57 protein-coding genes and 1 riboswitch (1 of these 58 running past the window's edge) are annotated in these 57671 nt (G+C 32.8%); of the genes, 37 read left to right on the top strand and 20 right to left on the bottom strand.

What is annotated here, in order from left to right; genetic code table 11:
* On the top strand, positions 1-571 hold the final stretch of the coding sequence (purD, locus tag HMPREF2706_RS08845) for a phosphoribosylamine--glycine ligase (protein ID WP_030065180.1). It extends 668 nt beyond the left edge of the window; only the last 571 of its 1239 coding nucleotides appear in the window; its start codon lies beyond the left edge, outside the window; the stop codon is at positions 569-571.
* Positions 572-659: 88 nt separating this feature from the next.
* Here purD and HMPREF2706_RS08840 read toward each other — a convergent pair whose 3' ends face one another.
* From HMPREF2706_RS08840 to graF, 4 genes are all read right to left on the bottom strand, one after another.
* Positions 660-1466 (bottom strand): energy-coupling factor transporter transmembrane component T family protein, encoded by an 807-nt coding sequence (locus HMPREF2706_RS08840; RefSeq protein WP_030065182.1) that lies wholly within the window; start codon positions 1464-1466, stop codon positions 660-662.
* Positions 1459-2862, bottom strand: coding sequence for an ABC transporter ATP-binding protein (locus tag HMPREF2706_RS08835; RefSeq protein ID WP_030065184.1), 1404 nt, complete (start codon positions 2860-2862; stop codon positions 1459-1461). The genes HMPREF2706_RS08840 and HMPREF2706_RS08835 overlap by 8 nt, the downstream gene beginning before the upstream one ends.
* A 13-nt stretch (positions 2863-2875) precedes the next feature.
* Positions 2876-3451 carry an ECF transporter S component gene (locus HMPREF2706_RS08830; RefSeq protein WP_049427986.1) on the bottom strand — a complete coding sequence of 192 codons (576 nt, stop codon included), beginning with the start codon at positions 3449-3451 and terminating at the stop codon, positions 2876-2878.
* 87 nt (positions 3452-3538) lie between these two features.
* A riboswitch (TPP riboswitch) is annotated at positions 3539-3640 on the bottom strand.
* Positions 3641-3796: 156 nt separating this feature from the next.
* Positions 3797-3931 (bottom strand): glycopeptide resistance-associated protein GraF, encoded by a 135-nt coding sequence (gene graF / locus HMPREF2706_RS12280; protein WP_002435469.1) that lies wholly within the window; start codon positions 3929-3931, stop codon positions 3797-3799.
* A gap of 155 nt (positions 3932-4086) precedes the next feature.
* Between graF and auxA the strand changes: the two genes are divergently transcribed.
* The 5 genes from auxA to ptsP all read left to right on the top strand — a co-directional run bounded on the left by auxA (position 4087) and on the right by ptsP (position 9451).
* Positions 4087-5382: a lipoteichoic acid stability factor AuxA gene (gene auxA, locus HMPREF2706_RS08825; protein WP_002435336.1), complete on the top strand. Its 1296-nt coding sequence runs from the start codon at positions 4087-4089 to the stop codon at positions 5380-5382.
* A gap of 152 nt (positions 5383-5534) precedes the next feature.
* Positions 5535-6707, top strand: coding sequence for a class I SAM-dependent rRNA methyltransferase (locus HMPREF2706_RS08820; protein WP_023350473.1), 1173 nt, complete (start codon positions 5535-5537; stop codon positions 6705-6707).
* A gap of 59 nt (positions 6708-6766) precedes the next feature.
* Positions 6767-7306, top strand: a complete 540-nt coding sequence (locus HMPREF2706_RS08815; RefSeq protein WP_002435405.1) for a hypothetical protein — start codon at positions 6767-6769, stop codon at positions 7304-7306.
* Between the two features lie 157 nt (positions 7307-7463).
* Positions 7464-7730 carry a phosphocarrier protein HPr gene (locus HMPREF2706_RS08810; RefSeq protein WP_002435387.1) on the top strand — a complete coding sequence of 89 codons (267 nt, stop codon included), beginning with the start codon at positions 7464-7466 and terminating at the stop codon, positions 7728-7730.
* 2 nt (positions 7731-7732) lie between these two features.
* Entirely contained in the window at positions 7733-9451 is a 1719-nt protein-coding gene (gene ptsP, locus HMPREF2706_RS08805) for a phosphoenolpyruvate--protein phosphotransferase (RefSeq protein WP_002469960.1), read from the top strand.
* A gap of 142 nt (positions 9452-9593) precedes the next feature.
* Here the strand turns inward: ptsP and HMPREF2706_RS08800 are convergent, their stop codons facing one another.
* Positions 9594-9836 (bottom strand): glutaredoxin family protein, encoded by a 243-nt coding sequence (locus tag HMPREF2706_RS08800; RefSeq protein WP_002435401.1) that lies wholly within the window; start codon positions 9834-9836, stop codon positions 9594-9596.
* Between the two features lie 206 nt (positions 9837-10042).
* On the opposite strand from HMPREF2706_RS08800, the gene HMPREF2706_RS08795 reads away from it, so the two are divergent.
* From HMPREF2706_RS08795 to HMPREF2706_RS08780, 4 genes are all read left to right on the top strand, one after another.
* The gene (locus tag HMPREF2706_RS08795) at positions 10043-11398 is read left to right on the top strand and encodes a cytochrome ubiquinol oxidase subunit I (RefSeq protein WP_030065190.1); all 1356 of its coding nucleotides are present in this window, start codon (positions 10043-10045) and stop codon (positions 11396-11398) included.
* Positions 11395-12411, top strand: coding sequence for a cytochrome d ubiquinol oxidase subunit II (locus tag HMPREF2706_RS08790; RefSeq protein ID WP_002435403.1), 1017 nt, complete (start codon positions 11395-11397; stop codon positions 12409-12411). The genes HMPREF2706_RS08795 and HMPREF2706_RS08790 overlap by 4 nt, the downstream gene beginning before the upstream one ends.
* Positions 12412-12496: 85 nt before the next feature.
* Positions 12497-13156, top strand: a complete 660-nt coding sequence (locus HMPREF2706_RS08785; RefSeq protein WP_002435479.1) for a potassium channel family protein — start codon at positions 12497-12499, stop codon at positions 13154-13156.
* Between the two features lie 293 nt (positions 13157-13449).
* The gene (locus HMPREF2706_RS08780; RefSeq protein ID WP_239666101.1) at positions 13450-14103 is read left to right on the top strand and encodes a DsbA family protein; all 654 of its coding nucleotides are present in this window, start codon (positions 13450-13452) and stop codon (positions 14101-14103) included.
* 297 nt (positions 14104-14400) lie between these two features.
* Here the strand turns inward: HMPREF2706_RS08780 and rnjA are convergent, their stop codons facing one another.
* The 3 genes from rnjA to def all read right to left on the bottom strand — a co-directional run bounded on the left by rnjA (position 14401) and on the right by def (position 17342).
* Positions 14401-16140 carry a ribonuclease J1 gene (gene rnjA / locus HMPREF2706_RS08775; protein WP_002435458.1) on the bottom strand — a complete coding sequence of 580 codons (1740 nt, stop codon included), beginning with the start codon at positions 16138-16140 and terminating at the stop codon, positions 14401-14403.
* Positions 16140-16358 carry a DNA-dependent RNA polymerase subunit epsilon gene (locus HMPREF2706_RS08770; protein WP_002435438.1) on the bottom strand — a complete coding sequence of 73 codons (219 nt, stop codon included), beginning with the start codon at positions 16356-16358 and terminating at the stop codon, positions 16140-16142. The genes rnjA and HMPREF2706_RS08770 overlap by 1 nt, the downstream gene beginning before the upstream one ends.
* 432 nt (positions 16359-16790) lie before the next feature.
* Positions 16791-17342 carry a peptide deformylase gene (gene def / locus HMPREF2706_RS08765; protein ID WP_023350468.1) on the bottom strand — a complete coding sequence of 184 codons (552 nt, stop codon included), beginning with the start codon at positions 17340-17342 and terminating at the stop codon, positions 16791-16793.
* Between the two features lie 216 nt (positions 17343-17558).
* On the opposite strand from def, the gene HMPREF2706_RS08760 reads away from it, so the two are divergent.
* The 13 genes from HMPREF2706_RS08760 to HMPREF2706_RS08700 all read left to right on the top strand — a co-directional run bounded on the left by HMPREF2706_RS08760 (position 17559) and on the right by HMPREF2706_RS08700 (position 30229).
* Positions 17559-18185: a YkyA family protein gene (locus HMPREF2706_RS08760; RefSeq protein WP_030065193.1), complete on the top strand. Its 627-nt coding sequence runs from the start codon at positions 17559-17561 to the stop codon at positions 18183-18185.
* 171 nt (positions 18186-18356) lie between these two features.
* Complete coding sequence (pdhA, locus tag HMPREF2706_RS08755) at positions 18357-19469, top strand: pyruvate dehydrogenase (acetyl-transferring) E1 component subunit alpha (protein WP_002435429.1); 1113 nt, start codon at positions 18357-18359, stop codon at positions 19467-19469.
* Positions 19470-19472: 3 nt separating this feature from the next.
* Positions 19473-20450, top strand: a complete 978-nt coding sequence (locus tag HMPREF2706_RS08750) for an alpha-ketoacid dehydrogenase subunit beta (RefSeq protein WP_002435445.1) — start codon at positions 19473-19475, stop codon at positions 20448-20450.
* Between the two features lie 149 nt (positions 20451-20599).
* Positions 20600-21925: a dihydrolipoamide acetyltransferase family protein gene (locus HMPREF2706_RS08745; RefSeq protein ID WP_030065195.1), complete on the top strand. Its 1326-nt coding sequence runs from the start codon at positions 20600-20602 to the stop codon at positions 21923-21925.
* 4 nt (positions 21926-21929) lie between these two features.
* Positions 21930-23336, top strand: coding sequence for a dihydrolipoyl dehydrogenase (gene lpdA / locus HMPREF2706_RS08740; protein ID WP_002435425.1), 1407 nt, complete (start codon positions 21930-21932; stop codon positions 23334-23336).
* 164 nt (positions 23337-23500) lie between these two features.
* Complete coding sequence (locus tag HMPREF2706_RS08735) at positions 23501-23776, top strand: UPF0223 family protein (RefSeq protein WP_002435331.1); 276 nt, start codon at positions 23501-23503, stop codon at positions 23774-23776.
* A 166-nt stretch (positions 23777-23942) separates the two neighbouring features.
* Complete coding sequence (locus tag HMPREF2706_RS08730) at positions 23943-24482, top strand: helix-turn-helix domain-containing protein (RefSeq protein ID WP_030065198.1); 540 nt, start codon at positions 23943-23945, stop codon at positions 24480-24482.
* A 12-nt stretch (positions 24483-24494) separates the two neighbouring features.
* On the top strand, positions 24495-25589 hold the full coding sequence (locus HMPREF2706_RS08725; protein WP_037548702.1) for an ABC transporter ATP-binding protein: 1095 nt from the start codon (positions 24495-24497) through the stop codon (positions 25587-25589).
* Entirely contained in the window at positions 25582-26385 is an 804-nt protein-coding gene (locus HMPREF2706_RS08720) for an ABC transporter permease (protein WP_002435321.1), read from the top strand. Before HMPREF2706_RS08725 ends, HMPREF2706_RS08720 begins: the two co-directional genes overlap by 8 nt.
* 5 nt (positions 26386-26390) lie before the next feature.
* A complete protein-coding gene (locus HMPREF2706_RS08715) occupies positions 26391-27203 on the top strand; it encodes an ABC transporter permease (RefSeq protein WP_030065202.1) in 813 nt (270 codons plus the stop codon).
* Complete coding sequence (locus tag HMPREF2706_RS08710; protein WP_030065205.1) at positions 27200-28273, top strand: ABC transporter substrate-binding protein; 1074 nt, start codon at positions 27200-27202, stop codon at positions 28271-28273. Before HMPREF2706_RS08715 ends, HMPREF2706_RS08710 begins: the two co-directional genes overlap by 4 nt.
* A gap of 75 nt (positions 28274-28348) precedes the next feature.
* A complete protein-coding gene (gene auxB, locus HMPREF2706_RS08705; protein ID WP_030065207.1) occupies positions 28349-29581 on the top strand; it encodes a lipoteichoic acid stability factor AuxB in 1233 nt (410 codons plus the stop codon).
* Positions 29582-29701: 120 nt separating this feature from the next.
* Positions 29702-30229, top strand: coding sequence for a DUF4064 domain-containing protein (locus HMPREF2706_RS08700; RefSeq protein ID WP_030065209.1), 528 nt, complete (start codon positions 29702-29704; stop codon positions 30227-30229).
* A 143-nt stretch (positions 30230-30372) separates the two neighbouring features.
* Here HMPREF2706_RS08700 and HMPREF2706_RS08695 read toward each other — a convergent pair whose 3' ends face one another.
* Both HMPREF2706_RS08695 and HMPREF2706_RS08690 read right to left on the bottom strand, forming a co-directional pair.
* Positions 30373-31719, bottom strand: a complete 1347-nt coding sequence (locus tag HMPREF2706_RS08695; protein WP_030065211.1) for an Nramp family divalent metal transporter — start codon at positions 31717-31719, stop codon at positions 30373-30375.
* Positions 31720-31855: 136 nt separating this feature from the next.
* A complete protein-coding gene (locus tag HMPREF2706_RS08690; protein ID WP_070862323.1) occupies positions 31856-32467 on the bottom strand; it encodes a YktB family protein in 612 nt (203 codons plus the stop codon).
* Between the two features lie 175 nt (positions 32468-32642).
* On the opposite strand from HMPREF2706_RS08690, the gene HMPREF2706_RS08685 reads away from it, so the two are divergent.
* A complete protein-coding gene (locus HMPREF2706_RS08685; protein ID WP_002435395.1) occupies positions 32643-33473 on the top strand; it encodes an inositol monophosphatase family protein in 831 nt (276 codons plus the stop codon).
* A gap of 70 nt (positions 33474-33543) precedes the next feature.
* Here HMPREF2706_RS08685 and HMPREF2706_RS08680 read toward each other — a convergent pair whose 3' ends face one another.
* Positions 33544-33735, bottom strand: coding sequence for a DUF5325 family protein (locus HMPREF2706_RS08680; protein WP_002435391.1), 192 nt, complete (start codon positions 33733-33735; stop codon positions 33544-33546).
* A 99-nt stretch (positions 33736-33834) separates the two neighbouring features.
* Between HMPREF2706_RS08680 and typA the strand changes: the two genes are divergently transcribed.
* On the top strand, positions 33835-35682 hold the full coding sequence (gene typA, locus HMPREF2706_RS08675) for a translational GTPase TypA (RefSeq protein WP_030065215.1): 1848 nt from the start codon (positions 33835-33837) through the stop codon (positions 35680-35682).
* Between the two features lie 52 nt (positions 35683-35734).
* On the opposite strand, the gene HMPREF2706_RS08670 is transcribed toward typA, so the two are convergent.
* Entirely contained in the window at positions 35735-35944 is a 210-nt protein-coding gene (locus tag HMPREF2706_RS08670; RefSeq protein WP_030065216.1) for a DUF2197 domain-containing protein, read from the bottom strand.
* A 1-nt stretch (position 35945) separates the two neighbouring features.
* Positions 35946-36428, bottom strand: a complete 483-nt coding sequence (locus HMPREF2706_RS08665; protein ID WP_023350458.1) for a hypothetical protein — start codon at positions 36426-36428, stop codon at positions 35946-35948.
* Between the two features lie 144 nt (positions 36429-36572).
* Between HMPREF2706_RS08665 and HMPREF2706_RS08660 the strand changes: the two genes are divergently transcribed.
* From HMPREF2706_RS08660 to HMPREF2706_RS08650, 3 genes are all read left to right on the top strand, one after another.
* Positions 36573-36848, top strand: a complete 276-nt coding sequence (locus HMPREF2706_RS08660) for an Fpa/YlaN family protein (protein WP_002435383.1) — start codon at positions 36573-36575, stop codon at positions 36846-36848.
* 335 nt (positions 36849-37183) lie between these two features.
* Positions 37184-38407, top strand: a complete 1224-nt coding sequence (gene ftsW, locus HMPREF2706_RS08655; protein WP_002435326.1) for a cell division peptidoglycan polymerase FtsW — start codon at positions 37184-37186, stop codon at positions 38405-38407.
* A 358-nt stretch (positions 38408-38765) separates the two neighbouring features.
* Positions 38766-42215 carry a pyruvate carboxylase gene (locus tag HMPREF2706_RS08650; protein ID WP_070862322.1) on the top strand — a complete coding sequence of 1150 codons (3450 nt, stop codon included), beginning with the start codon at positions 38766-38768 and terminating at the stop codon, positions 42213-42215.
* Positions 42216-42428: 213 nt separating this feature from the next.
* Here HMPREF2706_RS08650 and HMPREF2706_RS08645 read toward each other — a convergent pair whose 3' ends face one another.
* Positions 42429-43337 (bottom strand): COX15/CtaA family protein, encoded by a 909-nt coding sequence (locus tag HMPREF2706_RS08645; protein WP_002435308.1) that lies wholly within the window; start codon positions 43335-43337, stop codon positions 42429-42431.
* Between the two features lie 327 nt (positions 43338-43664).
* On the opposite strand from HMPREF2706_RS08645, the gene cyoE reads away from it, so the two are divergent.
* The 4 genes from cyoE (at position 43665) to HMPREF2706_RS08625 (ending at position 46754) form a co-directional block, all read left to right on the top strand.
* Entirely contained in the window at positions 43665-44576 is a 912-nt protein-coding gene (gene cyoE / locus HMPREF2706_RS08640) for a heme o synthase (protein WP_002435363.1), read from the top strand.
* A 25-nt stretch (positions 44577-44601) separates the two neighbouring features.
* Positions 44602-45063 carry a DUF420 domain-containing protein gene (locus HMPREF2706_RS08635; protein ID WP_002435338.1) on the top strand — a complete coding sequence of 154 codons (462 nt, stop codon included), beginning with the start codon at positions 44602-44604 and terminating at the stop codon, positions 45061-45063.
* 190 nt (positions 45064-45253) lie between these two features.
* Positions 45254-46300 carry a CAP-associated domain-containing protein gene (locus HMPREF2706_RS08630; protein ID WP_030065220.1) on the top strand — a complete coding sequence of 349 codons (1047 nt, stop codon included), beginning with the start codon at positions 45254-45256 and terminating at the stop codon, positions 46298-46300.
* Positions 46301-46319: 19 nt separating this feature from the next.
* Entirely contained in the window at positions 46320-46754 is a 435-nt protein-coding gene (locus HMPREF2706_RS08625; RefSeq protein WP_030065222.1) for a YlbF/YmcA family competence regulator, read from the top strand.
* 228 nt (positions 46755-46982) lie between these two features.
* On the opposite strand, the gene HMPREF2706_RS08620 is transcribed toward HMPREF2706_RS08625, so the two are convergent.
* Positions 46983-47909 (bottom strand): glycerophosphodiester phosphodiesterase family protein, encoded by a 927-nt coding sequence (locus HMPREF2706_RS08620; protein WP_030065224.1) that lies wholly within the window; start codon positions 47907-47909, stop codon positions 46983-46985.
* A gap of 231 nt (positions 47910-48140) precedes the next feature.
* On the opposite strand from HMPREF2706_RS08620, the gene HMPREF2706_RS08615 reads away from it, so the two are divergent.
* On the top strand, positions 48141-48392 hold the full coding sequence (locus tag HMPREF2706_RS08615; RefSeq protein WP_030065226.1) for a DUF2129 domain-containing protein: 252 nt from the start codon (positions 48141-48143) through the stop codon (positions 48390-48392).
* An 11-nt stretch (positions 48393-48403) separates the two neighbouring features.
* Here HMPREF2706_RS08615 and HMPREF2706_RS08610 read toward each other — a convergent pair whose 3' ends face one another.
* Complete coding sequence (locus HMPREF2706_RS08610; RefSeq protein ID WP_049428004.1) at positions 48404-48793, bottom strand: DUF7147 family protein; 390 nt, start codon at positions 48791-48793, stop codon at positions 48404-48406.
* 67 nt (positions 48794-48860) lie between these two features.
* Here HMPREF2706_RS08610 and rsmD point away from each other — a divergent pair, with 67 nt between their 5' ends.
* Positions 48861-49403 carry a 16S rRNA (guanine(966)-N(2))-methyltransferase RsmD gene (rsmD, locus tag HMPREF2706_RS08605; protein ID WP_030065228.1) on the top strand — a complete coding sequence of 181 codons (543 nt, stop codon included), beginning with the start codon at positions 48861-48863 and terminating at the stop codon, positions 49401-49403.
* Position 49404: 1 nt separating this feature from the next.
* On the top strand, positions 49405-49890 hold the full coding sequence (gene coaD, locus HMPREF2706_RS08600) for a pantetheine-phosphate adenylyltransferase (protein ID WP_002435417.1): 486 nt from the start codon (positions 49405-49407) through the stop codon (positions 49888-49890).
* Positions 49891-49958: 68 nt separating this feature from the next.
* On the opposite strand, the gene HMPREF2706_RS08595 is transcribed toward coaD, so the two are convergent.
* The gene (locus HMPREF2706_RS08595; RefSeq protein ID WP_049428005.1) at positions 49959-51092 is read right to left on the bottom strand and encodes a nucleotidyltransferase; all 1134 of its coding nucleotides are present in this window, start codon (positions 51090-51092) and stop codon (positions 49959-49961) included.
* A 126-nt stretch (positions 51093-51218) separates the two neighbouring features.
* On the opposite strand from HMPREF2706_RS08595, the gene HMPREF2706_RS08590 reads away from it, so the two are divergent.
* Both HMPREF2706_RS08590 and rpmF read left to right on the top strand, forming a co-directional pair.
* Positions 51219-51773 carry a YceD family protein gene (locus tag HMPREF2706_RS08590; RefSeq protein ID WP_002435440.1) on the top strand — a complete coding sequence of 185 codons (555 nt, stop codon included), beginning with the start codon at positions 51219-51221 and terminating at the stop codon, positions 51771-51773.
* 76 nt (positions 51774-51849) lie between these two features.
* Complete coding sequence (gene rpmF / locus HMPREF2706_RS08585) at positions 51850-52023, top strand: 50S ribosomal protein L32 (protein WP_002435373.1); 174 nt, start codon at positions 51850-51852, stop codon at positions 52021-52023.
* Positions 52024-52167: 144 nt separating this feature from the next.
* Here rpmF and HMPREF2706_RS08580 read toward each other — a convergent pair whose 3' ends face one another.
* The 3 genes from HMPREF2706_RS08580 to HMPREF2706_RS11920 form a co-directional block, all read right to left on the bottom strand.
* Positions 52168-55533, bottom strand: coding sequence for an NEAT domain-containing protein (locus HMPREF2706_RS08580; RefSeq protein ID WP_070862321.1), 3366 nt, complete (start codon positions 55531-55533; stop codon positions 52168-52170).
* Positions 55534-55706: 173 nt separating this feature from the next.
* The gene (locus tag HMPREF2706_RS08575) at positions 55707-57110 is read right to left on the bottom strand and encodes an NEAT domain-containing protein (RefSeq protein ID WP_049428009.1); all 1404 of its coding nucleotides are present in this window, start codon (positions 57108-57110) and stop codon (positions 55707-55709) included.
* 173 nt (positions 57111-57283) lie between these two features.
* Positions 57284-57671: LPXTG cell wall anchor domain-containing protein (locus HMPREF2706_RS11920; RefSeq protein ID WP_141761281.1), on the bottom strand; the 388-nt coding region annotated here is incomplete at its 5' end.

The following is a 57671-nucleotide window of genomic DNA, read 5'->3' as shown; positions in this document are numbered from 1 at the left end:
AGGCATGGGGGCATATTGTCCTGTTCCGCATATTAGTGAGGAGGTACTTCATCAAACCAATGAGCGCATTGCTCAACCTATTGCTCAAGCGATGAGTAAAGAAGGGTATCATTTCTTTGGCTTGCTCTATATTGGTGCTATTTTAACAAAAGAGGGTCCTAAAGTGATAGAGTTCAATGCAAGATTTGGTGATCCAGAAGCGCAAGTGTTACTCACGCGTTTAGAAAGTGATTTAATGCAACATATTATTGATTTAGAACAACGTCAACCAATTCATTTTAAATGGAAAGATGAAGCAGTTGTAGGAGTCATGTTAGCATCTAAAGGGTATCCAGGATCATATGATAAAGGATATAAAGTTAGTGGTTTCGACCCAGATTCTCATTATTTTGTTAGTGGTTTAAAGAAAGAGGGAGACCATTTTGTTAATGCTGGTGGTCGTGTGATCCTAGCCATTGGTGAGGGATCTACGGTTAAGGATGCACAAGCTGCTGCATATAACAACGCTGAAAAAATTAAAAGCGATAATCTTTTCTATCGTAATGATATAGGCAATAAAGCAATAAAATAGTAAAAAAGGAGATGCACAATAAATGTTGCATCTCCTTTTTAATGTCTATCATTTAATTGATTAAACTTTATTAAATATAGTGAAATTTTTATCCTAATTTTCCAAAACGTACATCATGAATGCCAGTTAATGGTAAATAGCCTGATAGTATGAAAGATAGACCAATAATCATTAACACACACACAATAAATACTACATCTTTATATGAGAAAGGTGTCTCGTAGTAATATGTTCTAGGGCCATCTTTAAAGCCTTTAGATTCCATAGCAACTGAGAGTTGATGTGCACGTCGTATGTTTTGACTCAATAATGGAATAACTAAATGATTTAATCTTTTTAGTCCTTTATAATTTGAGACATCAATCATTTGGTATCTCATTTTTAATGAGCGTCTCAATTGGATTAATGAACTTATAATTAAAGGAACCATTCGTATTGCTGCCATAAAGGCATAGGCAATTTTGGGTTTGATTTTTAGATGTTGCATTAAACTATAAAAAATCATAACTATTTGAGATGTTAATGCTATAAGAATCCCGAACATTGATACTGTGATTGTTCTTAAAGAGAGATGTAAGCCCCGTACTATACTTTCTTCACTAATTTGAACGATTCCAAATTTAACTAACATATGCTCACCATCACCATAAAGTATCATAAATAATGAGGATAGTAAGGCGAATAGGGTGGTAACTAGTATGAATATACCTGTAATTTTAAATTCTGTACCATTAAATAATAGTAAGAAAATAAACATGAGTAACACGATATAAATCATAAAATCGAAATTATGAATGAAGATAATAAAGAAAAAAAGTGCGATTCCTAGTATTAATTTCGTTATAATATTTACATCATCAACAAAGGTGTGACGTTTCTTCCATCTTTCAAACAACGTGCTCACCTTCAATCTCTTTAAGTATTCCATCTTCAACATGTAAACGACGTGTTGGATATCGACGAATGATTTCCGAATCATGTGTGACCATAACTATTGTTTGCCCTTGTTTAACGCGTTCTTGAAAAAGTTTAATAAGTTGGAACGTATTATGACTATCTAAACCAAATGTAGGTTCATCTAACAATACAATTTCTGCCTTTGAACTAAGGGCAGTTGCTACGCTTAATCGGCGTTTTTGTCCCGTTGATATTTCAAAGGGATGATGATTTTTAACCTGATCTAGATGAAGTAATTTAAGCAATTGAATAGTTTCTTGTTCAGCATTTTCAGGGTCTAAATGGTTATAATGAATGTAAACTTCATCATAAACTGAATTCGTAATAAATTGTAATTCTGGATTTTGATACACGAGATACATGTGTTTTGCTGCTTGTTTAATCTTTTTCAGTTCTTCATTATTATAAGTCATTCGACCTTTATATTTTATTAATTGAAGTATTGATTCGAGCAAAGATGTTTTACCAGCACCATTTTCTCCTGTTATAGTTAGCCATTCTCCTTTATGTAATTCAAAGTCATCAACAGAGAAGAGCGTTTGTTTACCACGTACGATTTGGCCTTGTTGAAATTCAAATAAACTATTGGAAGGTTGAATATCTAGTTTAATAGGACGTGGCGCATAATTCCAGGCTTTAGGATGCCACACGCCATACTCAGTTAATAAATGTTCGTAGTCATTAAGAATGTGTTGAGGAGTATCATCAGCTATGATTTTTCCTTCATAATTCATTAATAGTACGCGATCCACATGTTGCCAAATATGTTCAACCTTATGTTCGACGATTAATACTGTTTGTTCATCCCACAATTCTATTAATTTCTTCCATAAATCCTCAGTTGCTTGAACATCTAACATAGCAGTTGGTTCATCTAAGAATAAGGTTTCCGCTCTTTGTAAAATGGTTTCTACGATAGCTAACTTCTGCTTCATACCTCCGCTTAGTTGATTTACATAAGTTTGGTCAGAGACTTTAAGATTTACAGATTCAAGTGCTTTTTTAATTTCATTATCCATTTCACTACGAGGGATTTTGCGGTTCTCTAACACAAAAGCTAACTCTTCATATACTTTAGGCATACAGAATTGTGTATCAGGATTTTGGAAAATGACACCACTTTGATGATCGACATGTAATTCATCATATTTCATTGGTAGTTCAATTAAATTAGGAACAATACCACTTAGTACATTAAGTAATGTGCTTTTACCCGACCCTGATGGGCCGAGTAAAAGCACTTTTTCCTTATCATTAATCTCTATATTTAAGTTATCAAAAATTTTTCTATCCCCGTTAGGGTATTTCAAACGTAAATTTTTTACTTTTAACAATTAAAAAATCCCCTTATAGGTTATCGTAGTCATGTTTAGAAGCTGGTCTAAAGAGTTTAGTAACTCCCGTTTTATCAAGTGCTCTAACAAGCCAATAGGACACTAATCCTGTGATAACAATTCCGCTAATTGATCGGAATAGAATGAATAAGAATAAGTTCCATCCCGCGACTTCATTTAAGTAACCGTAAAAATAATCTACTGGGAAAGTGGCCAGTGCAGTGACCAAACCAGCAAGCATTGCTACTACTGCAGAACGAGATTGATATTTAAAAATTGCGAAGATAATTTCGCATGCTACACCTTGTAATAAAGCATAGATAATTGTAGGTATATCAAATTTACCCATGACTATTGTTTCGCCAGCCCCTGCAGCTAGTTCAGCTAAGATTGCGATACCTGGTTTTGGAATAATTAAGTAGCAAACTACTGCTGCCATAAACCAAACACCATATGTAAGCTGCTCTAGGTGAATACCTGCAACTTGTGTAATATTGTAGAAGAACCACCATAAGTTATAGATGATTGCGAAGACTACAGATATTAATACAGTTACAAGTATTTCTGATAGTTTTAAACCTTTTGACATTGTGTCTCCTCCTAAAAAAACGCACAACCCTCCCTAGGAAAGTTGTGCGTCAGAAGATATATCTTAATGAAGTAAGTTCATCAGATTCTATAGTTAACTACACTTTCCTACGCTAGTATCTAGCTAGATCAGGTTCGAAGGGTTTGAGGATTTCCTCATCTCAGTAAATATACACCCCTAGTACGTCGATATTTTAATTTAAATTAAATGTATGATTTTTCTATTGTATTGTCAAGGTAGTTTGAGGAAATTGAGGATATGGATAAATAAGTTAATAAAGTTTTTTATAAAAAGCTCTCAAAGTATAAACTTTGAGAGCTTTTCAATGGCAAATATTTATAGTAATTAATCTAACGTATCTTGTACATCTTTTTTCGTTTGTTCAATATCATCAGTTTTTTCTTCATTTTGTTCTTTTAGTTTTTCTTCTGCTTCTTTAGCTTTTTCAGCAGATTTCTTTTCGAATTCTTCTTTTCCCATAGTATTTCCACCCCTTAAATAGGAATAATTGTTTACACAACAACTATACCCCGTTATTCTATAGATAAACCCTAATAGGTCTATAGACGTATTTCATGGTTAATTTAAAGACAATTAGAAAATCTTCATATATAATAACGTTTGAGGTGAACAGTATGTCTTTTCTTAGGAAACACACCGAGATCATATTTAGCTACATTATCGGTATCGTTTCACTTTTCACAGGTCTCATCATTCTAATTAACTTACCATTGATTAAACAATTTAATGGTGATAAAAAAGTTAATACTCATGTACATAATGTATGGGAATTTCTTAATGCATTCTTCGCTGAAATTATAAAAGTGATGAGTAGGTTTATAGGTAGTTTCCCAGTTATAAGTGCCATTATTATTATTTTGTTTGGTATCTTAGTTATGCTTTTAGGTCATACTTTATTCAGAACTATTAAATATGACTATGACATATCCATTTTCTTCTTAGTTATTGGTATTATGTATTTTATTATTACACTAATATTAATGACTCAAGTTTATGGTTTCTTCGCAATTGTGTTTATTATACCGTTCATCGTTCACATCGGATACATTGTTTATAAAGATGAATTAAATAAAAATAATCGTAAAAGTCATTATATGTGGATTATCGTGACATATGGTATTAGTTATTTAATTACACAAATTTCTTTATACGGACGTATAGATGCGAATGAAATTGAATCTATAGATATTTTAAGTGTGAACACATTCTTCATTATTATGTGGTTATTAGGACAGATGTCTATATGGAATTTCTTATTCTTAAGACGATCATTACCATTAACTAAAGAAGAGTTAGGCGAGGAAGAACCTGAACTTTCTAGAACAAATAAAGGAAACGTATCTAATCAAACTAAAGTTCACTTAAAACAACTACAAGATAAGACAACAGAATATGCACGTAAGACTAGAAGAAGTGTAGATTTAGATAAAATAAGAGCTAAAAGAGATAAATTTAAGGAAAAAGTTAAAAATATTGTAGATATTCAAGAAGATGATATTCCTAATTGGATGAGAAAGCCAAAATGGATTAAACCAATGTATGTTGAGTTGTTCTGTGGAGCTGTTATTTTATTCTTTACATTTCTTGAATTTAATAACCGCAACGCCCTATTCTTATCAGGAGAATGGGAACTTTCTCAAACGCAATATGTAGTAGAGTGGGTCACACTCATATTATTACTATTCATAATCATCATCTTTATTGCTACAACTTTAACTTATTATTTAAGAAATAAATTTTATTACTTACAGCTCTTCATGGGTAGTATTTTATTCTTTAAATTCTTAACTGAATTTATCAATATTATGATTCACGGTCTATTGTTATCAATTTTCATCACACCAATTTTACTGTTAATGTTAATTGCAATGATTGTTGCTTACTCATTACAGTTAAGAGAGAAACCATAATTGATTACTAAAAGTCATTGTTATTGTTTATTCAATAGCAGTGGCTTTTTTACATATTATTAAAGACTGATATTTGTTAAAATGATTTTGAAATTGTGCTTACGTATTAATTTTTAGAAAAAAGAGAATAGAAAGTGAGGTAAAAGTAAAAAATGAAAATAGCAACATTGAATAGAGGTAAAGAAACTAAATATCTTAATCAATATCCTTTAATTGATGAGGAAGATATTTACCAACATGACCACCTTAAAGAAGGGGATTTAGTTAAAATTGTGACTGATCAACAACAGTATATCGCAACTGGCTATGTTGGCCGTCAACATAAAGGATTAGGTTGGGTATTAAGTTATGATGAAAATGAGGACATTAACACTCAATTCTTCGTAAAATTATTTGAAAGTGCATTAGAGGAAAGAGAATATTATTTCAACATTGATGGTACAAATGCTTTTAGACTTTTTAATGCTGAGGGTGACGGCGTAGGAGGCCTCACAATTGATAATTATGATAGTCATTTATTAATTCAATGGTATTCCAAAGGCATTTATAAATTTAGATATCTTATCATAGAAGCAATTAAAACAGTATTTGGTTATACGTCTTTATATGAAAAAATGAGATTTAAGGATACAACATACACAGGTGGATTTGTTGATGGTGAAGCCCCTGAGTTTCCAATTACTATTGAAGAAAATTTCACATTTTATAATGTAGATTTAGAAGATGGTTTAATGACTGGTATCTTTTTAGATCAAAAGGAAGTACGTAAAAAATTAAGAGACCAATTTTCCGAAGATAGAGATGTATTAAATTTATTTAGTTATACAGGAGCGTTTTCAGTTATAGCAGCTCAGAATGCACGTTCAACTACAAGTGTTGACTTAGCAAATCGTTCAAGAGGCTTAACGGAAGAAAACTTTGGTTTAAATGGTATTGATCCTAAATCTCAATACATTTATGTGATGGATACGTTTGACTATTATAATTACGCGGCACGTCATGGTCTTCAGTATGAAACGGTAGTCATTGATCCGCCAAGTTTTGCACGCAATAAGAAAAAGACATTCTCAGTTCAGAAAGACTATGGTTCACTCGTTAAAGGCGCCTTAAGTGTATTAGCTCCTGAGGGTTCACTGCTATTATGTACAAATTCAAGTGCATTTTCTTTAAAAGCGTTCAAAAATGTGATTAAAAAGACATTAGATGAAGAGGGGGTAGAGTTTGAAATAAGAGAGGTCATGGGACTTCCTAAAGATTTCAAGACTCATCCACATTACAAACCTTCAAAATATTTAAAAGCTGTATTTATAGATATTAAGCATTAAATTTTTAAATATTGGGTATAAGATTTTATTGAAACAATACTAAGAAAGGATGTATGAATTTGGGTATTAGAAGTAAATTCACAAATGATATCACTAATAAAGTGGGCAATGAACTTTTAAATATAGAAGAAATTAAAGAAAAAAATAATTTACCTAAGACTAAAGAAGAATTAGCGCGTCGCCGAGAACAGGCGTTAACGTTAGTTAAAAAGAAATCAATACTTTCATCAGGCGCAAGTATTGTACCTATCCCAGGATTAGACTTCGGTGTAGATATTAAATTAATGAGAGACATTATTGAGGATGTTAACAAAATTTATGGTTTAGATCATAAAGAAGTGAATTCGTTAGGGGATGATGTAAGAGAGAGAGTGATGTCTGCTGCAGCGATTCAAGGGAGTCAATTTGTAGGAAGAAAAGTTTCAGAAGCACTTTTAAAAGTTGTTATTAAAGATGTAGCGAAACGAGCAGCTGCTAAACAAACAAAATGGTTCCCAGTGATCGGTCAAGCTGTTTCAGCTTCAATTAGTTACTACTTTATGAATAAACTTGGTAAAGATCACGTTGAAAAATGTGAAAAAGTTATCAATAACCTATAGTAAGTGATATAATTTCTAATGTAATGTAAATAATGATATTGAAACCGGTTTTAAACGAATTGAATTTAACAATCGGTTTTGGTAAAGTTATTGTATAAAATATATGTTAGATTGTAATAATATTGAAGATTCTAACTATACGAAGGAGAATATAACTATGGAACAAAAATCATATGTAATTATCGACGAAACAGGGATTCACGCTCGCCCTGCTACAATGCTAGTTCAAACTGCATCAAAATTTGATTCAGATATTCAATTAGAATATAACGGTAAAAAAGTTAACTTAAAATCAATCATGGGTGTTATGAGTTTAGGTGTAGGTAAAGATGCTGAAATCACTATTTATGCTGACGGTAGCGATGAAACTGATGCTATTGAATCTATCAGTGATGTCTTATCAAAAGAAGGATTAACTAAATAATTATGTCTAACTTAATTAAAGGGATTGCTGCCTCTGATGGTGTAGCAATCGCAAAAGCTTACTTATTAGTAGAGCCAGATTTATCTTTTGACAGTAACGAACAGGTCACTGATGTAGAAGGCGAAGTTAATAAATTCAATAAAGCTATCGAAGCATCTAAAGTTGAATTAACTAAGATTAGAAATAATGCAGAAGTTCAATTAGGCGCTGATAAAGCAGCTATTTTTGATGCTCATTTATTAGTTCTAGATGATCCAGAATTAATTCAACCTATCCAAGATAAAATTAGAAATGATAAAGTTAATGCGGCTACAGCATTAAACGATGTGACAACTCAATTTGTTACTATTTTCGAATCTATGGATAATGAATACATGAAAGAACGTGCAGCAGATATTAGAGACGTTTCTAAACGTGTTTTAGCGCACATTCTAGGTGTAGAATTACCAAACCCAAGTATGATTGATGAAAGCGTCGTTATAATTGGTAACGATTTAACACCTTCAGATACTGCACAATTAAACAAGGAATTCGTCCAAGGCTTTGTAACTAACATCGGTGGTAGAACGAGCCACTCTGCAATAATGAGTCGTTCACTTGAAATTGCAGCAGTTGTAGGTACGCAAACTATCACTCAGCAAGTCAAACAAGGTGATATGATTGTTGTAGATGGAATTACAGGTGATGTAATTATCGATCCAACTGAAGACGAATTAATCGCTTATCAAAACAAACGTGAACGTTTCTTTGAAGATAAGAAGGAACTACAAAAATTACGTGACGCGGATACGGTAACTGTTGATGGTGTGCATGCTGAATTAGCAGCGAATATTGGTACGCCAAATGATTTACCAGGAGTTATTGAAAACGGTGCTCAAGGTATAGGTTTATACCGTACAGAATTCCTTTATATGGGAAGAGACCAAATGCCAACTGAGGAAGAACAATTTGAAGCCTACAAACAAGTACTAGAAACAATGGATGGTAAACGTGTTGTTGTACGTACTTTAGATATCGGTGGAGATAAAGAGCTTCCTTACTTAAATTTACCTGAAGAAATGAATCCATTCTTAGGTTATAGAGCAATTCGTTTATGTTTAGCTCAACAAGATATTTTCAGACCGCAATTACGTGCATTATTACGTGCATCTGCTTACGGTAAATTAAATATCATGTTCCCAATGGTTGCTACTATCAAAGAATTCCGTGATGCTAAAGCGATTCTTTTAGAAGAAAAGAAAAACCTTGAAAATGAAGGTTATGACATTTCTGACGATATCGAATTAGGTATCATGGTTGAAATTCCAGCAACTGCTGCATTAGCAGATGTCTTCGCGAAGGAAGTAGACTTCTTTAGTATCGGTACTAATGACTTAATTCAATACACACTAGCTGCTGATCGTATGTCAGAACGTGTATCTTATTTATATCAACCATATAATCCTTCTATTTTACGTCTTGTTAAGCAAGTAATAGAGGCTTCTCATAAAGAAGGTAAATGGACTGGTATGTGTGGTGAAATGGCCGGAGATGAAACAGCTATTCCATTATTACTAGGTTTAGGATTAGATGAGTTCTCAATGAGTGCAACTTCTATTCTTAAAGCTAGAAGACAAATTAATGGCTTAAGTAAAAATGAAATGGCTGAATTAGCTAATCGCGCTATTGAATGTGCTACACAAGAAGAAGTTATGGAATTAGTTAACAATAAAGCAAAATAATATAGGTTAATAATACAGCATGAGAGAGTGAATGCAACATTGCATTTACTCTCTTTTTAATCTGTAATTGAAATAAGCTGGCTTCACTTATTAAAAAATCACTCAACATCATAGAAAAGATAATGTTGAGTAATTTTTATGACTAATTTTTACTATTTAAATTCAATGTAGAATTTATTTTGTCCATATCTACACTATACATTGGTTCATTATTTAATAAAATAAAAGGCGTTGCAAATGCATCATAATCAATCATTTCATTACGATATTGATTATTTTTAATATTCTTTTCAATAAAATCAACGCCTTGCTCTGATAAATAATTTTTCACGAAAGTGCATGGTGGACAATCATCTTGGGTATAAATGACAATGTTCGAAGTCATACAGGTCGTCCTTTCATAAGTAATTCTCAAAATACTATATAGAAAAATGTTGAGAATTTCAAACATGTGAACATTATGTGTCTTGTCAAAAAATGTACATATAAATTTAAAGCAATTTAATTTTGTTCAAAGTCATGAGGTTTTATAATTTTAGACACTTGTGACTCCAATTATTAATAAAAATAGATAAAAAAGGTGATTTATATATGGATTCAGTTGAAATTAGCCGATTTCTCACTGGTATGACATTAGCAGTGCATATTATATTTGCCACAATCGGCGTGGGTATGCCTTTAATGTTTGCGATTGCAGAATTTATCGGTATTAGAAAGAATGATGCAAACTACATTGCATTAGCGAAAAGATGGTCAAAAGGGTACACAATTACAGTAGCCGTTGGAGTCGTGACAGGTACTATTATAGGCTTACAACTTTCGCTTGTGTGGCCAACATTTATGAAAATGGGTGGGCATGTTATTGCTTTACCTTTATTTATGGAAACTTTCGCTTTCTTCTTTGAAGCAATCTTCTTAAGTATTTATCTTTATACTTGGGATAGATTTAAAAATAAATGGACGCATTTTATTATTTCATTACCTGTAATTATTGGTGGTTCATTCTCGGCGTTTTTTATTACATCAGTTAACTCATTTATGAATACACCAGCAGGTTTTGAAATGAAAAATGGACGTATGGTTAATGTACAACCATTAGAGGCAATGTTTAACTCCTCATTTATTGTCAGAGCATTCCATGTAGTAGCTACTGCTGGTATGACGATGGCATTTATTTTGGCTGCAATAGCGGCGTTTAAATTATTACGTAATAAACATTCTGAAGATAAAACTTATCATAAAAAAGCATTGAAAATGACAATGATAGTTGGTTTCTTATCAACGATATTATCGATGGTAGCTGGAGATCTTTCCGCTAAATTCTTGCACAAAGTGCAACCAGAAAAACTAGCTGCTTATGAGTGGCATTATGATACTCAATCACATGCTAACTTAGTATTCTTTGGTGTGCTCAATGAGAAGACACATGAAGTAACTGGTGCTATTGAGATTCCGGGATTACTTAGTTTCTTAGCAGATGACAGTTTCAAAACAAAAGTCAAAGGATTAACTGATTTTCCTAAAAATGATTTACCACCTATGATTGTTCATTATTTCTTTGATTTAATGGTTTCTATGGGTGTGTTCTGTTTCATTATTTCAGGACTATATATGTTAATTTTATTCTTCAAGAAATTACGTAAATTTAAAGTTAATAAAGCTATGCTATATGCAATACTTTTAACTGGCCCAGCCTCATTACTTGCAATAGAATTTGGTTGGTTCTTAACTGAAATGGGTCGTCAACCTTGGATCATTAGAGGTTATATGCGTGTGTCTCAAGCTGCTACACAAGCAGGTGGTATCACGTTAGTTACGATTCTCTTCGGTATATTGTATCTCGTGCTTATGGTAACAGCAGCTTATGTACTTATTCGTATGTATCGAAATAAACCTGCTTATCAAGATGTAGACAAAGTGATTGAAGAAAGAGGTGGAACAAAATGATTTACGCATATATTGGGATAACAGTATTATGGATATTTTTATTTTGTTACATCATCGTAGCATCAATTGACTTTGGTGCTGGATTTTTCGCTTTACATTCTAGAATTACTGGTGAAGAGAAGAAGATCAATCACTTAATTCATCGTTATCTTAATCCAGTGTGGGAAGTTACAAATGTTTTCTTCGTCTTTTTCTTCGTTGGATTTATTGGGTTCTTCCCTGATTCTGCAAAGTATTTGGGAACCGTTTTATTAGTTCCAGGTTCAATAGCATTAATTCTTATCTCCATTAGAAGTAGTTTTTATGCTTTTGAAAATTACGGACAAGATACGAAGTTACCATGGATAGTGCTCTATGGTTTTACAGGATTACTTATTCCAGCATCATTAGCTACTGCACTAACTATCTCGGAAGGTGGATATATCAGAGAACATGGGTCTCATATAGATTTGAACTGGGTACAATTACTATTAAGTCCATTTGCCTGGTCTGTGGTATTCTTGGCTATCATTTCGGTTCTATATATTTCTTCAGGTTTCTTAACATTTTATGCTAGTAAAGCGAAAGATAAACCTGCATACCACTTAACAAGACAATGGCATATTTTCTGGGGCCCGCCTATGATTGTTATTTCATTGTTTGTATTTTTATCTTTAAGAATACAAAATGCAGATCATTTCAATAATGCTGTATTTAACTATTGGTGGATGTTTGTAATCAGTTTTATCTTCTTTTTAATTGCAGGTGTATTAACGATTCTTAAGAAAAATCATGGATTAGCGTTTATCATGGTCATATTACAGATGTTCTTTGCATTCTTTGGCTATGGTATGAGTAAATTGCCATTTTTATTACATCCATTTGTGAAAATCACAAGTTCTCATGTTAACCCAGAAATGGGATTAGCATTAGTTATAGCCTTTATTTTAGGTTTACTTTTATTAATTCCATCGTTAATATTATTATTAAGATTATTTGTTTTCGATAAAGAGTACGTAGAAGGAAAGAAATAATATAACCTTTGAGTATAAGGGGAGATATGTTGATATATTTTATCATCAAACTCTCTTTTTCTCTTTTATTTAATGGAGGACGCATATGGATAAAGAATACGTCGTTATTGGACTAGGTCGTTTTGGTGGCAGTATTGTTAGAGAACTTAACGCTTTAGATATGGATGTCATGGCAATTGATAATGATGAAAATCGTGTTAATGAATATAGTGATATCGCAACACATGCAGTTGTAGCTGATACGACTGATGAAGCGGTCATGAAAAGTTTAGGTATACGTAACTTTGATCATGTCATTGTGGCCATTGGTGAAAACATTCAATCAAGTACGTTAACTACTTTAATTTTAAAAGAGTTAGGTGTTAAAAAGGTAACTGCAAAAGCACAAAACGACTACCATGCTAAAATATTAAATAAAATAGGTGCAGACACTGTCGTTCACCCAGAACGTGATATGGGTAGACGTATAGCGCATAATGTAGCAAGTGCAAGTGTATTAGATTATTTAGAACTTGCTGATGAGCATTCAATCGTAGAGCTTAAAGCGACTGAAAAAATGGCTGGACAGACTATAATTAATTTAGACATCCGAGCACAATATGGCATAAATATCATTGCAATTAAACGAGCGAAAGAATTTATCGTTTCCCCAGATCCGAATCTTAGTATAGAGATTGGTGATATTTTAATCATGATTGGTCATGATAATGATTTAGGTCGTTTCGAGAAAAATATAGCCAAATAATTGGTGACGATAAATTAAGATATACGTTTTTTCTTTTAGCTTATAAATGAATTGAGTTAAAATTCATTTATAAGCTTTTTTGTATAGAATTATTTAATTGAGTCGGTTATACCCATCATACGATTTCATGCTAATCTATACATAAAAAAATAATAAAGCTTCAATCAATTTAAAAACAAAATAAAATATGAAATATTGTGATTGATTAAATCTATAATTTATTAAGTTTTGCGTAAACACTTGAGAAATAGAATATATCAATTAGGGAAGATAACAAAAATTTTAAAACAATGATGTTAACATTAAATTTGAAAAAATTAATAAGGAGAGTGGATATGTGTAAATTTGTTTTAAAATGCACATCATTGTTAGTAATTGTTTTGTTATTATGTAGTTGTTCGAACATAAAAAATGGCTCATTTAATAATCATTCAAATCGCACTAAATGCATAACAATTTATGGTGATTACAAATGTGCCTATTGTAAAAAAATTGAAAATACTATCGTTCCTAAATTGAAAAAAGATTATATAAAAAAAGACAAAGCGGAAGTTAATTTTGTTAATCTCGGTTTCTTAGGTAAAGACTCTATGAAAGCTGGACGAGCAGCATTAGCAGTCAAACTCATATCTGATAAAGAGTATTTAAAATTTAATCACTTAATTTTTAACGAACAACCTAAAAATAGCCATAAAACTTGGATTACTAATAGATTATTAGATAAGCAAATAGATAAACTTAACTTGAATGATGAAGAAATAAAAAAAGTTAAGAAAATGTATAAAGAAAAAGATAGCAAAGCATGGGAAATGGCTAATGATGATAAAAAAGTTGCTAAAAAGAAAAAAGTTAAGAAAGTTCCTTTAGTATACATAAATGGTGAAAAAGTAAAAAACCCATATAAATATAAAGAATATCAACGCATATTAGATAAAAAGACATCGTAAAAATATATACACATGCAACAACTAGAGTGAAAACTAAAGGAGTAAAAAAATGTTAATTAAAAACAAGCTATATATATACTTAGTATTATCACACTCATGATTATAGACATTATCTAAATTAATAATGATAATGTTATCAAAAGCCCAATTGGTTACAGACTTATTTATTTAATTGTGTTTATTTCATTTCTAATGATTGTAATAGGAACTACTGTTAGAAAGAGAAATAAATAAAAGGCAAGGACATGTGTCCTTGCCTTAAATATTTAAACAGATAAATTTTATAAGTTAAAAATGTTATTTAGACTCATTTTTATCTTGTTTGTTATTTTTCTTATTAGAAGGTTTATTGTTACCTTTATCTTCATTCACTTTCATAATTACTGGTAAAATCATCGGTCTACGAGCTGTCTTTTCATATAGATAAGGTTGAAGTGTTTCAATAATTGATGATTTAATCTGATGCCATTGAATATCTTTGTTACCATTTAATTTAGATATCACGTCTGTTTTAATTTTACGTTGTGCGTCATAAATAAGTTGACCGGATTCGCGCATATAAACAAAGCCACGTGAAATGATATCAGGTCCTGATAATAACTTATTAGTATTAAAATCGATACTTACAACAACAATGACTAAACCTTCTTCAGAAAGTAGTTTACGATCTCTAATAACTACATTTCCGATATCTCCAATACCGCTACCGTCTACTAACACATTACCTGATGGGATTCTTCCAGCTTTACGAGCTGAATCATGTGTTAAAGCTAAGACATCACCGATATCGAAAATGAATACATTATCCTCATCTACACCACATTCAACACCCGTTTGACCATGTGCTTTCAACATACGATATTCACCATGAATAGGTAAGAAATACTTAGGTTGAATTAAACGTAGCATCAATTGTTGGTCACCTTGTGAACCATGACCTGACGTGTGAATATTTGAAATCTTACTGTGAATGACATCCGCACCAGCTTTATATAAAGCATTTATAGTGCGATTGATACTTTTAGTGTTACCTGGAATAGGAGATGAACTGAATACTACAGTATCTTCAGGTATAATTTTAATTTGTTTATGTGTACCATTTGCAATTCTTGATAATGCAGCCATTGGTTCACCTTGTGAACCAGTACAAAGAATTAACAATTCGTGTTTAGGTATATTGTTAATTTTATTAGGTTCAACAAATGTTTCAGGTGGTGCTTTAATATATCCAAGCTCCATACCAATTTTTATGTTATTTTCCATTGAACGACCAAAAGTAACGATTTTACGATTATATTTTATCGCTGCTTCAACTGCTTGTTGTACACGATAAATATTAGATGCGAAGGTCGCAAAAATGATACGGCCCTTGCAATTTCTAAAAATCTTATCAACGTTTTGTCCAACTTCACGTTCGCTAAGTGTAAAATCAGGTACTAGTGAATTTGTTGAGTCAGATAATAAACATAGTACGCCTTCTTCTCCAAGTTTAGCCATTTTAGCTATATTAGCTGGCTCTCCAACTGGAGTGAAATCAAACTTAAAGTCACCAGTATGAACAATTTTACCTTCTGGTGTATCAACGATAACTCCGTATGCTTCAGGAATACTATGAGTAGTTAAATAGAATGATATTTCAAAATGCTTAGATTTTATTACACTACTCTCATCAATTTCATGTAACTCAGTAGTTCTAAGTAAATGATGTTCTTCTAATTTATTGCGTATGAGACCTAATGCTAATGGACCACCGTAAATAGGTACATTAATTTGTTTTAATAGGAAGGGCACACCACCTATATGGTCTTCGTGTCCATGAGTAATAAACAGACCTACAATTTTGTCTTGGTTCTGTTCTAAGTAAGTGTAGTCAGGAATAACATAATCTATTCCTAGTAAGTTATCATCTGGGAATTTAATACCTGCATCAATGATAACAATTTCATTCTTGTACTCGATGGCGTAGGTATTTTTACCAACTTCACCTAAACCACCAAGTGCATACACACCTACTTCATTAGAATGTAATTGCTTCATTATTCAGCATTCTCCACATTGAAGTGAGTTGAGTGTTCTTTCTCATAGTCTAAATGTGCGCCCTCTAATTTAGTAATAAACTCAATATTGTAATTACGATCTTTCAAATAACGTCGAACTTGTTCTTCAGTTTGTCCTTCAACATAAATTGTTTGAGTGTTCTCACGAACGATGACTTCGTCTTTATTATGTTGATAAAATACTTTAAATACTGCCATTATATATATTTCCTCCTAGAATAATTTCCATAATTTATTTACGACCCTAGTCATTAATACTCGGGTTATTAAAGAATATTCATGCGTACAATTAAGTCTTCAATAATCTAGTGTTCTAATATTTTATTTAGAAACATACCAGCTCAATCTAAACTTTAATATATATGTTCGTTTAATTTCACTGCCCAGTATGTTTTCTAGGGTAATAGTGTCGTTCCTAATTAGAAATTAGTATTGATATACTAAGATTTCAGTTAAGTTATATTTTACATGATGTATTTGAATAAATAAAGCAGTTTTATCTTACTAATTATTGAGTCATACGTATTATTATATATAGTAATATTTTTATTTTGAAAAATAAAAAATACACTTCATCAAGCGTGATAAGTTATCAACTTGATAAAGTGTATATAAGTTTAATAATTTTACTTAAACTTCGACTGCATCGTCGTGAGGTTTAAGTGGTTCATTAGCGTCAATATAATCATAAAACATAACGCCATTTAAATGATCAATTTCGTGTTGAAACACAATTGCTGGATAGCCTTTTAATCTTAGTTTAACTTCATTACCGTCTATATCTTGAGCTTTAATTGTCACTCTATTATGACGGTGTACTAATCCTGGAATGTTTTCGTCAACACTCAAACAACCTTCGCCAGTTGGTAGATAAGCTTCCTGCACACTGTAGCTCATAACTTTAGGATTGACGAGCATATAATCATAAGATTTTCCATTACCATCGTCTGGTAAATAAACTGCTATCATTCTTTTAGCCACATCAATTTGTGGAGCTGCCAAACCAACGCCAGAACGTAATCCATAACGTTTTGCAGTTTCTTCATCTTGACTATTAATTAAAAACTCTCGCATAGAGCGTAAAGTTTCTTTATCTTCTTCAGAAAGAGGGAAACTTAATTCTTTAGCCTTCTCACGAAGCGTTGGATGACCGTCTCTAATAATATCTTTCATAGTTAACATGTCATACACCTTCCTTAAGTAATAATATATCAGATACTATAGAGATTAGTACATTAATAGGTATTTGATTTTGAATGAAGGTTTTATATTATATGTGGAACAGACACTTTAGACTATTTCATTTAGCTTCAATGAATCGTTTTATTAGTGTATATTGATTTATGAACAATAATTATTTAATATTACAAGCGAACAACTATGAGGAGGTAACAGTTAATGAAGTTCGGTAAAACTGTCGCAATTGTCCTAACATCAACAGTGTTATTAGCTGGATGTACAACTGACAAAAAAGAAATTAAAAAATATGACAACCAAGTTCAAAAAGCTTTTGACCAAGAAAAATCAGTAAATAGTACTAGTAAAAAAATAAATGATTTAGAAGAAAAGAAACAAAAATTATTTAAAAAAGTAAATGGTAAAGATCAGAATACAAGAAAACAAGCTGCAGAAGATATCGTAAAAAATGTAGAGAAGCGTCAAAAAGAATTTAAAATCGAAGAACAAGCATTGAATAATTCTGAAAAAGAATTTAAAAAAGCTAAACAGTATATGAATCATATTGATAACTCGGCTAAGAAAAAAGAAGTAACTCAACTTAATGATGCACTCAAAGAAAAATACGAAGCACATGATGCATATGCAAAGGCTTACAAAAAAGCTTTAAACAAAGAAAAAGAACTGTTTACATTCTTGAACCAAGATGGTGCTACACAATCAGAAGTAGACAGTAAATCTAAAGATTTATCAAAAGCATATAAAGATATGAATAAAAAATTCAATACCTACTCAAAAGCGATGAGAAAGGTTACTCAAGAGAAACAAGACGTAGATCAATTGAAATAAATTATCAGACTGATACAGTTGTGCGGAAAGTACTATAACAGACCGTGCAACTGTATCTTTTTCTATTGAAACAGAACTTTATGAAATCGTTTAACAGGAAAAATCATTTGTGATACAATTAGGGAGGATAAAATGAATTTCTATTTACATGGGAAAGGTATGGTGAATTGAATGGCTCCTAAGTTACAAGCCCAATTCGATGCAGTTAAAGTATTAAATGAAACTCAATCGAAATTTGAAATGGTTCAAATTTTGGATGAGGATGGTAATGTCGTAAATGAAGACTTAGTACCTGATTTAACAGATGAACAATTAGTAGAATTAATGGAAAGAATGGTATGGACGCGTATTCTTGACCAACGTTCTATCTCATTAAACAGACAAGGACGTTTAGGTTTCTATGCACCTACAGCAGGTCAAGAAGCATCTCAACTTGCTTCACAATATGCTTTAGAAAAAGAAGACTTCATCCTACCTGGTTATCGTGATGTTCCTCAAATTATTTGGCATGGTTTACCACTTACAGAAGCTTTCTTATTCTCTAGAGGACACTTCAAAGGTAACCAATTCCCTGAAGGCGTTAATGCACTAAGTCCACAAATTATTATCGGTGCTCAATATGTACAAACAGCTGGAGTAGCATTCGGTCTTAAAAAACGTGGTAAAAACGCAGTAGCAATTACTTATACTGGTGATGGTGGTTCTTCACAAGGTGACTTCTATGAAGGTATCAACTTTGCATCAGCGTATAAAGCGCCTGCTATTTTTGTAATTCAAAATAACAATTACGCTATTTCAACACCACGTAGTAAACAAACTGCTGCAACAACATTAGCTCAAAAAGCTATCGCAGTTGGTGTACCAGGTATTCAAGTAGATGGTATGGATGCTTTAGCTGTATATCAAGCTACATTAGAAGCGCGTGAAAGAGCTGTTGCAGGTGAAGGTCCAACAGTAATTGAAACATTAACTTATCGTTATGGACCACATACAATGGCTGGTGATGATCCAACTCGTTACAGAACCTCAGATGAAGACGCAGAGTGGGAGAAAAAAGACCCATTAGTACGTTTTAGAAAATATTTAGAAGCAAAAGGTCTTTGGAATGAAGATAAAGAAAATGAAGTCATTGAACGTGCTAAATCTGAAATTAAAACAGCTATTAAAGAGGCTGACAATACAGACAAACAAACTGTTACTTCTCTAATGGATATTATGTATGAAGATATGCCTCAAAATTTATCAGAACAATATGAAATTTACAAAGAGAAGGAGTCGAAGTAAGCCATGGCACAAATGACAATGGTTCAAGCGATTAACGACGCGCTTAAAAGTGAACTTAAAAGAGACGAAGACGTTTTAGTTTTCGGTGAAGACGTTGGTGTTAACGGCGGTGTATTCCGTGTTACTGAAGGTTTACAAAAAGAATTTGGTGAAGATCGAGTATTTGACACACCATTAGCGGAATCTGGTATTGGTGGTTTAGCGTTAGGATTAGCTGTAACAGGTTATCGCCCAGTTATGGAAATCCAATTCTTAGGATTCGTATTTGAAGTATTTGACGAAGTTGCAGGTCAAATTGCTCGTACACGTTTCCGTTCAGGCGGGTCTAAACCAGCACCAGTTACTATTCGTGCACCATTTGGTGGTGGAGTACACACTCCAGAATTACACGCCGATAATTTAGAAGGTATCTTAGCACAATCACCTGGTTTAAAAGTGATTATTCCATCTGGGCCATATGATGCGAAAGGCTTATTAATTTCAGCAATTCAAAGTAATGACCCTGTTGTCTACTTAGAACATATGAAATTGTATCGTTCTTTCCGTGAAGAGGTACCGGAAGAAGAATATACAATTGACATTGGTAAAGCTAATGTTAAAAAAGAAGGTAATGATATATCTCTAATTGCGTACGGTGCTATGGTTCAAGAATCTATCAAAGCAGCTGAAGAGCTTGAAAAAGATGGATACTCTGTCGAAGTCATCGACTTACGTACAGTTCAACCAATTGACATTGATACATTAGTTGCATCAGTAGAAAAAACTGGTCGTGCAGTAGTTGTTCAAGAAGCACAACGCCAAGCTGGTGTAGGTGCACAGGTTGCTGCAGAATTAGCTGAGCGTGCAATTCTTTCATTAGAAGCACCTATCGCTCGTGTAGCTGCAGCTGATACTGTATATCCATTCACTCAAGCTGAGAATGTTTGGTTACCAAACAAAAATGACATCGTTGAACAAGCTAAAGCTACATTAGAGTTCTAATTTAAACTCATTAATAAATTAAGTAGCTAACTATAGCAATGAGTAATGAATAAGTGTAAACTAGGTTGTAAGGGCTTCCTTAACTTGCAACTTTAGTATATAAGTATTTGAAATGATTTGATTAAGTAAAATCTTAGGAGGACAAGAACGTGGCATTTGAATTTAGATTACCCGATATCGGGGAAGGTATCCACGAAGGTGAAATTGTAAAATGGTTTGTTAAAGCTGGAGATACCATCGAAGAAGATGATGTCTTAGCAGAAGTGCAAAACGACAAATCTGTAGTAGAAATCCCATCGCCTGTTAGCGGAACTGTTGAAGAAGTTTTAGTAGATGAAGGAACTGTTGCAGTAGTTGGTGACGTTATTGTAAAAATTGATGCTCCTGATGCTGAAGAAATGCAATTTAAAGGTAGCCATAGTGATGACTCTTCTAAACAAGAAGAGAAACAAGAAGAAGCACCAGCTGAAAAAGAATCAACTTCATCATCACAATCTCAGGAAGCTTCAACAGCTTCTACTCAAGAAGCAGAAGTTGATGAGAATAAAACAGTTAAGGCTATGCCTTCTGTACGTAAATACGCTCGTGAAAATGGTGTAAACATTAAAGCTGTTACAGGCTCTGGTAAAAACGGACGTATTACTAAAGAAGACGTAGATGCATACTTAAATGGTGGAAGCACGGATTCAGCTTCTAACGAAAGTGCAGCTGCATCATCTAAAGGTAGTGAAGAAACTAGTGCTTCAGCTAGTCAATCAGTACCAGAAGGTGACTTCCCAGAAACAACTGAGAAAATCCCTGCTATGCGTAAAGCAATTGCTAAAGCAATGGTTAACTCAAAACATACAGCACCTCATGTTACATTAATGGATGAAATTGATGTACAAGAATTATGGGATCACCGTAAAAAATTCAAAGAAATTGCAGCTGAACAAGGTACTAAACTAACGTTCTTACCATATGTTGTTAAGGCTTTAGTTTCTGCACTTAAAAAATATCCAGCACTTAACACTTCATTTAATGAAGAAGCTGGCGAAGTTGTACACAAACATTATTGGAATATCGGTATCGCAGCTGACACAGATAAAGGTTTATTAGTTCCTGTTGTTAAACATGCGGATCGTAAATCAATCTTCGAAATTTCAGATGAAATCAATGAACTTGCAGTTAAAGCTCGTGACGGTAAATTGACTTCAGATGAAATGAAAGGTGCAACTTGTACAATCAGTAATATCGGTTCAGCTGGTGGACAATGGTTCACTCCAGTTATCAATCACCCAGAAGTAGCCATCTTAGGAATTGGCCGTATTGCTCAAAAACCTATTGTTAAGGATGGAGAAATTATAGCAGCTCCAGTATTAGCGTTATCACTAAGCTTTGACCACAGACAAATTGATGGCGCAACTGGTCAAAATGCTATGAATCACATTAAACGTTTATTAAATAATCCAGAACTATTATTAATGGAGGGGTAAAAACATGGTAGTTGGAGATTTCCCAATTGAAACAGATACTATTGTAATCGGAGCAGGTCCTGGTGGATACGTTGCAGCAATTCGCGCAGCGCAATTAGGACAAAAAGTAACAATCGTTGAGAAAGGTAATTTAGGTGGCGTGTGCTTAAACGTTGGTTGTATTCCATCTAAAGCATTATTACACGCGTCTCATCGTTTTGTTGAAGCGCAACATTCAGAAAACTTAGGGGTTATTGCTGAAAGCGTGTCTTTAAACTACGAGAAAGTCCAAGAATTCAAATCATCAGTAGTAAATAAATTAACTGGTGGTGTTGAAGGATTATTAAAAGGTAACAAAGTTGAAATCGTTAAAGGTGAAGCATACTTTGTTGATAATAATAGCCTTCGCGTTATGGACGAAAAAAGTGCTCAAACTTACAATTTCAAACATGCTATTATCGCAACTGGTTCTAGACCAATTGAAATTCCTAATTTTGAATTTGGTGAGCGTGTTATCGATTCAACTGGCGCTTTAAATTTACAAGAAGTTCCTGGTAAACTTGTTGTTGTTGGTGGCGGTTATATCGGCTCTGAATTAGGTACAGCATTTGCTAACTTCGGTTCAGAAGTAACAATCCTTGAAGGTGCTAAAGACATCTTAGGTGGATTCGAAAAACAAATGACTCAACCAGTTAAAAAAGGCATGAAAGAAAAAGGTATCGAAATTGTCACTGAAGCTATGGCTAAATCTGCTGAAGAAACTGACAATGGCGTTAAAGTTACGTATGAAGCTAATGGTGAAGAACAAACTATTGAAGCTGACTACGTATTAGTTACTGTAGGACGTCGTCCAAACACTGATGAATTAGGCTTAGAGGAATTAGGTCTTAAATTCGCAGATCGTGGTTTATTAGAAGTAGATAAACAAAGCCGTACTTCTATTGAGAATATCTTTGCAATTGGTGATATCGTTCCTGGTTTACCACTTGCACATAAAGCAAGTTACGAAGCTAAAGTAGCTGCTGAAGCAATTGATGGTCAAGCTGCTGAAGTTGATTACATTGGTATGCCTGCAGTATGCTTCACTGAACCAGAATTAGCTCAAGTAGGTTACACTGAGGCTCAAGCGAAAGAAGAAGGTTTATCAATTAAAGCTTCTAAATTCCCATATGCAGCTAATGGACGTGCGTTATCATTAGATGATACTAATGGTTTTGTTAAATTAATTACACTTAAAGAAGATGATACTTTAATTGGTGCTCAAGTTGTTGGTACTGGCGCATCTGATATCATCTCTGAATTAGGTTTAGCAATTGAATCAGGTATGAATGCAGAAGATATCGCATTAACTGTTCATGCTCACCCAACTTTAGGTGAAATGTCAATGGAAGCTGCTGAAAAAGCAATTGGTTATCCAATCCATACTATGTAATTATTAAACCTTAATCACAATAGTTAAAGATTAATCATTATATACTGCTGAGACTCGTCATGTGCGGGTCTCAGCTTTTTTAATTATTTTTTGTATCGGTTGTTTTATAAAAATGGCTCCGATACACTGTACTTACATAATTATTACAGGAGGTTATTAAGACAATGGAATATCAATATCCTTTAGATTTAGATTGGACGAATGAAGAAATGATGCAAGTCATTCATTTTTTTAATAAAATTGAAAATTACTATGAATCTTCTGTTAAAGGTGAAGATGTAAAAAAAGCTTATAAAAAATTTAAAGACATTGTACCTGGTAAAGCTGAAGAAAAACAAATCTTTAAAGAATTTGAAAATAAAAGCGGATATAATAGTTATAAAGTTGTTCAAGAGGTAAATAAATATCCTGAACAGCAGAGATTTGGTAAAGAATCTTAATTGATTTTAGATACACTTATTATCTAAAAATTTATACTTACTTGTTTTCTAAAACAATTGAATAAAACTATTGCTTACAAAGCTATATTCTGTTACTTTTATAAAGCACTAAACAAAATGTTTGATATTAGTAAACTTAATGTAGCTTTTTTAGGTGGTTAAAAATATGGATATAGGATATAAATTAAGAAATTTAAGACGTATTAAAAATTTTACTCAGGAAGAACTTGCTGAACGTACGGATTTGTCAAAAGGATATATCTCTCAGATTGAGAGTCAACATGCGTCTCCAAGTATAGAGACGTTTTTAAACATTTTAGAAGTTCTTGGGACACCAGCTAGTGACTTTTTTCAAGAGCGCCCAAGTGAGAAAGTGTTATATAAAAAGAAAGATCAAATTACATATGATGAATACGATCGGGGTTATATTATAAATTGGCTAGTTACAGATTCAAATGAATTTGAAATGGAACCATTGATTCTTACATTGAAACCTGGAGCATCCTATAAAAATTTTAAACCATCTGAGTCAGACACGTTTATATACTGCTTAGAAGGTGAAGTGTCATTGCTACTTGGTAATCAAACTTATAAAGCGAGTACTGAAGATGTACTTTATTTTAAGGCGAGAGATAAACATCGCTTATACAATGAAACTCATGAAGAAGTGAAAATATTAATTGTTGCCACAGCTTCATATTTATAGGGAGGAATGTTTATGAATCCGTTACTTTCATTCAAATCTGTAAGCAAAGGCTTTGATGATGTACAAATTTTAGATGAAATTGATTTAGATATTGAATCAGGTTATTTTTATACATTATTAGGACCTTCTGGCTGTGGAAAAACAACAATATTAAAGTTGATTGCTGGGTTCGAGTATCCTGACAGTGGAGAAGTGATATACCAAAATAAACCTATCGGAAAGTTACCCCCAAATAAACGTAAAGTAAATACAGTATTCCAAGATTATGCGCTCTTTCCACATCTTAACGTTTATGACAATATTGCCTATGGCTTAAAATTAAAAAAATTAAGCAAGTCTGAGATAGATGAAAAGGTGATAGAAGCTTTAAAACTAGTGAAGTTACAAGGTTATGAACAACGACAAATTGAAGGCATGAGTGGGGGACAAAAACAACGTGTAGCGATTGCTCGAGCGATAGTAAACGAACCTGAAATACTTTTACTTGATGAATCATTATCTGCATTAGATTTAAAATTGCGTACGGAAATGCAATATGAGTTACGTGAACTTCAATCTCGTTTAGGGATCACTTTCATATTTGTGACCCATGATCAAGAAGAGGCTTTAGCATTAAGTGATTATATCTTTGTTATGAAAGATGGGAAAATTCAACAGTTTGGTACGCCTATTGATATATATGATGAACCAGTTAATCGTTACGTCGCTGATTTTATTGGTGAATCAAATATCGTTGAAGGAAGAATGGTTAAAGATTTCGTAGTAAATATTTATGGTCAAAACTTTGAATGTGTAGATATGGGGATACCTGAAAATAAAAAAGTAGAAGTTGTAATTAGACCAGAAGACATATCACTCATTGATAAAGAACAAGGACTTTTTAAAGCAACTGTAGATTCAATGCTATTTAGAGGTGTACATTACGAAATTTGTTGTATTGATAGAAAAGGCTACGAATGGGTTATTCAATCTACTAAGAAAGCTGAAGTTGGAAGTGAAGTAGGTCTATTCTTTGAACCAGAAGCAATTCATATTATGGTACCTGGTGAAACTGAGGAAGAATTTGATAAGCGTATAGAGAGTTATGAGGATGTAGACCATGCGTAATATCAATAAATTACTACTTGTTCCATATTTATTATGGATGGTTATTTTTATTATTATACCTGTAATTTTACTTGTTTATTTCTCATTCACTGACGTGCATGGTCATTTTAGTTTTACAAATTATGAACAAATTTTTTCGTTGCGTTATTTTAAAATGTTTGCGGATTCCATATGGTATGCATTTCTAATCACTCTCATTACTTTATTGATCAGTTATCCAGCAGCATACTTTATTGCTCAATCTAGATTTCAGAATATATTACTAATGGTAATGATTATTCCAACGTGGATTAATTTACTTCTGAAGACCTATGCTTTTATAGGGTTATTAAGTCATGATGGTATTATAAATCAAGCACTTCATGTCTTTCACTTACCAGTATTTAATATGCTTTTCACAAGTGGAGCGTTTTTATTGGTTGCAAGTTATATTTATATCCCATTTATGATTTTACCTATATTCAATAGTATGAAATCAATACCTAATAACTTATTACAAGCTTCTAGTGATTTAGGTGCTAGTCCGTTAATTACTTTCAGAAAGGTCATCATTCCTTTAACTAAAGAGGGAGTAATGACGGGGATTCAAGTGACTTTTATACCTGCGTTATCACTATTCATGATTACGCGATTGATTGCAGGTAATAAAGTTATTAATATAGGTACATCGATTGAAGAGCAATTTCTAACAATTCAAAATTACGGTATGGGCTCTACAATTGCGTTATTCCTAATTATATTTATGGCCTTTATCTTAATCTTAACTAAATCTAACTCATCTAATGGGAAGGGGTGAACGACGTGAAATGGTATGGAAAGATGTACATAGGTATTTTAATAGCAATACTTTATATACCGATATTTTTCTTGATGATATATTCATTTAACTCAGCTGGAAATATGATTCATTTTGAGCATTTCACGTTAGAACATTATCGTACTCTCTTCCAAGATGATCGATTAATATCTGTAATATTCAACACGGTGGCGGTCGCCCTATTAGCTGCATCAGTGTCTACGGTAATTGGTACGTTTGGCGCGATTGCTTTATATTATTTACGCAATAAAAAATTCAAAGTAACATTATTGACTTTGAATAATGTACTCATGGTCTCATCGGATGTAGTTATTGGTGCATCATTTTTAATTATGTTTACCGCAATTGGACATTTTACTGGTTTAGGTTTAGGGTTCTTTACTGTATTAGCATCACATATCGCATTTTGTATACCTATCGTAGTGATTATTGTGTTACCACAACTTTATGAAATGAACGATAACATGTTGAACGCAGCTAGAGATTTAGGAGCTAATGAATCGCAATTATTGAGTAGCGTCATTATACCTAATATCATGCCTTCAATTATTGGAGGATTTTTCATGGCTTTAACATATTCTTTAGATGACTTTACAGTTAGCTTTTTCGTAACAGGAAACGGATTTAGTGTCTTATCTGTGGAAGTTTATGCAATGGCTAGAAAAGGTATAAGTATGGAAATTAATGCTATATCGACTATATTATTTATAGTTATTTTATTAGGTATCATAGGATATTATTTAATACAACACTTTGTTAAACGTCAAAAGACGGTGAAACGGGGTGTAAGTGAATGAAACGATTTCTACAACTTATCTTTTCTGCAGTAATTATTGGTATTTTATGTTTAGTTATGAGTCATTGGTTTAAATCTAAAGAGAACACCCAAACGCAAGAAAAGATTTATGTTTATAACTGGGGAGAATACATTGATCCTAGTTTGATTAAAAAGTTCGAAAAACAAACAGGCATACAAGTTGTATATGAAACGTTTGATTCAAATGAAGCCATGGAGGCCAAAATTCGTAATGGGGGTACACATTATGATGTGGCATTTCCAAGTGAGTACACCGTGCAAAAGCTTAAGCGTTCCAATTTGTTAGTTCCTTTAGATCATACTAAAATACCCAATATCAAAAATCTTGATTCTGATTATATGAATATGTCTTATGATCCTCATAATAAATATTCATTACCTTATTTCTTTGGTACAGTGGGTATTTTATATAATAAAGATAAATATCCTCATGATAATTTCAATAGTTGGAGTGATTTGTATCAATCTAAGTATAAAAATGATATTTTATTAGTAGATGGTGCTCGAGAAATGATGGGAATGGGATTAAACAAATTAGGTTATAGTTTGAATGATAACCATTCTTCTCATATTAAAAGAGCTGAAGTGGATTTGAAAAAGTTAGTTCCGCAAGTAAGAGGTGTCGTTGGTGATGAGATAACAATGATGCTTCAACAACATGAAGGTAACATCGCTGTAGTTTGGAGTGGTGTGGCAGCACCTTTAGTTCAAGGTAGTAATAAGTATAACTATGTCATTCCCAAAGAGGGATCTAATCTTTGGTTTGATAACATGGTTATTCCTAAAACTGCTCAGAATAAAGAAGGCGCATATAAATTTATGAACTTCTTATTAGATGAGAAAAATAATAAACAGAATACAGAGTGGGTAGGCTATGCAACGCCTAATAAAGCAGCTAGAGATAAGCTACCTAAAGAAGTTAGAGAAGACCATAGATTTTACCCAACAAAAAAAGAACAAAATCGTTTGGAAGTTTATAAGGACTTAGGCCAGAAAACACTTAGCGAATATAACGAAAGCTTTTTAAATTTTAAAATGAACTTAAAATAGATTGATGATAAATAGTAGTTATTTACTCATATTTCTTATATAATGATTTGATAGTAAAGTAAGGAGTTGTAGCGGATGTCAGGAGAGCAATACACACAAATTAAGCGTCCAGTCGGTCGGCTAACTGAAAAAGTACTAGGTTGGTTTAGTTGGGTATTTTTACTCATATTAACGATTGTAACGATGTTTATTGCACTTGTATCATTTAGTAATGATACATCGATTGCTAATTTAGAAAATTCATTAAATAATAATGAGTTGGTTCAACAAATTTTAGGTAACAATGATTTAAGTACAACTCAATTTGTTATATGGTTACAAAATGGTGTTTGGGCTATCATTGTTTACTTCATCATTTGTTTATTGATTTCATTCTTAGCTTTAATTTCAATGAATATTAGAATACTTTCAGGTTTCTTATTTCTATTAGCAGCTATAGTTACGATTCCATTGGTATTATTAGTTGTCACATTAATTATTCCAATTTTATTCTTTATCGTCGCTATCATGATGTTTGCTAGAAAAGATCGGGTAGAAACCGTACCAGCATACTATAATGATGATTATGGACAACCATACTATGATAATTATGAATACTATGATAAACGTAGACCACAGTCTACCTCTCATAATGACTATTACGAAGATGGGTACAATCACGGTTATTACGATGATTACGAACAACCACGTGATAATAAAGAATATAGAAACACACGTCGTAAACGCAGAAAAGAACGTCAACAAAGAGAAGCCTATGAAGCAGAGCACCAATATGAACCTCAACAACATGACGCTTATATGAATGATGAGTCAGAGAGTCATAATTATGATGAGACAGATGATAAATATGCTCAATTTCCAAAACGCGCTGTAGAAAGTGAATACAAGTCCACTCAGCAGGAAGAAGAAGAACCGGCGATTATGTCTAGACAGGCGAAATACAATAAGAAATCTAAAAAAGCTAAGCGTGATGAACAATTCCAAGAAGATTATTATCAAAATGAAGATGATAGTTACGGTTATGAGGATGGTTATGCTTACAACCAAGAGCCACAAGAACCTCAAGTTGATCCTAGAGAACTTAAGGCTCAACGCAAGAAAGAAAAAGCTGAAATTCGTGCGAAGAAAAGAGAAAAGAAAAAAGCTTATAATAAACGCATGAAAGAAAGAAGAAAGAATCAACCTAGTGCAGTCAATCAACGGAGAATGAATTACGAGGAACGTCGTCAAATGTTCCAAGGTGAAAAACCTCAAGAAGATAATCAAGAGAACCAAGTTGAACACAAAGACGACACGGAAAATAAATAACACTATATAAGTGATTGACTTAGAATGAAAAGTCAATCACTTTTTTTTATGTGTTCGCTATAAGTTCTAATTTTTAGTATTATTGTTTTAAGAATGTAACTAAGAGGAGTGTAGCCTAATATGAATAGAAAAACAGAAACTATCTTAGCATGGATAGCTAATGGTTTAAGTATTATATATTTATTATTAACTTGTTTATCACTTTTAGTAATGAAAAGTGGTCAAAATCAACAACAATATAAAGATATAATGAAACAAATGTATGGCAATAATCAAAATGTATCCTCTGATATTTTGTTAGCCTCAATGATGATTTCAATTGGATTTTTAGCATTCTCTACAATATTAGGGATATTTGGAGCCTTAACAATCAAAGGGCGTAAAAATTTAGCAGGGGCCTTACTTATAGCTGCTGCAGTAACAGGTTTAATAACTATGAATTTCATTGCAATGATTTTATGGATTATTGCTGCTATTATGTTGTTTAGTAAAAAGAAAGACCGCAACAATCATACACACTATAATCAATCTCATAATAGAGAACAATTTAACGATAATTATCATGAAAACAAACAATCACATAATGAAGAATGGGATCCAGACAAAGAACTAAAAAATCACAAGAAAGATGATCCATACATTTATTAGGATTAAAAAGGGTAGAAATTTTAAAGTAATTTATTTAAAGATGTAAATTATTCGACATACTTAATCTACTAAAAAAGCACAAAGATGATTTTTAATTGATTCATCTTTGTGCTTCTTTTTATGAGTATATTGTATAAATTTTTTTATAATTCTTGGAACGTTTGAATGATTAAGTAAACATTTAATCCACTTAGAATGACAATTAGCATCCATGAAATAATATTAACCCACGTTTTATTAATAAAAGGTCCCATTAATTTTTTATTACTTGTAGCAAGTTGAAGCGGTATTAATGAGAAAGGTAATGCGATACTTAGAAATACTTGTGAAAATACAAGAAGTTGTTCAATTTTTTCAGAGTTGCCTTTAAAGATAATTAAACAAATGATAACTGGGATGACTGCAAGCGCTCGAGTAATCAAACGACGTAACCAGTTAGGAATTGATAATCGTAAAAATCCTTCCATCACAATTTGACCAGCCAAAGTACCTGTAATAGTAGAATTTTGTCCAGAAGCTAATAAAGCTACTGCAAATAGTGTACTCATCACGCCGCCTAAAGTTGCGCCTAATACGGGTTCGGTTTTTAAGGCATGATATAAATCGTAGAAACCACCTAAATCATTTGTTTTAGTTCCAAAAAATAGAGCTGCACCTAAAGTTAATAATAAACAATTAACTACAAAAGCTATAGATAATTGAAGGTTTGAATCAATTGTAGCGTACTTAATTGCTTGAGCTTTCTCTTCATTGTCATGTCGATCATATTTACGTGATTGAACAATTGAAGAATGTAGATATAAATTGTGAGGCATGATTGTCGCTCCAATAATACCTAAAGCAATATATAAAATGCCTTGATTAGTAACAATTTCTTTATGTGGTACAAAGCCATTCAATATATCAGTTAATTGTGGAGAAGATATAAAAACTTCAAATACAAATATCGCTAATACAGTAAATATCAATGTTCCAACGATGGCTTCAATTTTTCTGAAACCGAAGCGCATAATGAATAACAATAAGAAAACGTCGAATACGGTAATTAAGGCGCCGACAATTAATGGAATACCAAAAATTAAGTCTAACGCGATAGCACTACCAATAACTTCTGCGATGTCAGTAGCTATGATGGCTAATTCAGCGATAATCCAAAATATGATAGCTACAGGTTTACTTAAAAAATGACGTGTCATTTGCGCAAGATCTTTACCGGTTGCTATTCCTAATCTAACCGTCATACTTTGTAATAACATTGCTGCTAAACTTGAGATTAAAATCACGAATAGCAAGGTATAGCCATATTGTGCGCCACCCTGCATGGATGTAATCCAGTTGCCGGGGTCCATATAACCTACTGCCACGAGTAAACCAGGACCTAAAAATGCTAAAAACTTCTGACTTGCACTACTTTTATGGTCAAAATGAATAGTATTATTTATTTCGTCTAAACTTTGTTGTTGTTCATAGTTGTCGTCTTTTAACTTCAATCATATCACTCCTAAAATCTTATGAAAATATATTAACCTAAACAAAAAGTTAGGTCAACCTAAAAATATTGTGCGACTATAAAAAAGCTTGAATAGAATTGTAATCATTCCATTCAAGCTTAAAAATGAAGATGTATTATTGGTAAAATCTTAAAAACGCATCAAATGTTTCTTCAATAAACTGTAGAAAGGCTTTATCACTTTTTAATCTTTGATCAGAAGGCTGAATTTCTCGTGCTATGAAAAATTCACCTTTCTTAACATTAATTGCGCGATCAATAGCTTTGTGAAGATCGTCATCGTTCATATCTTTAATAAGTGTCTTTTCAGGTTTCATATGATCTAAGCAAACACTATAGTCTTCAGGTAAGTTTTTAATTTTATCGAAATGCTTTTTAAAGACTTTCATCTGATTGGCTTTATTTTTAGCCTCATGCATTACGCCGAACATTACAAATAATTGGTCTCTAAATAATCCAATTTGAAAATGTGGTAACATCTTATATCCACGTTTATTAGGAGCAAATGCTACCCACGTATCTTTAGGTGGATTAACACTACGACGCGCATGTTTAGCTACATGAGGGTAGAACTCTTCGCCAGTTTGAGTACTTAAATAATCTGCAAAGTATGTTCCTAAATTATTTAATTGAGGTCTAACATATTCATTGAGTGCTTCCATACGATTGTCTAGACCTTCGACATCGAAAGCTTTAAAATCTTTTGGAGCAAATGTATATTGAGTCATTTTATGCCTCCTAATAATTGATTACATATATTGTAGCATAGTTAAGGATTTCTAACCTAAAGTATAAGCTTGTTAATTAGGCGTTTGAATTCTTTAAAATAAGGTAAATCTATGTGTATTAATATAATTTTGAAGATGACATCATGTATAATGGTAAGTAATAGGAGATGATACGATGGCATTATATGATTTTGCAAAGGGAATAATACTAGAGGCTGGTAATAAAGTTCGTCATATGATGAAAGATGATCTGGATATAGAAATGAAATCTAATCCGAATGATTTAGTCACGAATGTTGATAAGGCTACTGAAAATTATCTTTATGAAACGATTCATCACAATTATCCTGAACATCGAGTTATAGGTGAAGAAGGGCACGGACATAATTTAAAAGATACACAAGGCATCATTTGGGTCATAGATCCCATAGACGGTACGCTAAACTTCGTTCATCAAAAAGAAAATTTTGCGATATCAATTGGTATTTACCATGATGGTAAACCGTACGCTGGGTTCGTATATGATGTAATGAGAGACGTTCTATACCACACTAAAGTTGGTGAAGGTGCCTTTGAAAATAGCCATCAATTAAAGCCACTAGAAGATTCCGAACTTAAAACAAGTATCATTGGTATAAATCCTAACTGGTTAACTAAACCAATAATGGGAAAAGTGTTCGCACCAATAGTAGAGGACGCTAGAAGTGCAAGAGCTTATGGTAGTGCTGCATTAGAAATTATAAGTGTGGCTAAAGGTCAACTTGCTGCGTACCTTACACCAAGATTACAACCATGGGATTTTGCTGGAGGCTTAATGATATTGAATGAAGTGGGAGGCGTAGGTAGTAACTTATTAGGGGACAGACTTGAAATGAACCACCCTAATTCTATTTTAATGGCTAACGCAAAACTTCATCGAGAGATCCTTAATAACTATTTAAGTGAATTTGAAGAGACGATTGCTAAACATCATGAACAGCGATTTGGTAGAAAACGAGAAAAATAAAAGCAGAGACGACATTGAATCGTCTCTGCTTTAACTTGTTGATCTAACATTATAATGTTAGATGTCTATGTTACAGCCAGTTGTTTTCTCTGTATTTCTTTTTAACAGTGAAACCAACGCCAAATGTTGCAATGAGTAATATAAATGTTAAAATCATCCATGGAACATTAGCAGCACCTAATGCAAAACTAAAAGATACTAAGAAAATGACTGCTAAAATAGAGAATATCCAGAAGATGCCTTTTGATTTTTTTTGTTGCATCCCATACCCCACCTTTTACTTATCTTTTCACTAATATATGATATAATAAAACAGTTGTAATTAAAAGTGGGAGTTTACTCAAGAAAGGAAATTTATAAAATGACTAATTTAAGAGAAGATGTTCGTAATATAGCGATTATTGCGCACGTTGACCATGGTAAAACAACTTTAGTAGATGAGTTGCTTAAACAGTCTGGTATTTTCAGAGAAAATGAACATGTAGACGAACGTGCAATGGATTCAAACGATTTAGAAAGAGAACGTGGTATTACGATTCTTGCTAAAAATACAGCAATTGATTATAAAGGCACACGTATTAATATCTTAGACACACCTGGCCATGCCGATTTCGGTGGGGAAGTTGAACGTATTATGAAAATGGTTGATGGTGTTGTTCTTGTAGTTGATGCATATGAAGGTACAATGCCACAAACTCGTTTTGTTCTTAAAAAAGCATTAGAACAAAATTTAAAACCAGTAGTAGTTGTAAATAAAATTGATAAACCAGCTGCACGTCCTGAAGGCGTAGTAGATGAAGTATTAGACTTATTTATAGAATTAGAAGCAAATGATGAACAGTTAGATTTCCCAGTTGTTTATGCTTCAGCAGTAAACGGTACAGCAAGCCTTGAATCAGATAAGCAAGATGAAAACATGCAATCATTATTTGAAACAATAATTGATTATGTTCCCGCACCAATTGATAATCAAGATGAACCGTTACAATTCCAAGTCGCATTATTAGATTATAACGACTATGTTGGACGTATTGGAGTTGGGCGCGTATTTAGAGGTAAAATGCGTGTTGGAGATAACGTATCATTAATCAAGTTAGATGGCTCAATCAAGAATTTCCGAGTAACTAAAATATTTGGTTACTTTGGTTTAAAACGTGAAGAAATTGAAGAAGCACAAGCTGGAGACTTAATCGCTGTGTCAGGAATGGAAGATATCAATGTTGGTGAAACTGTGACACCTCATGATCATCAAGAAGCGTTACCTGTGTTACGTATTGACGAACCAACACTTGAAATGACTTTCCGAGTAAATAATTCACCATTTGCTGGTCGAGAAGGTGACTATGTCACTGCACGTCAAATTCAAGAAAGATTAGAGCAACAACTTGAAACAGACGTTTCATTAAAAGTTACTCCAACAGACCAACCAGATGCTTGGATTGTAGCTGGACGCGGTGAGTTACACCTTTCAATCTTAATTGAAAATATGAGACGTGAAGGTTTTGAATTACAAGTTTCTAAACCTCAAGTTATTTTAAGAGAAATCGACGGCGTGTTAAGCGAACCATTTGAACGTGTACAATGTGAGGTACCTTCTGAAAACGCTGGTGCAGTAATTGAATCTCTAGGTGCACGTAAAGGTGAAATGTTAGATATGATGACTACTGATAATGGTCTTACGCGTCTTATCTTTATGGTACCAGCACGTGGTATGATTGGTTATACTACAGAATTTATGTCTATGACACGTGGTTATGGTATTATTAATCATACTTTCGAAGAATTTAGACCTCGTGTTAAAGCTCAAATAGGTGGGCGTCGTAACGGTGCTTTAATTTCAATGGACCAAGGTCAAGCTACATCATATGCAATTATTAACTTAGAAGACCGTGGTGTAAACTTCATGGAACCAGGTACAGAAGTTTATGAAGGTATGATAGTTGGTGAACATAACCGTGAAAATGACTTAACAGTTAATATTACGAAAGCGAAGCATCAAACTAACGTGCGCTCTGCTACGAAAGATCAAACTCAAACGATGAATCGTCCTAGAATTTTAACTCTAGAAGAAGCATTACAATTTATCAATGACGATGAATTAGTTGAAGTTACACCAGAAAATATTAGATTAAGAAAGAAAATCTTAAACAAATCAGCACGTGAAAAAGAAGCAAAACGCGTTAAACAAATGATGCAAGAAGATCAATAATATAGATAAAAGGTGCGGCTTAAGTTATGGGTAACTTAAGTCGCACCTTTTTTTATAATTCATCTTTATCGATTGAATGATTTTCTGTTTTAGAAATGTCTTCCATCACTTGTGGTTTGCGTTGTTTAGGTGTATCTAAACGACTTTTACAATCATCGCACATAAAGGTGCGAATAGGATTGTTTCTTAAGCGTTTAGCCTCAACTGTTTGTTCATCAATAAACACTTTTGTATCACAAATGATACATTGAACTTCTAGCACATTAAATCACCTCTATATGAGTTACATATTTGAATTCATATGTATACCCATCCTCTGGCACATAAACAAAGCTATCAACGGCATTGTCGCTATATAATCGTTTGCCATCTTTCGCGAATTGGAAGAATAAATAAGGTAATAATTCAATTGGTATTTCGATAGCATCATTATCATTATAAAGTTTTATTGCTGTTGCTTTATCGTGTGGTTCAGCATTTTTGAAAAATGGTGTCATATTAATGACGAAAGATCCTTCTAAAACTGAACGCTTTTTATATTTAATTTCTGAATCAAGTGTAGGTGGATTGGTTTGTCCTTCTAAAATAGCTCGATTCCATTCAGTGTTATCTTCAAAGTTAACAGGTCTAGTACCGTCGAAAACCCCACGTTCTAAATCATCGATACTCACTTTTCTGTCATCGAAAATCCAAGTTGTACTATCCAAAGAGATAGGAAACTTAACTGCACCCTTAATTTGGATCATATATGCCCACTCCCTCATTTTTTATCTTTAATTATTTTAACATAAAATGATAGTGACTTAATTTAAATTCACTTGCTTTTTAATACCTATTAAGATAAACTTCTAATGTGAAGATATTAATTGAAATGATAGGGGGAGTATGTCATGGCTAACCAATCGAAATTAAATAATGCGGCATATGACCAGTTGAATAAAGATGCTGATAGAATCTTACATCTTATTAAAGTTCAGATGGATAACTTAACTTTACCTTCTTGTCCGCTTTATGAAGAAGTGTTAGATACTCAAATGTTTGGCCTTCAAAAAGAGGTTGATTTCGCTGTTCAACTTGGTTTAGTTGATAAAGAAGATGGTAAGCAATTAATGTTAAGATTAGAAAAAGAACTTTCTAAATTACATGAAGCTTTCACAAATGTTTAATGTTTTACTTCCAATAGATTTAGCATAACGCACGTATTTAAAGTGTCAATATGAATGCGTTAATAACATATATATTTACGACAACGTATAGACTTAATCGTACATATACGTCATCGTATGAGTGACTGAGATGATATCTGAACGTGATATCTTTCTCAGTCATTTTTGTTTCAGGCTTATCCTATAAAATAAGTTGATGCTTAACCTAATAATATTTGTTTAATTGAAGGGTTCAAGTATATAATAGGTAAGACAGCTTTTTAAAAAGTGAAGATAAATGAATTAAGTCAACGAAGTGATTAACTTTAAAAATTTAGAATTGGATGATCTAGTATATGAATAATTTTAAAAATATAATGCGGTATATTGGAAAAACTTCTAAATTTATCGATTATCCATTATTAATTACATACGTACTCCTGTGTTTGATTGGATTAGTAATGGTATACAGCGCAAGTATGGTAGCTGCAACTAAAGGTACTTTAACTGGTGGTGTAGCCGTTGCAGGAACTTACTTTTATAATAGACAACTTTTATACGTTATTATGAGTTTCGCTATAGTCTTTTTTATGGCATTTATTATGAATGTAAAAGTCCTAAAGAAGCCTAATGTTCAAAAAGGAATGATGATTGGTATTTTCGTACTACTATTACTGACTTTAGTTATTGGTAAAAATATCAATGGTTCCAAGAGTTGGATTAATTTAGGTTTTATGAATCTACAAGCATCAGAGTTACTAAAAATTGCCATCATTCTTTACATACCATTTATGATTGAAAAGAAAATGCCTGCAGTAAGACAGAACATCAAGTTAATCTTAGGTCCAATTCTATTCGTAGTAACGTGTCTGGTTCTTGTTCTTTTCCAAAAGGACGTTGGGCAAACGATGTTAATACTAATCATCTTCTTCTCAATTATTTTCTATTCTGGTATTGGTGTTCAGAATATGTTGAAGTGGGGATTATTAGTAGCTTTAGGATTTGTTATTATTGCATCGTTTATGTTGATACTACATATGGTTCCTAGTTATTTAGAAGCACGTTTTAGTACGTTAACAAATCCATTTGGACAAGAATCAGGAACAGGGTATCATATTTCTAATTCCTTAATGGCGATAGGTAATGGTGGGCTATTTGGACGTGGATTAGGTAACAGTATAATGAAATTGGGTTACTTGCCAGAACCTCATACTGATTTTATCTTTGCGGTGATATGCGAAGAGTTAGGTTTAGTGGGTGGCTTATTAGTAATTATTTTAGAATATTTCATTGTATATCGAGCATTCCAATTAGCTAATAAAACAAATTCTTATTTTTACAAATTAGTTTGCGTCGGTATCGCAAGTTATATAGGAAGCCAAACATTTGTTAATATCGGTGGTATTTCAGCTACAATCCCATTAACAGGTGTACCGTTACCATTTATTAGTTTTGGTGGTTCAGCAATGATTAGTTTGAGTATTGCCATGGGTCTTTTATTAATTACTGCTAAACAAATCAAACAAGATGATAAACGCCAAAAGCAACGTAAAATCGATATGAAACGCCGTTATAATTAAATAAGTTATTAAAGACAATCTATAGTTAAATGATTTTCAAGAAGTTGAGATCAAGCTACTATAGATTGTCTTTTTTATTATTTTAAAAATTAAAATAATGTAAAGCATTTATTCTAAACTAGCACATATGTACTATTAATGATAAAATTATGTTATCGATAATAATAAGATTATCTGAAGTTATAGATTTGATAGTGTAGAGAAATTTCATGATCATTTTGTTGCATTGTAAAGTGTTACAAAAAATTAAATTATCTTTAACTTTGTAAATTACTATAGAATTATTCAATCATTTAAGATAAAATCTTATTATCTAATTAGTTAGAAAATTCAAAAAATACGAGGGGTGTCTTCGCTTTTGAAACATATAAAGAAGTTACTTGTTGCTAACCGTGGTGAAATTGCCATCAGGATTTTTAGAGCAGCAGCAGAGTTAAATATCAATACAGTAGCAATATATTCTAATGAAGATAAAAGTTCATTACATAGATATAAGGCAGACGAATCTTACTTAGTTGGTAGTGATTTAGGACCTGCTGAAAGTTATTTAAACATTGAACGCATCATCGAGGTAGCGAAACGTGCAGGTGTAGATGCGATTCACCCTGGATATGGTTTTCTAAGTGAAAATGAACAGTTCGCACGTCGTTGTGCGGAAGAAAATATTAAATTTATAGGTCCCCATCTTGAACATTTAGATATGTTTGGAGATAAGGTCAAAGCGAGAACAACTGCTATTAAAGCCGATTTGCCTGTTATTCCAGGTACAGATGGGCCTATTGAAAGTTTTGAAGCAGCCAAACAATTCGCAGAAGAAGCTGGCTTTCCACTAATGATTAAAGCAACTAGTGGTGGAGGCGGTAAAGGTATGCGTATTGTACGTGAAGAAAGTGAACTTGAAGATGCTTTCCACCGTGCTAAATCAGAAGCTGAAAAGTCTTTTGGCAATAGCGAAGTTTATATTGAAAGATATATTGATAATCCTAAACATATTGAAGTACAAGTTATTGGTGATGAACTAGGCAATATTATACATTTGTATGAAAGAGATTGTTCGGTACAACGACGCCATCAGAAAGTTGTTGAAGTTGCGCCTTCAGTAGGATTATCAAACAGTTTAAGAGAACGTATTTGTGAAGCAGCTATTCAGTTGATGGAGAATATTAAATACGTAAATGCCGGAACAGTTGAATTTTTAGTCTCAGGTGATGAATTCTTCTTTATTGAAGTCAATTCACGTGTACAAGTTGAACATACAATTACTGAGATGATCACAGGTATAGATATTGTTAAAACTCAAATTTTAGTGGCTGATGGCGAGTCACTTTTTGGTGATAGAATTGCTATGCCAAAACAACAAGATATTCAAACGCTTGGATATGCGATTCAATGTCGTATTACTACTGAAGACCCATTGAATGATTTTATGCCAGATTCAGGAACAATCATCGCATACCGTTCGAGCGGTGGATTTGGAGTTAGATTGGATGCTGGCGATGGTTTCCAAGGAGCTGAAATCTCACCATATTATGATTCTCTATTGGTTAAATTATCTACACATGCGTTTTCTTATAAACAAGCTGAAGAAAAAATGGAACGTTCACTACGAGAAATGCGTATACGTGGAGTTAAAACCAACATTCCGTTTTTAATCAACGTGATGCGAAATGATAAATTTAGAAGTGGAGATTATACAACTAAATTTATAGAAGAAACACCAGAATTATTCGATATTGCACCTACACTTGATAGAGGTACTAAGACACTAGAATATATTGGGAATGTAACTATAAATGGCTTCCCTAATGTGGAACAGCGTCCTAAACCAGATTACGAATCAACATCAATCCCGAGAGTATCTCAAGATCGTATTAATCAATTATCTGGAACGAAACAAATTTTAGATGACCAAGGACCTAGGGGGCTTGCTGATTGGGTACGAGCACAGGAAGACGTACTCATTACAGATACCACATTCAGAGATGCGCATCAGTCATTATTAGCTACTCGTGTAAGAACGAAAGACATGATGAATATTGCATCTAAAACTGCTGAAGTATTTAAAGATAGCTTTTCATTAGAAATGTGGGGTGGCGCAACCTTTGATGTGGCATATAATTTCTTAAAAGAGAATCCTTGGGAACGTTTAGAAAGATTGCGTAAAGCAATACCTAATGTCTTGTTCCAAATGTTATTACGTGCATCTAACGCAGTTGGTTACAAAAATTATCCTGATAATGTAATTAAGAAATTTGTACATGAGAGTGCTAACGCAGGTGTAGATGTCTTCCGTATCTTCGATTCATTAAACTGGGTCGATCAAATGAAAATTGCTAATGAAGCCGTGCAAGAAGCAGGTAAAATATCTGAAGGTGCAATTTGTTACACAGGCGATATTTTAAATGTCGAACGTTCTAATATCTATACATTAGATTACTACGTGAAAATGGCTAAAGAATTAGAAAGAGAAGGATTCCATATTTTAGCAATTAAAGACATGGCTGGACTGCTGAAACCAAAAGCAGCAAATGAATTAATCGGTGAATTACGTGCAGCAGTTAATTTACCAATTCATCTCCATACACATGATACAAGTGGAAATGGTTTGCTAACTTATAAACAAGCTATTGACGCAGGTGTAGATATCATAGACACAGCTGTTGCTTCAATGAGTGGATTGACAAGTCAGCCTAGTGCGAATTCTTTATATTATGCACTCAATGGTTTCCCACGCAACTTAAGAACTGATATTGAAGGTTTAGAAGAATTAAGTCATTACTGGGCTACTGTTCGTCCTTACTATGCTGACTTTGAAAGTGATATTAAATCACCTAATACTGAAATATATCAACACGAAATGCCTGGAGGTCAGTACTCTAATTTAAGTCAACAAGCTAAAAGTTTAGGTTTAGGTGGGCGCTTTGACGAAGTAAAAGATATGTATCGTAGAGTGAATTTCTTATTTGGTGATATAGTTAAGGTAACACCATCTTCTAAAGTAGTGGGAGATATGGCGCTCTACATGGTTCAGAATGATTTAGATGAATCATCAGTACTTAGCGATGGGTATAAACTTGATTTTCCTGAATCAGTGGTTTCATTCTTTAAAGGTGAAATTGGTCAGCCAGTAAATGGGTTTAATCGAAAATTACAAGAAGTTATTCTCAAAGGTCAACAACCACTTACTGAGAGACCTGGAGAATATTTAGAGCCTGTTGACTTTGACGAGATTCGTGAAGAGTTAGCTGAAAAGCAACAGGGTGAAGTGACAGAACAAGATGTTATAAGCTATGTCCTATATCCGAAAGTGTATAACCAATATATTCAAACAAAAGAGCAATATGGTGATCTATCATTACTTGATACACCGACCTTCTTGTTTGGTATGCGTAATGGTGAAACCGTTGAAATAGAAATTGATACGGGTAAACGTTTAATAATTAAACTCGAAACAATTAGTGAACCTGATGAAAATGGTAATCGTACAATTTATTATGCTATGAATGGTCAAGCACGTCGAATTTATATTAAAGACGAAAATGTGAAGACAAATGCTAATGTGAAACCTAAAGCTGATAAAACTAATCCTAGCCATATAGGAGCTCAAATGCCTGGATCTGTCACTGAGGTTAAAGTTGCTGTAGGTGATGAAGTTAAAGCAAATCAACCATTGTTGATTACTGAAGCTATGAAGATGGAAACTACTATACAAGCACCATTTGATGGTGTAATTAAACAAGTTACTGTAGTAAGTGGTGATGCCATTGCAACCGGCGATCTACTTATTGAAATAGAAAAGCTATCATAATATGCGAAACCCGCCCGATTGTGTGATGATTAAAAGTTTACACAATCGGGCGGGCTTTTATATACGCTGGCAATAATGTATGACGTATGTGTGGGTATACAGAACGCGCCCTTCAAGGTAAACTTATACTCATTATCCTTGAAGGGCGCGGGTAGCAAATGAAGTTGTATTTTCCATTTAACCTAGAAATGAAGGTTAAAATTTATAGTAATACTATTTCATACTACGTGTTGTTCTTAACATCAATAAGATGAAGTAGGCAATCATTCCGAATAAATATGTGATAAATAATGCATGGAATAATGCAATAATTAAATTTACATTTGTTATAACAGATAGCGCACCTGTAATAACTTGTAAAATAACTAAAATAAATGCAGCAGTATAACCATAACGTACTGTGCGATTGTCAGAATAATTTTTAATAGCATGAATAAATGTGAACATAATCCACATAAATGTGATAAATGCCATACCTCTATGGGCGAATTGTACCCAATCATGCGCATTATGTGGCACAATATCATTAAATGGCACTGGCCATGCACCATAAGCAAGACTCGACTTAGTATGTCTTACTAATGCACCAGTATAAATTGTAAGGTACACAATAATTGCCATCAGCCATGTTAATGTACGCAGTGGCTTCTTAATAAATAATTCATCAGCTTCATATTTTTGGTCAACAGAAAATATGATTAGAGTCATTACGAATACTGATGAAAAACTAATTAAAGAAATACCAAAATGTAATGCAAGAACATAAGCATTCTGTTGCCATATTACGGCTGCGGCTCCTATTAGTGCTTGGACAAGTAAGAAAGCAACACTAATGATTGAAAGTGGTTTGATTTCTTTAATATATCCAATATTCTTCCATGCTGTAATGACTAACCAAAGCACGACGATAAGAGATAGACCTGATACAGCTCTGTGACTTAATTCAATAATCGTCTGAATTGGTAAATTTTGAGGAAGAAGTGCACCATTACATAATGGCCATGATGATCCACAACCATCTTCTGATCCTGTTTTAGTTACGAGGGCGCCACCCAATTGAACAAAAGTCATAATAATCGTAGCTAAAACACCTAACCATTTAAGGTTCTGCTTTCTAAACAATGATAAACACCCCATCATTAATTAAAGTACGCATTTTTTTGCCATCTTTTGTCATTCATTTTAACGTTATTTATTGCATCACATATTGTGATTATAAGACAAAAAAGACAATATAAATTGTTTTGATACTTGTTATTTTAGTACTTTAAATTAATGTACATATTTTTGCTTTTAACTCATTATAACAAGAATACCATTTTTAATTGTGTCACAAAATCGACGATTTATAATGTCGCTAAAGTGTCACAATTTAATTTTATAAAACCTAGTCTTTTAATAAAATATACTATATCATTGTACTATATGAAAAATTCAAGGAGGGGAACTATGAGCAAAGAACACACTTTGTCACAGGATACGGGCCGAGTAACCTTCAAAGAATTACAACAAATCATAAAAATGGGCCTCGTTCAAGGTAACTTGATACCTGCATTTGCAGGCGCATGGCTTGCAGTTGTAATGACAAACCATTCCTTCCTATCGTCTATACCTCAAATATTATTGATGATTGTTGGCTCTACTTTAATCATGGGGGGCGCATGTGCTTTAAATAATTATTATGATCAAGATATTGATAGCATCATGCCTAGTAAACAAAGTAGACCGACTGTAAACGATAGAATCTCAGATAGAAACTTATTAATATTAAGCTTTGGTATGATGTTAATTGGTGAAGCTAGTCTTTTCCTATTGAACGTACCTTCAGGCGTTTTAGGTTTAATAGGTATTGTAGGATATGTTTCTTATTATTCAATTTGGTCTAAGCGACATACAACTTGGAATACAGTTGTTGGAAGTTTTCCTGGTGCTGTACCACCTTTAATTGGTTGGGTAGCTATCGATGGCAATATTAGCTTAGCAGCCATTGCACTATTTTTAGTTGTCTTTTGTTGGCAACCCGTTCACTTTTATGCACTTGCTATTAAAAGAAGTGACGAATATTCATTAGCTAATATTCCGATGTTACCATCAGTTAAAGGTTTTAAACGCACTAGAATTAGCATGTTCATTTGGTTAGTATTCTTATTACCTTTACCATTCTTATTGTCTGGCTTAGGTGTAACATTTGTAGTCATCGCTACATTACTTAATCTAGGATGGTTAGCATTAGGATTGACTACCTTTAAGAAAGATTCTGACCAAACAAAATGGGCGACAAAAATGTTCATTTATTCATTGAACTACTTAGTTGTATTTTTCGTACTTGTTGTTGTCGTTTCATTAATTAAAATGATCTAAATTTACTTAAGTAAGGATGAAACTTATGAGCGTACCCATTTTACCCACGATAAGTACTTCATGTATCGTCATTAGTGCAATCTTAGTGGCTATTGGATGGAGATTAATTTGGAAACGTCAAATTGATAAACATAAAAAAGTCATGTTATGGGCAGCAGTTTTTGCATTAACTTTCTTTATTATTTATGCTAGTAGAACAATTTTCATAGGGAATACTGCCTTTGGTGGTCCAGATTCAGTGAAAATCTACTACACTATCTTTTTAGTTTTCCATATCAACTTAGCTACTATTGGCGGTGTATTAGGATTAGTACAAATTATTTTAGCTTTTAATGATAAATTTAATATTCATAGAAAGATTGGACCGGTTGCATCGATTATTTGGTTCTTCACAGCAATTACTGGCGTGGCGGTGTACATTCTATTGTATGTACTTTACCCAGGCGGAGAAACAACCTCATTAATTAAAGCAACTCTAGGACTATAATTTATTTATTCGTTCTTTCTATTCAACTATACTGATAAAACTTCATTGTAGGTTTTGTCAGTTTTTTTAATTTTAGCTACAATACTAAACTAGAAAACTATAAATTAGCGTTGAAGGTTTAATCGCTTGTCTTGATAAATAATAGACTATTTTTGTACAATAAACTTAATTCTGTAGAGGTGGGTGAGTAATGAAAAAGTTAGTTATCAAAGTAGTAGGTGTTATTTTTTTAATTACTTTTTTAATTTATTTATTTTACTCACCACGTCTTAAATTTGATGTATTAGAGAATCCAAATAAAAGTAATAAAAGTAATCATTCAGAACAATTCCAAAAGTCTAATAAGAATGTTGAAAATCCTAAACCTAAACATGGCATTGGTACTTGGATTGGTAAGGATATTAAATTTATGACTAAACACTATGGTCAAGCTGATCGTACATATCCATTTAAATATGGTTATAAAAATTACATATTCAAAAAAGATAATGAATATTATATCGTAAGTACTAAGAAAGATATTATTACTTCAGTTTATGCAACCGGAAAAGACGTCAAAGTTGATCCGTTAACTATCGGTGAGAGTGCCTCACATCTATTTGAAAATACAAGCATTAACCCGGAACCAACGATACAATCTAATGGTAAGACGTATCGATTTGAAATGTCAGATGAAGATATGAAAACTCAAACATTAATTAAATATGGTAATGTCTACGCACAAGTTTATTCTGACCAAGAATCAAACAAAATCTTAGCAGTTCGATTTTTAGATTCAGATACATTAGCGGCACTACAACCATATAAATTAAATACCGATGAAGGTGACAGTTCAGATTCTAAAGATAAAGCAACACCGTTTGAACAGAACCCGAATCAACTCATTACACTTTATGAAGTCACTAATCAAATGAGAGAGTTAAAGGGGTTAAAACCTCTAAAAATTAATGACGATATTGCACATATAGCTTCAATTAACTTGTATGAAGCAACTGAAAAGGGTACTGATAGTGCCGAATTCACTGAGAATGCATTGACACAACAACTCGATGAAAACAATGTGTCCTACACATCAACGAGTCAGAACGTAGGGTATGATTTTGATGATGTACCAACTTTAATTCATAGTTGGATGAACTCAGATATCCACCGCTCTCGTATGTTAAATAATAAGTATGACGAAATGGGCGGAGAGGTTATGAAAGATTATTATTCATTAATTTTCTTGGAAAAGTAAAATACGAAAGGGTGAGAATATGATTACTGAAGAAACATTATCCATTTTAGATGAGATAGAAAATTTATCTGATATGATTGTTCAATCAGACGTATATCAAACTTATCAATATGCTAAAGATAATTTAGAAAATGATGACGAAGCACATCTACTTTATCAAGCATTTTTAAAGTCAAAAGATCAATACGATGATGTCATGAGATTTGGTAAATATCACCCTGACTATAAAAGAATTATGATGGAAACACGTCAACGTAAGCGTGCATACGAAATGTTACCTGTTGTCATGGAATATAAGACAAAGGAAGTCGCATTACAGGATTTAATTGATGAAGTATTGACAAAAATTGCATTCGCAGTTTCGGAAAATGTGAAAATTGAAGCGGGGAATCCATTCTTCCAAACAGGTCATAATGGGTGTGCAACTGGTGGATCTTGCAATTGTTCATTATAAATATATATATAAAGAAGACGCGAAGAGAGTATTTAATCTAGCAATAAAAACACTTTCGATGAATAAAAAATGTCATCGAAAGTGTTTTTTAATTATGATTTGATTTGTGATGATGAGTCTATTTGAAATGAAATGCTTTTATAACAATGAGTTGAAAATCTAACTTTAGGATGCATATTATTTTATATAAAGTCTCTACTGTATCGATAAGTTTAAAGCAATAGTGTTTTACTTATTAAGTAAGGTTTCTTTAAATTGTTTAGCTAAGTCAGGGCGGTCTGTAACTAAGGTGTGAACGCCTTTATTATAAAGGTCTGTCATTAAATCAATGCTGTTCACACCATAGAAACCTGGAACAATATTATTTAAATTTAGCCAGTCGATAAAGCGTTTAGACGTTAACGGCACACCTTTAAACTCAGTTGGCATTTGAAATGTATCAGCTTGAGGCGTGAATGTATTTCCAAGCATACTATTAAATTTCAAGAAACCTTCAGCTACTTCAGCTTGACTAGCACCGACGGCTATTTCATCATTGCTATACTCAACAAAGCGTCGAATTTGAGTTTTATGAAAACTTGTTACGAGCACACGATCTTGCGCTTGATGTTTAACAATAGTATTGTACATCACCTCAGGAGCAAGTCGACCTTCATACGTATTAGGTGCATCTTTTAAATCAACATTGATATACATGTTTGGATACATCTCTAATAATTCCTCAAATGAAAGTATTTTGGCATGAGGATCATTGCGATAAGGTGTAGCGCCATTAATATCTGTAAAATGATAGCCTGCGTCTAGACGTTTCAATTCTTCTAAAGTATGTTCGCTGACTTTACCTGAACCATTAGTAGTACGGTCGACAAGCGCATCATGAAAGACAATTAATTTACCATCTTGAGTTAAACGTACATCTGTTTCAAAACCGTCTAGTCCATATTCTACTGCATTGTCGAATGCTAATTGAGTTTGTTCAGGACGAACTGCCATCCCACCTCTATGGGCAAATAAATAGGGTGCTTGTCCTGAAAAGAATGCTGGAATAGACTTAACTTGTTTAGGTGCTTTATTTTTATTAAAGTAAAACAAACTTCCTAAGATACCAGCGGTTGCTAAAGAACCTTTGACTAACCATCTTTTATTATTACTCATCTATGAGCCTCCTCTTTATTATTAGACATAGCTTAACAAATATTTTCTTATTATTAAAAGTATAGTATCTTCATTTCGTATAATCATAATAGTATTCATTTTCAAAAATAGTGGGCGTAAGGATAAACTTACATAGAGTGGTTAGGGTGTTTCAAGAACAATCATAGTCATTTCAATACAAACATAGACGTGATATGATTACTTATGTATGAATAATGGAGTGAGCAAGATATGAATTTAATTCCTAGAGTAAGTTTAATTATTTATTTAAAACATATTAAGCACGAACGACAAATAAGAAAATATGGACATATTGTTCATTCAAATAGACAAAGAAAATATGTGGTGATGTACGTCAATGAAGCAGATGCTGATAATGTAGTACATAAACTCATGCAGCTTAAATATGTGAGAGATATTGATGGGTCACCATATAAGTTTTTAAAGAAAACTTATGAGAAGGAAAAACATGAAGTGCTATAAACACTCATGTTTTATTGTAATGGTGGAATCCAGCGTTGTAGACGTAATACGCTGATAAGATAGTTAAAATATAAATCTATATCAGGGTAAGTTTCTGGTGGTTGAACATCAATGCCTACAATTGGAATATTATACTTTTCAGCTTCAGTATTAATGATTTCAAATTTCTTATTTCCATCTGGATATGGATAGTTTAAAGCATTAACCATGATATACATAGCTTGAAAGTGGTTGCCAGATGTCGGATTCATAATCATTGCTACTGAAGATAGTTGTTTCTCAGATTGTGGCGAATGAAAGTAAATGATGCGATTGATACGAGGGTAATTGAACTCGATAAGGGTAGTGAATTCAAATAAATCTGTTAAACCTTCACCGATTTTGATAAACGATTGTTTCATAAATTAATCAGTCTCCTTTAATACAACAAATTATATTAAATAACTTATTGAAATGGAAGTGTGAGCGATGCGCGTAATTGCAGGTAAACATAAAAGTAAAGCGTTAGAAAGTCTTGAAGGACGAAATACAAGACCTACTATGGATAAAGTAAAAGAAGGCATTTTTAACAGTTTGCATGAAGTTTCAGGTTTAGGATTAGATTTATTCGCAGGAAGCGGAGCATTAGGCATAGAAGCTTTATCACGTGGTATGGAAAAAGTTATTTTTGTAGATCAAAACTTTAAGGCTGTTAAAGTCATCAAAGCTAATCTAAATCAATTGGATTTAATGCCTCAAGCTGAAGTATATAAAAATAATGCCGATAGAGCGTTAAAAGCACTTGCTAAACGTGATATTCAATTTGATGTCATTTTCTTAGATCCTCCTTACAAAAAGGGGTTAATTGATGAAGCAATTGAGCGAATTTCGGAGTTTAATTTATTAAAAGAAAATGGTATTATCGTTTGTGAGTTTAGTAATCATGAGGATATTAAATATGAGCCGTTCCAAGTGATTAAGCGTTATCATTACGGTTTGACAGATACTTTGTTACTTGAAAAAGGAGAATAAAATGAGTAAGACGAGAGCAGTTATTCCCGGTAGTTTCGATCCTATTACATATGGACACTTAGACATTATAGAGCGAAGCGCCGATCGCTTTGATGAAATTCATGTATGTGTGTTAAAAAATAGCAGCAAAGGTGGAACATTTGATTTAGAAGAACGAATTGATTTAATAAGAGATTCTGTTCAACATTTATCAAATGTAGAAGTTCATCACTTTAATGGATTGTTAGTCGACTTCTGTGATCAAGTAGGAGCAAGAACGATTATCAGAGGTCTACGTGCAGTCAGTGACTTTGAATATGAATTACGTTTAACCTCCATGAATAAGAAGTTAAATAATAATATTGAAACAATGTACATGATGACAAGCACAAATTATTCATTTATTAGTTCAAGCATTGTAAAAGAGGTAGCAGCCTATAAAGCAGATATTTCAGCATTTGTACCACCAAATGTTGAGAAAGCATTAAAAGATAAATTTGATGTTTAAAAAATAACCATTTCAACAATTTTTACTGAACGAAATTCAATCAGTAAGGGTATGTGTTGAAATGGTTTTTATTTGCGTATGATAGGTGTGTTGAAATCTGTTTGAGATTGTTTGCTGATAAGATTATACACTTGTGTAGCTTTAATTTCATTTTGGAAATAATGTGCATTTTTTTTATTTATGTTAGTGATAAAATGACGCTCAGGAAATTTATTTTTTAAATATTTTAAGTAATTTCTACCAGTATCGTTCATTCCTAAAATTCTAACAGCGTCGATGTCTTTTTTTACATTATGAGCACGTACATTGATTAATACATTCATAAGCACACGTTGTATATGAGTATAAGTGTAACGTTTCGTTTTAAGCTTCTCCATTAGTTCTTTGAACGAGTAACTTTCTTGAACTATAGATTTTAAACGATTCTCAAAGCCTTCATTTACAGTGTATATTGATGCTAAAGCCTCAGTATCTTGCACCATAAGTTGATACTTAATGAAAGGGAATGTATCTTCGATTGAAGCATGAGGTTTATGATACAAAGCGTGTACTGATTCAGGAACCACACGTTTCCACTCATTATCGTTCTTTATTAAAGACTGACGAATAGATGTTCCACTTGCAAAGGTAGGATGCTGTATTTCAGAGTGGTGATGATGTGAACCTTCACGTTTAATTGTCATTGCTTTTATAAGTGGTGCAAATCGTTTGATTGCCTTAAGATAACTTATACCTAACATGTTGTTCGGCGATTGAATAAGTTCATGATGATCAGTGAGTTCACTTAATATACGAGGGTAACTCTTTCCTTCTTTAAGTTTACTTTTAAAATCGGGGTGGCTTTCTAAAGTTGAAATAGTAGACGCAAGTTGTTGTAATTCTTCTATATCTGCACTTTCACTACCAAAAGAAACTTCATCAATATCTAAATAATGAGCTACTTTAATAGCCATTTCAGCAAATGTATCTCCTGAAGAGAGACTAGCTATTAACGGTAATTCCACGACTAAATCAACGCCAGTGAGGGCCATTTCAGCACGAGTAAATTTATTATAAATTGCAGGTTCTCCACGCATAACAAAGTTGCCACTCATCAACGCAATTGTTACATTTGAATTGGAGTGAAGTTGAGTTTGTTGTGAGTGATATAAATGTCCGTTATGAAATGGATTATATTCAGTTATGAGCCCAACACTTTTCATTTGCATTTCGTCCTTTCAATATTCATCATTAGTATTGTAACAGAACAATATATGTTAAGAAAAAATCTTGACAACTTTTGTTGGGAAAGTTAAAATAAATTTTGTGCTTGTTAGAGGTGAAGCCATATGAAATGGTCAATAACACAATTGAGAAAGTATCAAGGTAAGCCGTTTGAGTTTAACCAAAAGGCTCATTTTGATCATTTGAAAGAGTCATTAGATTTAATTGATCTATCAGAAATAAATGTTGAAGGCCTATTAACAGTGAAATCTAATGAAGTGATTGCAGATATGCATGTTACTGGTACATATACTATGCCATGTGCACGTACGCTAGAGCCAGTAGATGTGCCTCTAGATGTAACTACTTCAGAAGTATTTGACTTAGAAGGCTACGATGATTATACCGATGATGACGATCAAGAAGATGAACATTATCATCTTGTCACTGATGGTATGATTAATATCAAAGACATTGCTGAAGAACTTGTAATTATTGAAAAGCCTATGCGCGCCTTTTCTGAAAATAGTGATCAAATGCTAACAGAAGGTAATGGCTGGGAAGTCATTGATGAAGATCAATTAATTGAAGTTCAAAAAGAACAAGAAGATGATTCTGAAACTAAGCAAGTTGATCCAAGGCTTCAGAAATTACAACAATTATATGATAAAGAGCAATAGCAGTTTAATTAATGGTATAATAGTATTAATTGAACTGACATTTTAATTAAGTGTCTATTCTTAAGGAGGATTAATCATGGCAGTACCAAAAAGAAGAACGTCTAAAACAAGAAAAAATAAACGCCGTACGCATTTCAAAATTTCAGTACCTGGTATGACTGAATGCCCAAGCTGTGGCGAATACAAATTATCTCACCGCGTATGTAAAAACTGTGGTTCTTACAACGGTGAAGAAGTCGTTTCTAAATAATAAATTTATATATTTATTTTTATCCAGTAATCTGTCTAAGGTTACTGGATTTTTTATTTATTATAAACATCGACCTACAGCATTGTAGGGGATTGCTGTAGGCCGACGATAAATTATTGATTAATATTTTGTAAGATAGTGCTATTAATGTTTGTCACTTTTACGGTTCTTTCTATTTATGAGTAACGTACTACCTAAGAATGCTATTAAGCTTGCCCATATTGTTGTTTGAGAAGAATCTAAACCAGTATTAGGTAAAGTTTTAGATTTGTCAGTTGATTGAGATTTGTTTGACTTACTATCTTTAATAACTGTTACTGTTTGAGATTGGTCAGATTTTCTATCTTTAGTAACTGTTAAAGTTTTAGTTTTTGAAGAAGTCTTTGTAAGTTTTGTTGGACGCTTAGGATTTGGTTTTTCTTTTTTAGGAATTGGAATAGGTTCGAATTCTTTATTAGGTTCATCATTAATTATTCTAATATCATAATTTCCTTTATAGCCGATTTTGGGTACTTCAATACTTACAAATGCGTTATAAACCTTTTGACCCTTTACATAAGGGAACGCAACAGTACGCGTATCATGTTCTTTATCTCTTGCTATTGTAGTTACACGTTGGCCCTCAACTTTAAATTCTTTCCAATAAGAATCATTTTTAATTGTAAGAACTACAAGTTTGTTGCCTTTTTCATCTACAGCTACTTTGATAGGTTTTTGAACGTAATTTTCTATTGCAGAAGGTTGATCTTTTAATTTTTTCAGTATAGAAAAATCAACGGCTTTTTCATCTTTTAATACTGTAGGTGTAGTAATAGCACTTTCAAACTCTGTTGAATTTGGTTTTACTGATGATGTTGTGTTTTGAGTTTCCGCAGGTTTAGCTGTTGGTGTTTCATTAGGTTTAGCTGTTGGTGTTTCATTAGGTTTAGCTGTTGGTGTTTCTACAGGGTTAGTCGTTGCATTATTATTGTTTGGATTATTATTTGTAGGATTGTTCGTTTGGTTAGAATCAGCTTTTGGTTTCTCTATAACAGGGAAATCAACCACTAATGTTGTTGCTACGTCATTTCCTTCTTTATCAAGTTTAGATACCACTTTAGTTACGAGTTGGATTTTATCTAGTAATTTATCAGTAGTTAAAACTGCTTCTTTAACTTTATTACCTTGATCAGTTAATATCACGTTTTCACCATTATGGGTAATTTTAGAAAATTGATATTTAGTTCTCTTAGTAATAAGTGAATTACCATTTGCTTCTTTGACTTTGAAAGTATATTTATATTTGTCTCCAACTTTTTCTACTTTTACATCCTTTTCGAATAAATTAGCGTATGTCGAATCTTGGGCATTGTCCTTTTGATATTTCAAATCCCCTTTGATAGTTACAGGGAAAGCAGTTGGAACTTTAGCTGTTTCAACTTCATGATCTGGAACTGATGATTGGTCATTATTGTTTGTTTGAGTAGTAGTTTGTTGATTCTGTGATGATGGTGCCGGTTTAGTTGTTTTAGCTGGTTTAGATGGACGCTCTTTAGGATCATTCCATAAGTCATTATTAAATTGACGCGCACTATCATAGTATAATTGAAGTGTTACGTCATGAGCTTGATCTCTACTTTTATTAGGATTATTAATATTTTCAGGATATTTAGTTGTTCCTGTGAGTTGAATTTTCTCTAATAAATCTTTAGAGGTTACAGTGAATTCCTTAATTTTATTCTTTTCATTAATTGTTTTAAGTTCTAATGGTTGGTCTTTATATTCTACTTTGAAAAGTTCAAAATCATAGAATTCTCCGCCGACATCAGCAATTCCAGGATGTAAGTGAACAGTATATTTATATAAATCATTTAATTTTTCAATTTTTACATTAGGATTTAAAGCACCTTCGTATAAAGATGATTCCTCATTATTAATTGCATTTCTAAAATGTCCACTTACAAAAATTGGTAATTCTTTATGTAATTTATTTTTATCATACACAACATCTTTATAAATATTTTTATATGTTGTTGCTTGATAATCTTTAGCAGTTACTTTTTTAGATGAATCACTGTTTTGTGATGCATTTGAAGTACTCGTGTCTGTAGAAGTTGATTTATTTTCCGTTGAATCACTTGAAACACGTTTCTTCGCAAATTCATTATTTTGAATTCTTACATGATATTGACCATCATAACCAATATTTTTAACTACAACTTTTACAATCGCATTGTATACATCTTTACCATCTTCATAAGGGAAAATGATTGTACGTGTATCATTCGTTTTATCACGAGAAATAGTCACCACACGTTTACCTTCAACTTTTAAATCTTTCCAATATGAGTCAGTGTTAGTTTGCATTACAACGTATTTTTTACCATCAATAGTCGCTGTTTTAAAAGGATGTTGAACAAAGCCGTCCATAACTGAAGGATTATCTTCAGTACTTTCAAGTACTACGAAATCAGCATTTTTTTCGTCAGTTAATGTTTTGGGAGTAGGTTCTACATTTTCAAACTCAGGTTTAGCGGACGTTACTTCTTGTTCTAAATCACTTTTAGCTTTAGCAAGTTTTTCCTTGTATTCTTGTTTTAAATTATCAGGTAGTTTATCTTGAATCTTTTCTAATTCATAAACTTGTCTTTCCAATGTTTTAGCTTTTCTATAAGGTTCTAATAACTTCTCAGTATCATATTCCTGTTGGGTTTGGAATTGGGATGTATCATTCTGAATTGGCTTTTTAAATACTAATCTTGCGTCATAATAATCTTTGTTGGTACCACCACCCCATACTACTGTAGCAAGAACTCTGACTTCTTTAGTTCCATCTGTAACTGGAAATCTTACATATGCATAATCTTTTTCTGAATCAAATGAAACAAGGTTAACGGGTAATTTAGTATCGCCATTATATACTTCAAATTTTTCAAATGAATCTGCGGTCTGAACTTCAAATTCAACTTTTGCGCCATCTCTTGTAAATATGACATCAGCCGGGTTTTTTGTGCTCGCTTCTATATAGAAAGTTTTTTCACTACTACCTTCTAAACTAAATTCTATAGGGCGTCTGGGCCCCTCATCATGTGGTTGATTTGCGACTGCTGGATCTTTAATTGCTTCTTTTAAATTATCAGCAGAGTGAAATTTAGTTTGTGCATTTTGACTAGTGTTTGAAGCGGATTGAGTTGTATTACTAGCATTATTATTTGAATTATTTTGAGAAGTTGATGTGCTCTGTGTATCAGATGAAGCTTGAGTAGTATTTTTCGGTTGAGCTTGATCACTTTGATTAGTTGAACTTGAGGTAGAAGCCCCAGTTGGGTGAGCTGTATTAGTGTTTTGTCCAGAAGAAGCAGCCGAATTAGTAATAGCTTGGGAAGTAGTATCTTCAGCAGCTTGAGCTTCATGATTGGTACCTAAGAAGATGGCAGTTCCTAACGTGATTGCAGCTACTCCTACGGTTAATTTACGTATTGAAAAGTAATTGGCATACCTCAATGAATGATTCTTATGTTGTTTGTTCATGGTGTTAACCACTCCTGAAAATAAATTTCTAATTGATAAACCTTATCAATTAGCTTAGGGTGTATTATACACTATTTATTTTTAATTTGAATACTATTTTAAAAATATTTTATTGATTTAATTTTATAATAAAAAACAAGTACATCGTATAATGATGTACTTGTAGTAAGTCATTAGATATTTTTATTGTTTTTTCTTTTAAGAAGTAATAATGAAGATAATAGGGCGATAAGACTAAATACTAGACTGTTACTATTTGATTCTTGTTTTGAACCTGTTTCTGGTAATTCTTTTGAAGTTTTAGATTTACTATTGTCTTTAACTACAGAATCTTTTCCTTTGGCTTCTTTAGAATCTTTATCATGCTTTTGGTCTTTCTTAGGTTTAGGGCCGTTGGAGTCTTTATGTATTTTATCGAGTTTTTCAGAATGTTTAGCAGCATCAGGTTGTTTATCTTTAGAAGTATCATCTTTTTTATTAGTTTTTACATCTTGCTTTTTAGTAGTATCGCTTACTTGAGCTGCCGGTTTTTTAGTATCTTGTTTTTTGTCAGTAGCTGTTTGTTGATTTTTAGAAGCGTCATCTTTTTTAGCTTGATTATCAGTTTTATCATTTTGATTGTTAGTAACAGTATCGCTTACAGGCGCTGAAGGCTTTTGAGTCGTGTCTTGTTTTTTATTAGCATCAGGTTGTTGATCTGTAGAAGCGTTATCTTTTTTGTCCTGACTATCAATTTTAGTGTTTTGATTATTAGTATCAGTATGGTTTACCGGAGCTGATGGTTTTTCATTTTTAGCTTGATTATTACCAGCATCAGGTTGTTCTACATTCATATTATCATTTTGTTTAGCTTGGTTTTGAGTAGCCGTTGGTTCTGGGTCCTCAATAGTAGGGATGACACTTTCTAATTCAATATGCGTTGTATATTCATGATCATATTTTAAAGCAGGTATTACAATATGAACTTTACTAATAATATTATTCATACCTGGTGTTACTTCCATATTTACTGTTTTAGTATCTTTCTCAGTATTATCATCTACAACTGTAGTGGGTAATTCAGTTTCATTTTCATCGAAAAATCGAAAACTCTTCCACCATGAGGCGTTGTCTAAAGTGATTTGGAAGTAGTACTTATCATCTTTTTTTATTACTTTACCAGGATGCTGCACATATTGATCCATGTGAGAAACGTCGTTTGTTTTATCTTTTTGAACTTGGAAATTTAAAGTTTGAGAAAGTTCATTCGACTTTGAATTACTATTGTTTGTATTAGTAGTTGGCGCATTTTGCGTAGTAGCTTGGTTATTTTGAGTATTTGAATTTTGAGTAGCAACCGTATCGGCTGGTTTGGACTGCGCTTGTTGCGTTGATTGATTCGTATTTTTGTTAGTTTGGTCAATAGTTGTAGAGTTTTGAGTACCTTGACTATTATTGCTTTCAGCGGCTTGAGCTTCATGGTGTGCACCAATAATAAGTGCTGAACCTAATGTGATTGAAGCTACTCCAAATTTAAGCTTTCTAATTGAAAAGAAATTATTTAAAATGAGTGTGTTTTTCTTATGTTGGTGTTTCATGTTGTTAACAACTCCTATGTAATTTTTTATTGATATTATTTATCATTTAACACAAGGATATTATACACTAATATGAAATTAAGTGAATGATTTTTTAATAATTTCATTATTATATTTTAAAAAATAAAAAACGAGCTAATCTTGATTAGATTAGCTCGCCATGAAATTTATAACTATTTAGATTCTTTTCTTTGTCTTCTTAATAGTAATAATGATGCAGCTAAAGTTATTGTGCCGAATACAGTAGTAGCGTAGTCTGATTCATCGCTTAATCCAGTTTCCGGTAATTCAGATTTATCTTTTGAACCATTTGAAGTTTTAACCTCATCGTTAACAACAGTTTGTTTGTTATCACTATCAGTGTTGCCAGTGTCTCCACCAGTATTTCCGCCAGTGTCTCCACCAGTTTGAGCACCTGTAGGCTCGTTGTTTTGATCAGGAGTAACTGTACCAGGTTTAACACCAGCACCTAATTGTCCATTTTGTTCCGGAGTAGTAGGTTTAGCTTGTCCATTATTATTAGTATCTGGTTTTTCTTGATTATCTTGACCACTTGGTGTT

This window comes from Staphylococcus sp. HMSC067F07, assembly GCF_001837405.1.
GTDB lineage: Bacteria > Bacillota > Bacilli > Staphylococcales > Staphylococcaceae > Staphylococcus > Staphylococcus capitis.
The sequence above is the reverse complement of the archived record's forward strand: the minus strand, read 5'-3'. Positions and strand labels throughout refer to the sequence as shown.

Coding starts and splice junctions, on each gene's coding strand:
- HMPREF2706_RS08830 (WP_049427986.1), bottom strand. CDS start 3,451: ATGTCAAAAGGTTTAAAACTATCAGAAATACTTGTAACTGTATTAATA.
- graF (WP_002435469.1), bottom strand. CDS start 3,931: ATGGGAAAAGAAGAATTCGAAAAGAAATCTGCTGAAAAAGCTAAAGAA.
- auxA (WP_002435336.1), top strand. CDS start 4,087: ATGTCTTTTCTTAGGAAACACACCGAGATCATATTTAGCTACATTATC.
- HMPREF2706_RS08820 (WP_023350473.1), top strand. CDS start 5,535: ATGAAAATAGCAACATTGAATAGAGGTAAAGAAACTAAATATCTTAAT.
- HMPREF2706_RS08810 (WP_002435387.1), top strand. CDS start 7,464: ATGGAACAAAAATCATATGTAATTATCGACGAAACAGGGATTCACGCT.
- ptsP (WP_002469960.1), top strand. CDS start 7,733: ATGTCTAACTTAATTAAAGGGATTGCTGCCTCTGATGGTGTAGCAATC.
- HMPREF2706_RS08800 (WP_002435401.1), bottom strand. CDS start 9,836: ATGACTTCGAACATTGTCATTTATACCCAAGATGATTGTCCACCATGC.
- HMPREF2706_RS08795 (WP_030065190.1), top strand. CDS start 10,043: ATGGATTCAGTTGAAATTAGCCGATTTCTCACTGGTATGACATTAGCA.
- HMPREF2706_RS08790 (WP_002435403.1), top strand. CDS start 11,395: ATGATTTACGCATATATTGGGATAACAGTATTATGGATATTTTTATTT.
- HMPREF2706_RS08785 (WP_002435479.1), top strand. CDS start 12,497: ATGGATAAAGAATACGTCGTTATTGGACTAGGTCGTTTTGGTGGCAGT.
- HMPREF2706_RS08780 (WP_239666101.1), top strand. CDS start 13,450: ATGTTAACATTAAATTTGAAAAAATTAATAAGGAGAGTGGATATGTGT.
- rnjA (WP_002435458.1), bottom strand. CDS start 16,140: ATGAAGCAATTACATTCTAATGAAGTAGGTGTGTATGCACTTGGTGGT.
- HMPREF2706_RS08770 (WP_002435438.1), bottom strand. CDS start 16,358: ATGGCAGTATTTAAAGTATTTTATCAACATAATAAAGACGAAGTCATC.
- def (WP_023350468.1), bottom strand. CDS start 17,342: ATGTTAACTATGAAAGATATTATTAGAGACGGTCATCCAACGCTTCGT.
- HMPREF2706_RS08760 (WP_030065193.1), top strand. CDS start 17,559: ATGAAGTTCGGTAAAACTGTCGCAATTGTCCTAACATCAACAGTGTTA.
- pdhA (WP_002435429.1), top strand. CDS start 18,357: ATGGCTCCTAAGTTACAAGCCCAATTCGATGCAGTTAAAGTATTAAAT.
- HMPREF2706_RS08750 (WP_002435445.1), top strand. CDS start 19,473: ATGGCACAAATGACAATGGTTCAAGCGATTAACGACGCGCTTAAAAGT.
- lpdA (WP_002435425.1), top strand. CDS start 21,930: ATGGTAGTTGGAGATTTCCCAATTGAAACAGATACTATTGTAATCGGA.
- HMPREF2706_RS08735 (WP_002435331.1), top strand. CDS start 23,501: ATGGAATATCAATATCCTTTAGATTTAGATTGGACGAATGAAGAAATG.
- HMPREF2706_RS08730 (WP_030065198.1), top strand. CDS start 23,943: ATGGATATAGGATATAAATTAAGAAATTTAAGACGTATTAAAAATTTT.
- HMPREF2706_RS08725 (WP_037548702.1), top strand. CDS start 24,495: ATGAATCCGTTACTTTCATTCAAATCTGTAAGCAAAGGCTTTGATGAT.
- HMPREF2706_RS08720 (WP_002435321.1), top strand. CDS start 25,582: ATGCGTAATATCAATAAATTACTACTTGTTCCATATTTATTATGGATG.
- HMPREF2706_RS08710 (WP_030065205.1), top strand. CDS start 27,200: ATGAAACGATTTCTACAACTTATCTTTTCTGCAGTAATTATTGGTATT.
- auxB (WP_030065207.1), top strand. CDS start 28,349: ATGTCAGGAGAGCAATACACACAAATTAAGCGTCCAGTCGGTCGGCTA.
- HMPREF2706_RS08700 (WP_030065209.1), top strand. CDS start 29,702: ATGAATAGAAAAACAGAAACTATCTTAGCATGGATAGCTAATGGTTTA.
- HMPREF2706_RS08690 (WP_070862323.1), bottom strand. CDS start 32,467: ATGACTCAATATACATTTGCTCCAAAAGATTTTAAAGCTTTCGATGTC.
- HMPREF2706_RS08685 (WP_002435395.1), top strand. CDS start 32,643: ATGGCATTATATGATTTTGCAAAGGGAATAATACTAGAGGCTGGTAAT.
- HMPREF2706_RS08680 (WP_002435391.1), bottom strand. CDS start 33,735: ATGCAACAAAAAAAATCAAAAGGCATCTTCTGGATATTCTCTATTTTA.
- typA (WP_030065215.1), top strand. CDS start 33,835: ATGACTAATTTAAGAGAAGATGTTCGTAATATAGCGATTATTGCGCAC.
- HMPREF2706_RS08665 (WP_023350458.1), bottom strand. CDS start 36,428: ATGATCCAAATTAAGGGTGCAGTTAAGTTTCCTATCTCTTTGGATAGT.
- HMPREF2706_RS08660 (WP_002435383.1), top strand. CDS start 36,573: ATGGCTAACCAATCGAAATTAAATAATGCGGCATATGACCAGTTGAAT.
- ftsW (WP_002435326.1), top strand. CDS start 37,184: ATGAATAATTTTAAAAATATAATGCGGTATATTGGAAAAACTTCTAAA.
- cyoE (WP_002435363.1), top strand. CDS start 43,665: ATGAGCAAAGAACACACTTTGTCACAGGATACGGGCCGAGTAACCTTC.
- HMPREF2706_RS08635 (WP_002435338.1), top strand. CDS start 44,602: ATGAGCGTACCCATTTTACCCACGATAAGTACTTCATGTATCGTCATT.
- HMPREF2706_RS08630 (WP_030065220.1), top strand. CDS start 45,254: ATGAAAAAGTTAGTTATCAAAGTAGTAGGTGTTATTTTTTTAATTACT.
- HMPREF2706_RS08625 (WP_030065222.1), top strand. CDS start 46,320: ATGATTACTGAAGAAACATTATCCATTTTAGATGAGATAGAAAATTTA.
- HMPREF2706_RS08620 (WP_030065224.1), bottom strand. CDS start 47,909: ATGAGTAATAATAAAAGATGGTTAGTCAAAGGTTCTTTAGCAACCGCT.
- HMPREF2706_RS08615 (WP_030065226.1), top strand. CDS start 48,141: ATGAATTTAATTCCTAGAGTAAGTTTAATTATTTATTTAAAACATATT.
- HMPREF2706_RS08610 (WP_049428004.1), bottom strand. CDS start 48,793: ATGAAACAATCGTTTATCAAAATCGGTGAAGGTTTAACAGATTTATTT.
- rsmD (WP_030065228.1), top strand. CDS start 48,861: ATGCGCGTAATTGCAGGTAAACATAAAAGTAAAGCGTTAGAAAGTCTT.
- coaD (WP_002435417.1), top strand. CDS start 49,405: ATGAGTAAGACGAGAGCAGTTATTCCCGGTAGTTTCGATCCTATTACA.
- HMPREF2706_RS08595 (WP_049428005.1), bottom strand. CDS start 51,092: ATGAAAAGTGTTGGGCTCATAACTGAATATAATCCATTTCATAACGGA.
- HMPREF2706_RS08590 (WP_002435440.1), top strand. CDS start 51,219: ATGAAATGGTCAATAACACAATTGAGAAAGTATCAAGGTAAGCCGTTT.
- rpmF (WP_002435373.1), top strand. CDS start 51,850: ATGGCAGTACCAAAAAGAAGAACGTCTAAAACAAGAAAAAATAAACGC.
- HMPREF2706_RS08580 (WP_070862321.1), bottom strand. CDS start 55,533: ATGAACAAACAACATAAGAATCATTCATTGAGGTATGCCAATTACTTT.
- HMPREF2706_RS08575 (WP_049428009.1), bottom strand. CDS start 57,110: ATGAAACACCAACATAAGAAAAACACACTCATTTTAAATAATTTCTTT.